Origin of the sequence: Methylomonas lenta, assembly GCF_001644015.1 — a bacterium.
In the GTDB taxonomy this organism is placed as follows: Bacteria; Pseudomonadota; Gammaproteobacteria; order Methylococcales; family Methylomonadaceae; genus Methylomonas; species Methylomonas lenta.
In genome coordinates, this window is the sequence record NZ_LUUI01000091.1 from 1 (window position 1) to 57671 (window position 57671).

The 57671-nt window shown below is 46.2% G+C and carries 59 protein-coding genes (1 of these 59 running past the window's edge); 35 read left to right on the forward strand and 24 right to left on the reverse strand.

Going from position 1 to position 57671, the window contains the following annotated elements; genetic code table 11:
* Positions 1 to 40 precede the first annotated feature (40 nt).
* Positions 41 to 472 (reverse strand): HIT domain-containing protein, encoded by a 432-nt coding sequence (locus A1359_RS07345; protein ID WP_066980312.1) that lies wholly within the window; start codon positions 470 to 472, stop codon positions 41 to 43.
* Positions 473 to 622: 150 nt separating this feature from the next.
* Between A1359_RS07345 and A1359_RS07350 the strand changes: the two genes are divergently transcribed.
* Positions 623 to 1672, forward strand: coding sequence for a hypothetical protein (locus A1359_RS07350; protein WP_066980313.1), 1050 nt, complete (start codon positions 623 to 625; stop codon positions 1670 to 1672).
* Here the strand turns inward: A1359_RS07350 and A1359_RS07355 are convergent.
* The 5 genes from A1359_RS07355 to A1359_RS07375 all read right to left on the reverse strand — a co-directional run bounded on the left by A1359_RS07355 (position 1640) and on the right by A1359_RS07375 (position 6301).
* Positions 1640 to 2431, reverse strand: coding sequence for a DUF5765 domain-containing protein (locus A1359_RS07355; RefSeq protein WP_066980316.1), 792 nt, complete (start codon positions 2429 to 2431; stop codon positions 1640 to 1642). The genes A1359_RS07350 and A1359_RS07355 overlap by 33 nt on opposite strands.
* A gap of 294 nt (positions 2432 to 2725) precedes the next feature.
* A complete protein-coding gene (locus A1359_RS07360; protein WP_066980319.1) occupies positions 2726 to 2935 on the reverse strand; it encodes a dodecin in 210 nt (69 codons plus the stop codon).
* 14 nt (positions 2936 to 2949) lie between these two features.
* On the reverse strand, positions 2950 to 3567 hold the full coding sequence (gene thiE, locus A1359_RS07365) for a thiamine phosphate synthase (RefSeq protein WP_066980321.1): 618 nt from the start codon (positions 3565 to 3567) through the stop codon (positions 2950 to 2952).
* Positions 3564 to 4349, reverse strand: a complete 786-nt coding sequence (thiD, locus tag A1359_RS07370) for a bifunctional hydroxymethylpyrimidine kinase/phosphomethylpyrimidine kinase (RefSeq protein WP_066980324.1) — start codon at positions 4347 to 4349, stop codon at positions 3564 to 3566. The genes thiE and thiD overlap by 4 nt, the downstream gene beginning before the upstream one ends.
* Positions 4346 to 6301, reverse strand: a complete 1956-nt coding sequence (locus A1359_RS07375) for a BRCT domain-containing protein (RefSeq protein WP_066980327.1) — start codon at positions 6299 to 6301, stop codon at positions 4346 to 4348. Before A1359_RS07375 ends, thiD begins: the two co-directional genes overlap by 4 nt.
* A gap of 837 nt (positions 6302 to 7138) precedes the next feature.
* On the opposite strand from A1359_RS07375, the gene A1359_RS07380 reads away from it, so the two are divergent.
* The 4 genes from A1359_RS07380 (at position 7139) to A1359_RS07400 (ending at position 12934) form a co-directional block, all read left to right on the forward strand.
* Positions 7139 to 8377 (forward strand): diguanylate cyclase domain-containing protein, encoded by a 1239-nt coding sequence (locus A1359_RS07380; protein ID WP_066980329.1) that lies wholly within the window; start codon positions 7139 to 7141, stop codon positions 8375 to 8377.
* Between the two features lie 744 nt (positions 8378 to 9121).
* On the forward strand, positions 9122 to 10717 hold the full coding sequence (locus A1359_RS07390) for a SulP family inorganic anion transporter (RefSeq protein WP_066980335.1): 1596 nt from the start codon (positions 9122 to 9124) through the stop codon (positions 10715 to 10717).
* Between the two features lie 221 nt (positions 10718 to 10938).
* The gene (locus tag A1359_RS07395) at positions 10939 to 11379 is read left to right on the forward strand and encodes a hypothetical protein (RefSeq protein WP_066980338.1); all 441 of its coding nucleotides are present in this window, start codon (positions 10939 to 10941) and stop codon (positions 11377 to 11379) included.
* 484 nt (positions 11380 to 11863) lie between these two features.
* Positions 11864 to 12934 carry an AI-2E family transporter gene (locus tag A1359_RS07400; RefSeq protein WP_083960546.1) on the forward strand — a complete coding sequence of 357 codons (1071 nt, stop codon included), beginning with the start codon at positions 11864 to 11866 and terminating at the stop codon, positions 12932 to 12934.
* Positions 12935 to 13279: 345 nt separating this feature from the next.
* On the opposite strand, the gene A1359_RS07405 is transcribed toward A1359_RS07400, so the two are convergent.
* From A1359_RS07405 to A1359_RS07415, 3 genes are all read right to left on the reverse strand, one after another.
* Complete coding sequence (locus tag A1359_RS07405) at positions 13280 to 14041, reverse strand: hypothetical protein (RefSeq protein ID WP_066980344.1); 762 nt, start codon at positions 14039 to 14041, stop codon at positions 13280 to 13282.
* 16 nt (positions 14042 to 14057) lie between these two features.
* Positions 14058 to 14936, reverse strand: coding sequence for a DUF2092 domain-containing protein (locus A1359_RS07410; RefSeq protein ID WP_066980347.1), 879 nt, complete (start codon positions 14934 to 14936; stop codon positions 14058 to 14060).
* Positions 14937 to 15012: 76 nt separating this feature from the next.
* On the reverse strand, positions 15013 to 15300 hold the full coding sequence (locus tag A1359_RS07415) for a hypothetical protein (protein ID WP_066980349.1): 288 nt from the start codon (positions 15298 to 15300) through the stop codon (positions 15013 to 15015).
* Between the two features lie 545 nt (positions 15301 to 15845).
* On the opposite strand from A1359_RS07415, the gene A1359_RS07420 reads away from it, so the two are divergent.
* The 13 genes from A1359_RS07420 (at position 15846) to A1359_RS07480 (ending at position 26919) form a co-directional block, all read left to right on the forward strand.
* Positions 15846 to 16469, forward strand: coding sequence for a paraquat-inducible protein A (locus tag A1359_RS07420; RefSeq protein ID WP_066980351.1), 624 nt, complete (start codon positions 15846 to 15848; stop codon positions 16467 to 16469).
* Between the two features lie 19 nt (positions 16470 to 16488).
* Positions 16489 to 17079 carry a paraquat-inducible protein A gene (locus A1359_RS07425; RefSeq protein ID WP_332310073.1) on the forward strand — a complete coding sequence of 197 codons (591 nt, stop codon included), beginning with the start codon at positions 16489 to 16491 and terminating at the stop codon, positions 17077 to 17079.
* A complete protein-coding gene (locus A1359_RS07430; protein ID WP_066980356.1) occupies positions 17076 to 18662 on the forward strand; it encodes a PqiB family protein in 1587 nt (528 codons plus the stop codon). Before A1359_RS07425 ends, A1359_RS07430 begins: the two co-directional genes overlap by 4 nt.
* A gap of 5 nt (positions 18663 to 18667) precedes the next feature.
* Positions 18668 to 19312: a PqiC family protein gene (locus tag A1359_RS07435; RefSeq protein WP_066980358.1), complete on the forward strand. Its 645-nt coding sequence runs from the start codon at positions 18668 to 18670 to the stop codon at positions 19310 to 19312.
* Between the two features lie 152 nt (positions 19313 to 19464).
* Positions 19465 to 20007: an OmpA/MotB family protein gene (locus A1359_RS07440; RefSeq protein ID WP_066980360.1), complete on the forward strand. Its 543-nt coding sequence runs from the start codon at positions 19465 to 19467 to the stop codon at positions 20005 to 20007.
* Positions 20008 to 20128: 121 nt separating this feature from the next.
* Positions 20129 to 20851 carry a DUF3313 domain-containing protein gene (locus A1359_RS07445; protein ID WP_066980363.1) on the forward strand — a complete coding sequence of 241 codons (723 nt, stop codon included), beginning with the start codon at positions 20129 to 20131 and terminating at the stop codon, positions 20849 to 20851.
* A 79-nt stretch (positions 20852 to 20930) separates the two neighbouring features.
* Positions 20931 to 21272, forward strand: a complete 342-nt coding sequence (locus tag A1359_RS07450) for an HdeA/HdeB family chaperone (protein ID WP_066980365.1) — start codon at positions 20931 to 20933, stop codon at positions 21270 to 21272.
* A 114-nt stretch (positions 21273 to 21386) separates the two neighbouring features.
* Positions 21387 to 21875, forward strand: a complete 489-nt coding sequence (locus tag A1359_RS07455) for a DUF1269 domain-containing protein (RefSeq protein WP_066980368.1) — start codon at positions 21387 to 21389, stop codon at positions 21873 to 21875.
* A 191-nt stretch (positions 21876 to 22066) separates the two neighbouring features.
* Positions 22067 to 23557 carry a DUF1254 domain-containing protein gene (locus A1359_RS07460; protein WP_198159292.1) on the forward strand — a complete coding sequence of 497 codons (1491 nt, stop codon included), beginning with the start codon at positions 22067 to 22069 and terminating at the stop codon, positions 23555 to 23557.
* 298 nt (positions 23558 to 23855) lie between these two features.
* Entirely contained in the window at positions 23856 to 24293 is a 438-nt protein-coding gene (locus tag A1359_RS07465) for a hypothetical protein (RefSeq protein WP_083960547.1), read from the forward strand.
* A 308-nt stretch (positions 24294 to 24601) separates the two neighbouring features.
* A complete protein-coding gene (locus tag A1359_RS07470) occupies positions 24602 to 25261 on the forward strand; it encodes a MarC family protein (protein WP_083960548.1) in 660 nt (219 codons plus the stop codon).
* Positions 25262 to 25464: 203 nt separating this feature from the next.
* A complete protein-coding gene (locus tag A1359_RS07475; RefSeq protein ID WP_066980370.1) occupies positions 25465 to 26127 on the forward strand; it encodes a hypothetical protein in 663 nt (220 codons plus the stop codon).
* A gap of 165 nt (positions 26128 to 26292) precedes the next feature.
* On the forward strand, positions 26293 to 26919 hold the full coding sequence (locus tag A1359_RS07480; protein WP_066980373.1) for a tetratricopeptide repeat protein: 627 nt from the start codon (positions 26293 to 26295) through the stop codon (positions 26917 to 26919).
* Positions 26920 to 27115: 196 nt separating this feature from the next.
* Here A1359_RS07480 and A1359_RS07485 read toward each other — a convergent pair whose 3' ends face one another.
* The 9 genes from A1359_RS07485 to A1359_RS21860 all read right to left on the reverse strand — a co-directional run bounded on the left by A1359_RS07485 (position 27116) and on the right by A1359_RS21860 (position 34538).
* Positions 27116 to 28714: a methyl-accepting chemotaxis protein gene (locus A1359_RS07485; RefSeq protein WP_066980376.1), complete on the reverse strand. Its 1599-nt coding sequence runs from the start codon at positions 28712 to 28714 to the stop codon at positions 27116 to 27118.
* A gap of 56 nt (positions 28715 to 28770) precedes the next feature.
* Positions 28771 to 29562, reverse strand: a complete 792-nt coding sequence (locus A1359_RS07490; protein WP_066980379.1) for an elongation factor-1 alpha — start codon at positions 29560 to 29562, stop codon at positions 28771 to 28773.
* Positions 29563 to 29646: 84 nt separating this feature from the next.
* Positions 29647 to 30294, reverse strand: coding sequence for a c-type cytochrome (locus A1359_RS07495; RefSeq protein ID WP_066980383.1), 648 nt, complete (start codon positions 30292 to 30294; stop codon positions 29647 to 29649).
* A 2-nt stretch (positions 30295 to 30296) separates the two neighbouring features.
* Entirely contained in the window at positions 30297 to 31919 is a 1623-nt protein-coding gene (locus tag A1359_RS07500; RefSeq protein ID WP_066980386.1) for a b(o/a)3-type cytochrome-c oxidase subunit 1, read from the reverse strand.
* The gene (locus tag A1359_RS07505; RefSeq protein WP_066980389.1) at positions 31912 to 32436 is read right to left on the reverse strand and encodes a cupredoxin domain-containing protein; all 525 of its coding nucleotides are present in this window, start codon (positions 32434 to 32436) and stop codon (positions 31912 to 31914) included. The genes A1359_RS07500 and A1359_RS07505 overlap by 8 nt, the downstream gene beginning before the upstream one ends.
* 9 nt (positions 32437 to 32445) lie before the next feature.
* Positions 32446 to 32598 (reverse strand): hypothetical protein, encoded by a 153-nt coding sequence (locus A1359_RS22720; protein WP_198159293.1) that lies wholly within the window; start codon positions 32596 to 32598, stop codon positions 32446 to 32448.
* A gap of 287 nt (positions 32599 to 32885) precedes the next feature.
* The gene (locus A1359_RS07510; RefSeq protein WP_066980391.1) at positions 32886 to 33578 is read right to left on the reverse strand and encodes a class I SAM-dependent methyltransferase; all 693 of its coding nucleotides are present in this window, start codon (positions 33576 to 33578) and stop codon (positions 32886 to 32888) included.
* 277 nt (positions 33579 to 33855) lie between these two features.
* Complete coding sequence (locus tag A1359_RS07515; RefSeq protein WP_066980394.1) at positions 33856 to 34215, reverse strand: SirB2 family protein; 360 nt, start codon at positions 34213 to 34215, stop codon at positions 33856 to 33858.
* A gap of 134 nt (positions 34216 to 34349) precedes the next feature.
* Complete coding sequence (locus A1359_RS21860) at positions 34350 to 34538, reverse strand: (2Fe-2S)-binding protein (protein WP_083960549.1); 189 nt, start codon at positions 34536 to 34538, stop codon at positions 34350 to 34352.
* Positions 34539 to 34768: 230 nt separating this feature from the next.
* Between A1359_RS21860 and A1359_RS07525 the strand changes: the two genes are divergently transcribed.
* The 6 genes from A1359_RS07525 to A1359_RS07550 all read left to right on the forward strand — a co-directional run bounded on the left by A1359_RS07525 (position 34769) and on the right by A1359_RS07550 (position 41453).
* Positions 34769 to 35245 carry a formate dehydrogenase subunit gamma gene (locus tag A1359_RS07525; RefSeq protein ID WP_066980501.1) on the forward strand — a complete coding sequence of 159 codons (477 nt, stop codon included), beginning with the start codon at positions 34769 to 34771 and terminating at the stop codon, positions 35243 to 35245.
* Positions 35245 to 36792: a formate dehydrogenase beta subunit gene (locus A1359_RS07530; RefSeq protein WP_066980401.1), complete on the forward strand. Its 1548-nt coding sequence runs from the start codon at positions 35245 to 35247 to the stop codon at positions 36790 to 36792. Before A1359_RS07525 ends, A1359_RS07530 begins: the two co-directional genes overlap by 1 nt.
* Before the next feature lie 21 nt (positions 36793 to 36813).
* Positions 36814 to 39666, forward strand: coding sequence for a formate dehydrogenase subunit alpha (gene fdhF, locus A1359_RS07535; RefSeq protein WP_066980404.1), 2853 nt, complete (start codon positions 36814 to 36816; stop codon positions 39664 to 39666).
* A gap of 13 nt (positions 39667 to 39679) precedes the next feature.
* The gene (fdhD, locus tag A1359_RS07540) at positions 39680 to 40516 is read left to right on the forward strand and encodes a formate dehydrogenase accessory sulfurtransferase FdhD (protein WP_066980406.1); all 837 of its coding nucleotides are present in this window, start codon (positions 39680 to 39682) and stop codon (positions 40514 to 40516) included.
* 1 nt (position 40517) lies between these two features.
* Positions 40518 to 40730 (forward strand): formate dehydrogenase subunit delta, encoded by a 213-nt coding sequence (locus tag A1359_RS07545; protein ID WP_066980409.1) that lies wholly within the window; start codon positions 40518 to 40520, stop codon positions 40728 to 40730.
* Positions 40731 to 41027: 297 nt separating this feature from the next.
* Positions 41028 to 41453, forward strand: coding sequence for a DUF3010 family protein (locus A1359_RS07550; RefSeq protein WP_066980412.1), 426 nt, complete (start codon positions 41028 to 41030; stop codon positions 41451 to 41453).
* Positions 41454 to 41527: 74 nt separating this feature from the next.
* Here the strand turns inward: A1359_RS07550 and A1359_RS07555 are convergent, their stop codons facing one another.
* Positions 41528 to 42385 carry a hypothetical protein gene (locus tag A1359_RS07555; protein ID WP_066980414.1) on the reverse strand — a complete coding sequence of 286 codons (858 nt, stop codon included), beginning with the start codon at positions 42383 to 42385 and terminating at the stop codon, positions 41528 to 41530.
* Positions 42386 to 43072: 687 nt separating this feature from the next.
* Here A1359_RS07555 and A1359_RS07560 point away from each other — a divergent pair.
* From A1359_RS07560 to A1359_RS07575, 4 genes are all read left to right on the forward strand, one after another.
* Entirely contained in the window at positions 43073 to 43855 is a 783-nt protein-coding gene (locus A1359_RS07560; RefSeq protein ID WP_066980417.1) for a DUF3313 family protein, read from the forward strand.
* A 148-nt stretch (positions 43856 to 44003) separates the two neighbouring features.
* Positions 44004 to 44663, forward strand: a complete 660-nt coding sequence (locus A1359_RS07565; protein WP_066980420.1) for a hypothetical protein — start codon at positions 44004 to 44006, stop codon at positions 44661 to 44663.
* A gap of 280 nt (positions 44664 to 44943) precedes the next feature.
* Positions 44944 to 45348: a hypothetical protein gene (locus A1359_RS07570; RefSeq protein WP_066980422.1), complete on the forward strand. Its 405-nt coding sequence runs from the start codon at positions 44944 to 44946 to the stop codon at positions 45346 to 45348.
* Positions 45349 to 45613: 265 nt separating this feature from the next.
* A complete protein-coding gene (locus A1359_RS07575) occupies positions 45614 to 46123 on the forward strand; it encodes a hypothetical protein (RefSeq protein WP_066980424.1) in 510 nt (169 codons plus the stop codon).
* On the opposite strand, the gene A1359_RS07580 is transcribed toward A1359_RS07575, so the two are convergent.
* Together A1359_RS07580 and A1359_RS07585 are read right to left on the reverse strand one after the other, a co-directional pair.
* Entirely contained in the window at positions 46080 to 47225 is a 1146-nt protein-coding gene (locus A1359_RS07580) for a GNAT family N-acetyltransferase/peptidase C39 family protein (RefSeq protein WP_066980427.1), read from the reverse strand. The genes A1359_RS07575 and A1359_RS07580 overlap by 44 nt on opposite strands.
* The gene (locus tag A1359_RS07585; RefSeq protein ID WP_066980430.1) at positions 47222 to 48319 is read right to left on the reverse strand and encodes a DUF2817 domain-containing protein; all 1098 of its coding nucleotides are present in this window, start codon (positions 48317 to 48319) and stop codon (positions 47222 to 47224) included. Before A1359_RS07585 ends, A1359_RS07580 begins: the two co-directional genes overlap by 4 nt.
* A 112-nt stretch (positions 48320 to 48431) precedes the next feature.
* Between A1359_RS07585 and A1359_RS07590 the strand changes: the two genes are divergently transcribed.
* Complete coding sequence (locus tag A1359_RS07590; protein WP_066980505.1) at positions 48432 to 49910, forward strand: RimK family protein; 1479 nt, start codon at positions 48432 to 48434, stop codon at positions 49908 to 49910.
* A gap of 341 nt (positions 49911 to 50251) precedes the next feature.
* On the opposite strand, the gene A1359_RS07595 is transcribed toward A1359_RS07590, so the two are convergent.
* Positions 50252 to 51229 carry a hypothetical protein gene (locus A1359_RS07595; RefSeq protein WP_066980433.1) on the reverse strand — a complete coding sequence of 326 codons (978 nt, stop codon included), beginning with the start codon at positions 51227 to 51229 and terminating at the stop codon, positions 50252 to 50254.
* Positions 51230 to 51446: 217 nt separating this feature from the next.
* On the opposite strand from A1359_RS07595, the gene A1359_RS22310 reads away from it, so the two are divergent.
* Both A1359_RS22310 and A1359_RS07600 read left to right on the forward strand, forming a co-directional pair.
* Entirely contained in the window at positions 51447 to 51659 is a 213-nt protein-coding gene (locus tag A1359_RS22310; RefSeq protein WP_157200499.1) for a hypothetical protein, read from the forward strand.
* Between the two features lie 286 nt (positions 51660 to 51945).
* The gene (locus tag A1359_RS07600) at positions 51946 to 53493 is read left to right on the forward strand and encodes an undecaprenyl-phosphate glucose phosphotransferase (protein ID WP_232322154.1); all 1548 of its coding nucleotides are present in this window, start codon (positions 51946 to 51948) and stop codon (positions 53491 to 53493) included.
* 246 nt (positions 53494 to 53739) lie between these two features.
* Here A1359_RS07600 and A1359_RS07605 read toward each other — a convergent pair whose 3' ends face one another.
* Positions 53740 to 54273 carry a gamma carbonic anhydrase family protein gene (locus A1359_RS07605; protein ID WP_066980436.1) on the reverse strand — a complete coding sequence of 178 codons (534 nt, stop codon included), beginning with the start codon at positions 54271 to 54273 and terminating at the stop codon, positions 53740 to 53742.
* A gap of 82 nt (positions 54274 to 54355) precedes the next feature.
* On the opposite strand from A1359_RS07605, the gene A1359_RS07610 reads away from it, so the two are divergent.
* Both A1359_RS07610 and A1359_RS07615 read left to right on the forward strand, forming a co-directional pair.
* The gene (locus tag A1359_RS07610) at positions 54356 to 55366 is read left to right on the forward strand and encodes an SPFH domain-containing protein (protein WP_066980439.1); all 1011 of its coding nucleotides are present in this window, start codon (positions 54356 to 54358) and stop codon (positions 55364 to 55366) included.
* Positions 55367 to 55368: 2 nt separating this feature from the next.
* The gene (locus tag A1359_RS07615; protein WP_066980442.1) at positions 55369 to 56031 is read left to right on the forward strand and encodes a zf-TFIIB domain-containing protein; all 663 of its coding nucleotides are present in this window, start codon (positions 55369 to 55371) and stop codon (positions 56029 to 56031) included.
* Here A1359_RS07615 and A1359_RS07620 read toward each other — a convergent pair.
* On the reverse strand, positions 56015 to 56593 hold the full coding sequence (locus A1359_RS07620) for a chorismate--pyruvate lyase family protein (protein WP_083960550.1): 579 nt from the start codon (positions 56591 to 56593) through the stop codon (positions 56015 to 56017). The two genes, A1359_RS07615 and A1359_RS07620, sit on opposite strands and share 17 nt — an antisense overlap.
* A gap of 329 nt (positions 56594 to 56922) precedes the next feature.
* Here A1359_RS07620 and A1359_RS07625 point away from each other — a divergent pair, with 329 nt between their 5' ends.
* Complete coding sequence (locus tag A1359_RS07625; protein WP_066980448.1) at positions 56923 to 57597, forward strand: CerR family C-terminal domain-containing protein; 675 nt, start codon at positions 56923 to 56925, stop codon at positions 57595 to 57597.
* Positions 57598 to 57643: 46 nt separating this feature from the next.
* Positions 57644 to 57671: the 5' portion of an efflux RND transporter periplasmic adaptor subunit gene (locus A1359_RS07630; RefSeq protein WP_066980451.1), read on the forward strand. 1073 nt of this gene lie beyond the right edge of the window; 28 of the gene's 1101 nt are visible here — the first part of the coding sequence; its start codon is at positions 57644 to 57646; the stop codon falls past the right edge of the window.

The window sequence follows — 57671 nt, forward strand, 5'->3', positions numbered from 1 at the left end:
TAATGGCAGTGACGCAAAGTATGGGAACCATAAGCGGAAGTTAAATTTGGCGAAATCCTAAGTACCCAAGTAAACTTTGCTGTAATCGGCTAATGTGTGCTGACTCTTCTTGCTCGGGATAGGCGCAGGCAGCAAACTTTCCCCAAATCGGGGCGGGCCAGGCCTTGTCTGTTTTATATCGTGCAACATGATGTAAATGTAACTGAGGCACTAAATTGCCGATAGCGGCAATATTAAGTTTGTCTGGTTGATAAATGTCTATGAGTTTTTCTGCTAATAAACACGATTCCTGCAACAATTGTTGCCTGTCGCAGTCATTAAGCTGATAAATTTCACCGATGTCGTTGCGCTGAGGTACCAGAATAAACCAGGGATACTGACTGTCGTTCATCATTAACAATTGCGACAGGGCAAAATTACCAACGACAAAACAATCCTGTTGCAGGCGAGGGTGTAACTGAAACTTATTCATGGCAGAAATATCCTTGGCTGAAAGCCGAAAATTGTAGTCTATGTATGACCTACTCACGACGCCCTACAAATCTGTTTAAAGCAAGTATTTGAGTTATAGGGCAAATTAGCGATAATAAACACCGATAATAAAAACTATAAAGGTGGCGCTATGTCAGCCCAAGGTATAACTCTTCCCTATCAAGCCAGCCGTCTTAATCTGTCGGTATCATTTCGTTTTCTACTGAGTTTGTATGCGATTGTGCCCGTCTGCGTGCTGCTGCAGTTGCTGGATAGATGGGTATTTAATCATGCCTTGCTTGATATGTTGCCCAGTAGCCCCAGCCATTTCTTGTTGTTTCAGATTCTGTTTGGTACCCCACATATCATTGCCAGCAATCTGTTGCTGTTCAGTCATGCGGATTATGTCAGCTGCTTTAAAAATAAACTGATCGGCATGTCGTTGTTCATTGTTGTGTTTTTTGGCGTGGGTAGTTTATTTATTCCCTACCGGGCTTTATACATTATCACTGCTTGCTGGACGGTTTATCACGTTTTAAAGCAGCAACATGGCATTGCAAAAGCCGTTTGTCGTTTACCGAATTGGGCGTTTTATCTACAGCTTTGGTTGAGCGTCAGTGCGGGTATTTTTATTTACTTAGGCATTTTTTTAAAAAATAGCCTGACACCACAACAGGCCGAACTGGTTTTGCAGATTTCTAGTATGCTGACCATAGTGTTGATAGCGAGCACATTTGTTTGTCAAAAATTCGTGCCCAGTCGTTTCGGCTGGTATTTTTTATGGGCCAATACATTGCTAGTGGTAGCGAGTTGGTATGTTTATAGTCAACAGTATTATTTCTTGGCGATTCTGATGCCGCGCCTGGTGCATGACATCACGGCATATAGTTTTTATGTCAGTCACGATGTCAATCGGCATAGCCAACATGCTGATAATGGACTGTTTAAATTGACAAGCCGTTGTCATTTACCGGCTGCATTGGTTTTGCCATTGCTCTCGTTGGTACTGACTTATCTTTTGCAGGCTTATGGTGATGATTTAGTCAACCTAGTCTTGCAAACCTTGTTTGCCACCCAAATTTACAAAGCGGTGACGCTAGGTGTCATTGGGTATCTGGCCTTGATGCATTATTACACCGAATCTTTCGTATGGGCGGCAGGATCTCCGCTAAGGCGTTATATTCGTTTTAGCGGGTTTTAAGGTGATCTCTTCCTGGGATAAAAATGTAGGGTAGTGATAGCCATACCAACTACTAACATGCAGATACTTACGTATTGGGGTTTTAATTAGTAATAACAGTAAACCAATCGAATACAAACACCAAACCGCTGCCCATTCATTCATATTATTGGTGGTCATAAAGGCTAACAAGGGGCCGGTGAATACATGGTAAGCCACCAGTTTCCAAGAGCCATATAGCAAGGGCAAGATGAACGCGGCATAGATATAACTGTTGGCCATTAAAATACTGCCATTGGCAGGAATGGCCCAGGCAATATGCCATTGACCGGATGTGGAGCAAATCTCGCGACCACAAAACGGCATGCTGTATTTGATGTTCATGCCCGGCAGGAATTGGTAAAACCGGTCAAAGCAGTAGCTGGCCCATTTAAAGGGGTATATACGCATCATGAAAATAGTGGCTGCAGCAAAACAGAACATATAAACCGCTGGGGCTATGCGTCTTCGTACGTTTTGCGGAATGAAATGCAAAGCTACAGCATTGATAAAAAAAGGCTGAAAGGCAATATGCATATAACCCAGAAAGGTCGCAATCTGATTGCGCGGGTTTAAACACTCATCAATCACTGAATAGGTATAGGCTTGCAGTAATTCCATTAAAGAAAAGTAAGCCAACGCAGCGCACAAGGTTTTGGATTCGCCTTTGTGATAAAAATAAGCAGTGCTAACAAAACCGGTTGTGGCAAGCATAGCCGAAGCTTCTCCACTCCAACACATAACATCTCCTGGGATTGATTCTATATTTAGCACTTGATTTTGATTCAACGACCTTGCGTTGGTTTGTGCTAAAAATGGCAGCGTTCAATCTTCGGTTGATTGCTGTATGGCCTCTGGCTTTAACAGTAGGGGGTATTGCAAATATTGTGCAGCTCTGTATTCCGGATAACTCCCTTTGTGTTTATCGACGTGGTGGCTTTCTGTAAGTGTGCTTGGCTAGGCCATTGGCGCTATATTACAACAAAGCCGTTTAAAACATAAAGACGGCTCTGTAGCATAGATTGTCATGATCGATTAGCTGGACAATGTATAGCCTACTTTAATTGTCACTTGCCAATGCGCCACCTTGCCATTGTCAATATGACCACGGGTTTCTACGACTTCAAACCAACGCATGTTTTTAATGGTTTCACCGGCTTTTGCCACAGCACATTCAATGGCTTGCTGAATGCCAACAGAAGATGAGCCGGTCAATTCGATTTTTTGATAGACATGATCTGGCATAAGGATTCCTCAGGTTAAAGTTTAAATAGAGCTTGATAAGCATGGGCAGCCGCTTCGGGTTCGTGGTCGAATACACCACCTATTACTGCCAGTAAGTCTGCACCTGCTGCAATTAACTGTCCACCATTTTTCGGCAAAATGCCACCAATGGCAACGATGGGGATCTGTAAATGTTGTTTGGCTAGGGTAAGGGTGGCGATTTCAGCAGGCGCAGCCAAGGGCTTGGAGCCGGAGGGGAAGAAACGGCCGAACGCCACATAATTAGCGCCATTGCTGGCTGCAATATCGGCTTTTTGCAGATCGTTATAACAGGATACGCCGATGATGGCCTCAGGCCCTAGCTTGCTGCGGGCATAATTAATATCACCATCGTCCTTACCCAAATGTACGCCATCTGCCCCAATAGTCAGCGCCAGTTCCACACTATCGTTAATCAGCAAGGGCACTTGATAAGCATGGCAAATTTTTAATATTTGGCTAGCCAATGCATAGGCATCGATGGGGTTTTTGTCGCGATATTGCACTACTACCGCACCGCCTTTTAATGCGGCTTCCACATCTTGTAAAACTTGCGAAATGGATTTGTTTTCGGGCTGGGTGATAGCGTATAAACCACGGTTTGGAAATCTCATGCATCCATCCAAAACAAACGATTGGGATTATGCTGCCCGTGGCCGGGTTGATAGGCTGCTGCCAAAGCTTGCCATGTGTATTCCTGGGCTTCGTTGGCAGCGGTAAATACATCCAGACCCTGGGCGAGTAGAGCCGCGATCGTGCTGGCCAAAGTACATCCCGAGCCATGGTAGCTGTGCGGCAAGCGCTCCCAGTTGAAGGTTTCGTTTAACTTGTTTGGCATGTATAAGCGGTTATGTACCAATTCAGAGTCCTCGTGTGTGCCGGTTATCAATACGTAATCCGCCCCTTTGGTTTGTAAGATTTGGCCGCATTCGGCTAAATCGTCTTCATTTGCTAATTTGCGTGCCTCATGAGAATTTGGCGTTAATATCGTGGTTAATGGCAACAGTTGTTCGGTAATAATGTCAATTAACGGTTTGCCGGCTAATTCAGTACCACCGCCTGAAGCCAGTACGGGGTCGAGTACTACAGGAATGTTTGGACATGTCATCAAAATCTCGCAAAGTGCCAGTGCGATGTCAGGATGTCCGATCAAGCCAATTTTGATGGCATCGAATTTAAAATCTTTACGCAAGGTTTCGAATTGGCTGATGATATTTTCCACCTTTTGTGGCATCAGTTTTTTTACATTGCGACTATCTTGTTCAGTCAAGCTGGTAATAATACTGGCGGCATGACAGCGATGACTGGCGATAGCTTCAATGTCGGCTTGAATACCAGCACCACCACTGGGATCGTGTCCGGAAAAGCATAATACGATAGGGCGTTTGGGGCTCATGCGCTTTCTCCTTTCAGCAACAGCAAAAAATCTTGCTCACTGATGATAGTGACATCTTTTTCGCGAGCAGCAGTTAGCTTGTTGGCACCGACATTGTCACCCGCCACCAGATAATCGGTTTTGGCTGAAACTGCACTGCCAACTTTTGCGCCAGCCGCTTTGGCTTGTTTACCCAGCTCGTCGCGAGTGCCACTATGTAGAGTGCCGGTGAAAACGACTAGTTTGCCAGCTAGCGTTTTTGCCGCCTGGTCTTGGCTGTGTTGGCTAGCTTGTAGATTAAATCCCAGTGCCATCAGCCTGTCAAATAAAGGTTTGATGGCGATAAAACCTTCTTTAATCGCCGCCGCAGTTTTTTCGGCAAAGCCTTCAATGCTGATGATATCGACTTCGCTCAGGTTAAAGATGTCTACTAAAGCATGATGCGCTAGCAAACGCTCACAATTACCTAAGCCCATTCTAAATACCCCAAAAGCCGCCAAAAAGCGCCAGTCCTCCACCGCTTCGTTGCGACTGCGCAGTAATTGTGTCAGCAGGTTTTCAGATTGTTTTGGCCCGAAGCCCATGCTTTCGAATTGTTCGTTTGTCAGCGCGTAAATTTCGTCGACTCGGCGAATCCCGAATTCGTAAAGTTTTTTGATGGTAGCCGAGCCGAAGCCGTCATTGTTTTTCAGTACCCGGAAAAAATGTTCCATGCTATGAGTAATTTGCGCCGGACATTCAAAATTATTAGGACAAAGTAGGAAATCGTTATCCCATATCGGCTCATGATGACAGCTAGGGCAATGACTGGGCACCTGTGGTTGCGCTGCAATAATCACGCGCTCAATTTTGGGAATGACTTCGCCGGAGCGGGCTAATTGGATAATGGCGCCAGGACCTATGCCGTTATCCAGCACCATTTTGTAATGATGCGCGGTTGCCCGTGACAGCAAAGCACCGCTGAGCCTGACGGGTTCTAATTCAGCAACCGGGGTGATGCGGCCGGAGCGTGAGGTTTGCGGGGTTACACTTAATACCTCGACTTCTGCGGTTTGCTGATTTTCCTTGTACGCCAATTGCCAGCGATGATGATGGCGAGTAGCACCCAGATGCTGCTTAAGTTCGTCGTCGATAATTTCCAGAATCACGCCGTCTACGTCGTAATCGACCTTATGCCAAATATCTTTGATGATGTGTTCAAAGTCGCTTATCAACGCTTGCCATGGCCCCGTCCAACACGGTAGCAGGGCAAAAGGATAAAACACTGCCGCTTGATCCTTGATAGCAAGTTCTGCGTGTTCTTCTAATTGTTTTTCTTTGATCACGCTAGCCTGGAAATTACGCGCGTTGTCGAAAAAATCGGCTAAATTTTCATCGAAATAACTACGGCTAACCACGATTTCACCTGGGCCTAGTCCGCGTTGGCCTTGATTGGCTACCTGTAAGCCGCGTTCGAATACACGGCTTATATCAGTGCCTTTACGGCCGTCGCCACGGGTATAGAGCATGTTGCCATCATCAAAAGCGGCATATCCATCCAGTTTGGGGGTGACTTTAAAAATCAGTTTCGCGAAGTTTTTATCCAGTTCTTCACAGGCTTTTTCGATGCGTCCTGCCCAGCGGTGGACATCGTCAAGACTGTAAGCTTTATCAGTTGACAGCATGATGACGGGTAGATCCACCGTTTTACCGGCAAAAGCAGGCTCTGGTTCAACGGTTTGCAGAAGCGGATGTTGAGGCTGACGTTTATTTAGCTCTGCCAGATAAGTAAAGTCGTAATCCGTATCGCTGATAACAGGCTCACCACCACGATACAAAGCATTAGCAATGTGCAAAAAGTCGATTAATTCGTTGTCGCCGGCAGAAGCGATTAAATCCGGCTGCTGACAAAGTTGGCAAAAACGTTGTTCAGATAAATCTAAAAAGCTTAGATTGGCTTGGGAAACGAGATTTTTCTGGTTAGCAGTCAGCATGATGAGGCGGGAATGAAGTCAATCTGGCCGTCGATTATAGAGGAATATGGCAAAATGACAGGCAGAAAAAAGGGCGGGGAATTAAGTTCACCCGCCCAGAGACCTATCTTTCAAGAGGATCATGTTAACAGAAGGATATCAATCAACATGGGTATAGTGTATAGGCAAATATTTTCTAGATATTGATTTAGATCAATATTTACAAAGTTATCTATTTAGGTTGATAATGTTTATATAAGAAATTGATTCTTAAGTATTAATGTTATGATTTACAGCGTTTTTTTCATTTTTTGATCGGCGTAAATGACAATTTGGCTCCCAATGGCTTGCGAGGTTATGGTTGAATTTGCAAATCGGATACCGGTGCTGGTTTTGATTATTGAAACCGCGGTAATCTATTCTCATCGATCAGATGAATGAAGTGAGCTGGCAAAACCTCCAATACCTGATAAACGCAAGACTGATTTGTGACATGATTACTGGAAAATAAATCTAAATAAAACCTAAGCTATGATGGATTTTTAGTTATTCAAGATTGTTTTCAGCGCTTTAGGTCGCCGTTTGACTGAGAAGAGCTGGCGTGATTTGGTTAAAAAGTGATTGAATTCATCGATTCTTTCGGTAATTCTAGCTATAGTTAGCCAGTAATGGATTTGGGTTCAACAAAAATAACCGAACAGAAGATGAAGGTTTAATGAAGTCGACTGGGGTCTTCAATTATTTATTATAATCAATAGGCTGTATGCAGAGTCTATTTTTAGTATTGTTATCAGGGAGCGTTTGTTTGGACTTCATCGTATGCCTTACCTACCAACGGCAAACAGGCCTGGATTCTAAATGAAAGGTGTAAGTTTCCTTATTTTTTCGGTGTTATGGCTGGCTATGATTGCTTTTTCTTTTCATTACCAGGTCGAAGACGATAAAAAATACGCTGAAAGAGTTGTATTTAAGCAAGCTGAGATGTTTTTTAAACACCTCGTACAAATACGGCAATGGAACAGCCAGCATGGTGGCGTGTACGCACCTATTACTGTAAATACAGCCCCTAATCCCTATCTAAAAGTGCCCAATCGGGATGTGTCCCTACCAAACGGTATTCAGCTAACTCTGATTAATCCTGCCTATATGACACGGCAGTTGGCGGAGTTGGAAGAAAATGGCAGTGGTATCCGTTTTCATATCACCAGTTTGACACCGATACGTCCTGAAAATAAAGCCGATGATTGGGAAGCCAAGGCGCTACAAGCGTTTGCAAAGGGAGCATCTTTTTTTACCGAATTAACCGATATTGGGGGGCAGCCGTTTTACCGTTACATGGGGCCTTTAAAGTTGGATAGTGATTGTCTGAAATGTCATGCTGATCAAGAAAGTGAAGTAGGGGATATACGGGGCGGTATTAGTGTCAGCCTGCCGGGTGAATTTATCGACGATTTCGTTTCAGATCGAGTGGAAAGACTAAGAAAATCCCATTTATTGATTGCTGCAGTCGGTTTGCTGGCGTTATTGATAGCCTCCTGGGCGCAATCAAAATTGAGCAGACGTTTGACTAAGGCACAAAGCCACTTGCAGCTGGCTTATTTGGATTCTTTAACCTTGTTACCTAATCGACGGTATTACGATGCTTTTTTACGCCGCGAATGGAAGCGGGCTACTCGACATCATTATCCGTTGTCGATGATTATGATCGATATCGATTTTTTCAAGGCCTACAATGACAATTTAGGTCATCCTGAAGGTGATCAGTGTTTGCGGCAAGTGGGACGTACATTAAGACGTTATTTCAGGCGTTCAGGTGATTTGATCGCTCGCTATGGCGGAGAAGAGTTTTGCGTGGTGGCGGCGTGTGATTCCATGCAAATCATGCAATTGGCAGAAATTTTACGGATGGCAGTTGAAACTATGAAATTACCACATCCTGATTCCAATGTTTCCCAATACGTGACGATTAGTTTGGGTGTGGCGACCTTGATACCTGCTGAGAATATGGAATGTGGGGATTTATTGCTCCATGCGGACCAAGCTTTGTACAAAGCTAAACACTCGGGTCGAAATAGGGTGGCGAAATATCAAGTTTAAGCTAATTGTCTAAGACTAAATACTCTGGAGTGCGGGCGGATTTTTGTTTGGCTAATAGATTTTTCGTGCGCAGGGCAAGCGCGCTTAATTAATGCCAATAACCCGGAGTAGGTAATCATTATCCCAACCGGCCTTTAATCGTTTGATCTTGATACCGACCTTAGATGTTTTTTCGGCTTTGATCAAATTCAGGGCACAGTGCCGAAGTATCGCCAGATTCGCATCCCTGTGCCCTTTGCGCGTTCGATTACTATCTTCATCAAAGGCGACATCCAGAACCATGCAGGTTGTTTTCAATAGCCCAATGCGCCCGCACTTTTCTTTCTAAGTGTTGGGGATCACTGGCATCCAGACTGCTAATGAAATAGCGTGTTTCTTCGGTGGTCGTATAATCAATTTTCCGACGGGACGTCACGGCAAGCATGCTTTGTAAGCCGAGCCAGGGATGCCATTCATACAGCCAAGCAATATCGGCTGTTACCCGCAGGCTACGTTCAATGCGGCCATGTCGGCCATCGATGCTCTAACGTTAATTGATTTCGAAAATTTTCTACTAATAACCGCCTACCAGATTTTTCATTAGTTTTCGATGGTATTTTCCTGCGTCATAGATTTTTTTATTGATAGGGACAATCAAAGCTTGTCTTTATAATTTCGATTCGCTACCATGTCGCTTAGGCAAATTCGCCATCAAGCATTGCTTCTATTTTAAAGAGTATCTAACTGAAAATTCGGAGAAGGATAATGAAAACACAATTCCAATATTATCTGAGCCACTTGCGGCAAGATATTTCGGCTAGCGTCGTGGTGTTTTTGGTGGCATTACCTTTATGCCTGGGGATTGCACTAGCTTCGGGTGCGCCTTTGTTTTCCGGCATCATTTCCGGCATCGTTGGCGGCGTGATTGTGTCCTGGTTGAGTGGCTCACACTTGAGCGTTTCAGGCCCTGCCGCCGGCTTGACTGTTATTGTCTTTACCGCAATCGAAACTTTGGGTGGTTTCCATGCATTTTTGTTGAGTCTGGTTATTGCTGGAATTTTACAATTCTTTTTAGGCGTTTTTAGAGCGGGATCCATCGCGGCTTTTTTTCCGGCTTCCGTAATCAAAGGTATGTTGGCAGCCATCGGTATGATTCTGATTATCAAGCAAATTCCGCATGCCACTGGTTACGACGCCAGCTTCGTGGGGGATGAAAGTTATATGCAGGAAACCGCTCATTCCAGTTTTTTGGAGTTATTTCAGTCCCTACATGGTGTTTCACATGGCGCTACCATGATCAGCTTGGTGGCATTGATAATCCTGGTAATTTGGGAGAGTCGATGGATAAGAGAAAACTCCTTGTTGCGGCTGATTCCGGGGCCTTTATTGGCCGTTGCCTGGGGCGTGAGTTTTAATCAATGGGCTTTACTCAATGCCCCTGAATGGAGCCTAACACTAAAACAATTGGTTTCTTTGCCTGAACTAGGTTCTACCCGTAATTTTGTACACCAATTGCAACTACCCGACTTTAGCGCATTTAGTAACCCTAAAATTTATAGTATAGCCATTACCTTAGCCATCGTTGCTAGTCTGGAAACCCTATTGAGCGTGGAAGCCGTTGATAAACTGGATCCACACAAACGTGATACACCCACTAATCTTGAGTTGAGAGCGCAAGGCTTGGGCAATATCATTAGTGGTCTATTGGGCGGTTTGCCGATTACTGCTGTTATCGTTCGTAGTGCCGCCAATATCAATGCCGGTGGCCAAACTCGATTAGCCAGTTTTTTTCATGGTGTACTCTTGGTGGTCAGTGTAATGTTCTTTGCGCAATATTTGAATGCGATTCCTCTCGCCTGTTTGGCGGCTATTTTGCTGCAAACCGGCTACAAGTTGGCCAAACCAATGATGTTCATCAACATGTATCGCAATGGTCTCAGTCAGTTTGTACCGTTTACCATTACGGTGGTTGCAATTTTAATGACGGATTTATTAGAAGGCATTGCAATTGGTATGGCCTGCGGAATTTTCTTTGTCTTGTGGTCCGATTTCCACTCTGCCATGACACTCACTAAGCACGGTTCACATTGTCTGCTAAGGCTACACAAAGATGTGTCTTTTTTGAATAAAGCTTTGTTGCGTAAACACTTGGCTAGTATTGATGAGAGCAGTGAATTCATAATAGATGGTACCCGGGCTCTGTTCATCGATCAAGACATTGTTGAAACTATCGCCGACTTCATGGTCGCTGCCCGTGATCGCAACATTAAGGTCGAATTACAAGGTTTTGCCATAGGTTCGCCTTTGCATCAATTTTCAAACGGAGAAGAAGTCACACTGGCCTTTTCGACGGGACACTGAAGTCGGTTTAAGTCATTCAGGTTATCGATAGAGGGGATGGAAGCAATTATTTTCCCCTCTAGGTGTGGCAAATGGCTAACGAAAAACGCACGATCGTTAGCTTTTAATTGATAGTGACATTGTATTGAGTTATTAATCGAAACACGACGTTTTTACAGTTTGTTCCAAAGGGGCGCTGTAGATTACTAGTTGATTATTTTAAGTCAGAGGAGCAATCAATCATGCAGCTGATGCCACTTGAATCCTTCAATCGAATTGTAATGTTGACTAAAAAAGCCTTTTTTTTCGGCATGCTAGCAATTGTTTTTTTAGCCCCTGATTTGGTTTGGGACCATGTGAGTCATTCATTACATATCCTGTATGAATCTTTTTCATTTTTTCTGGAAGAGATATTGATGCATGTTTTAGGCTTTACCAAGCATCATGCTCAAATGCTAGTGTTTTACGTGTTGCTAATACTTGGCCTTGCGTTGATCTGGTACTTATGGCGCTGTTTGCCTAAGATAATATCTGTCTGTAGGGTTAAAGCATTGTTGATTGGACTTAGACTCAAAGACTACACCCAGGAAGCGTGGATAACGTTGTCTGTCCTGCAAAAGGCCAGGTTTTTACTAGTCACCCTGGTCGGTTTGTCCTTGGGGGTAGGGCTCTTACTATCATGAGTCAAAAAAATTATGCGTTTAGGATTTGGTCATAAACAACTTCCTGCTTCAAGTCACCTGGATGTGATCAGCCATCAGTCATCCATGGCTTCTGGGTTCCGGCAACCCCTTATATCTGCCGGAACGACGATGTTTTGCATGGGGATGCCAATTCAGGACGTTATTCCAAACCAAGTCCTCAACCTCCTCCGTTCCTATTCTGGGCTAACGTTGCCAGCTATTTGTAAAATTCAACAGAGGATGCAGAGTGCTGGCGCCGATTGAAAACTTAGCAGAGGAAATTGAGTTTCAGTTTACACTAGCGCATTGAATTAATCGGCTACTTGTTTTAAAGCGTTGATATGAGCACAATAGCTTTGAAAATCTGAGTTTCTGAGCTTTAAACTGATTCCACTCATTCCTCATGTATTGGTAATTAAGAGTAAATTTCATTTTTTGCTGGCAAAGCAATGGTTGCTACCGCCCTCTAACTACACATATCTCTATGACAAATATGCAAAACACAAGCATGACGGATGATTTTAGTCGCAAAGCCTTAGATGCCACCATTAAGATTGGGATTGTCTTACTGTTGTTAAACTGGTGCTTCCATATTGCCAGTCCCTTTATTCACCCCTTGGTTTGGGGCTTGATTATTGCCATCGCTTTGCATCCGACATTTATCAAAATTTCGGCCAAATTGGGCGGCCGGAAAAAAATGACTGCCATTTTGATTACTGGCATGTTGTTGCTCATTATTCTTGGGCCCTGTGTTTTTTTAGCTAAAATGCTGGGAGAAAATGCGCAAACCTTGGCTGCCCATCTCCACGAGCACAATTTTTCCATACCGTCACCACCTGATACAGTTGCTAACTGGCCATTAATTGGTAAACCTATTTTCCAATTCTGGCAGATGGCATCCACCAATATCACGGGTGCTGTTAAGGCAGTGGCTCCAGAGTTAAAGACTGTAACGACCTTGTTGATTTCCTCTGGCGCTTCGGCGATGCTGGCCATTCTGCAGTTATTGGTGTCCGTTATTCTTTGTGGCATATTTTTAATTCATGGTGATGCAGGCCATAAGCTTGCGTTGTCTATTGGCAAGCGGATGGCGGGCGATAAAGGGGGAGAGTTTACTCACTTATGTTCGGCTACTATTCGGAATGTAGCGCGAGGAGTTGTCGGTGTAGCGGCCATTCAGACTTTGCTAGCCGGCGTCGGTTTTTTTGCTGCCGGGGTACCTGGGGCTGGTATTTTGACTGTTGCCTTTTTGTTCATAGCGATTGCGCAATTGCCGACCATCATTTTAATGCTACCGGTTATCGTCTATGTGTTTTCGATAGATGAGGGTTTTGTTGCCGTTGTTTTTATGGCTTGGTCGTTAATGGTAGGCATGCTGGATAGTGTTTTGAAGCCGATATTAATGGGGCGTGGGAGTGATATGCCTATGGCGGTAATATTTGTCGGTGCCATAGGTGGCATGATGTACGCCGGTATTATTGGCTTGTTTATCGGTGCGGTAGTGTTGGCGCTGGGCTATAAATTATTTCTGGCTTGGTTAAGTAATACAAACTAAGGATGTCGCAAAAACAATTTTCCTATGCCATAAAAATAGGCAAGTTATATAAGATTAAATCCTTAGCTCCAGCCCCATAGGTTGTAAAAGTCTACCGGTAAGAGTAATTCAGCGGTGGCTGTATCGCTGGTTAATGGCGGTTCCAGGCTTTGCCAATAATCAGGTTAGATTAGCTTTGCTTTGCTTTGCAATAAGCTGACTTCCGTAGCGATTGCCAAACGGCTGACGTATTGCCATTGCCGCTTGTTTTAGGCAAGGGTGCCTAAAACAAGCTTATTGAAAAGTATTGATCTTCCAAGTTGCTGACAGTTTATGGTTGTCTGTTAAGCTGTCTGGGTTAGTTGTCTAAGGTGTAGGCACCACTTGGTAGTAGACTCCATTTGCACCGTAGGATGGTAAATACCAGGTATTGCCACTTATGTAGTAGGTGGTGCCGCCTTTGTTGACTGCTACGGCGCCGGCAGGAAGCGCTCCATAAATACTCGGTTGAGCATAAGTTGCCGCAGCTGCACCTGCTGCATAGGCATTTGCAGTAGCCGCCGCTTCGTTGGAAGAAGCGATAGCGGCCCCAGTTGCCAAGCCTACCGCGGCACCAGCCGCCGCTGCACCGGCAGTTGACCAGCCTCCGCAGTTATAGCACCCGGCACCATAGGTATTTACAACTGTAGGCGGATGATATGCGGGAGGAGGAGGTGGCGGATGGTAGCCGTAAGCTTCGCCATAATGAGCATTGCCGGAAGCCGATCCACCATTAGCGCCGGTTGCAGACCAGCCGCCGCCATAGTCATGTGTTGCGGTACCACCGTATTCATTAGTGTGTGTAGTGCCTTCTCCATATTCGTGACTGGTACTGCCACCGTAGGTGTTGGTATGGGAAGTGCCTCCGCCATAGTCGTGACTGGTGCTGCCACCGTATGCATTCGTATGGGAACCTCCTTCACCAGCAGTGTATGATGTACTGGTTCCCCAGCCGCTTTCGTGGCTCGTCGAACCATAACTATGTGATGTATCACCACCACGATAGTTTCCGTGAGACCAAGCTAATGCCGTTTCGCACGAGAACGCAGTGACCGAAAAGGTAATCAAGCCAATAAAGATTTTTTTCATGATTGCAATACCTCTCTCATTTGGTTTCGGGTGATGAGCTTTGCGCCGGAGGAGTAGCATAAGGCACGAGTCCGGAATTGGGAGTTGAAAAAGCGATGTGATTCGCATTGTTTGCGTTCTTTGGAGCGAAAGCATTCTTCGGCACAGTGGGATTGATTTTCCAATCAGAGATATCCATTTGGTGGCGAAGACGGGTCGGGTCGGCGCTGTAAACTGCACGCATCCTTCTGGGTAACTGGTCCTCAGCACCAATCCAAGCCTGAATGAATACGTTATTATTGGCATAGGCCACCATGTTCGTCGTCGTGCCGCCGACCTCTTTAGACTGGCCCATGTAAAACGCAATAATCAGCCCGTCCGCGATATCAATATAAGGGTCTGAGACAATCAGGTCTGTGAAGGGAAAATAGATCGCGGCATTATCGAATGCGGCTTTTAGGGTTGCATCAATTGTGGGCGGCGCCTCGGCAGTGGCGATCAGGTTTTCAGCCGGTGCGAAGGCCGACATTGTTTTACCATTGTAATAAAACTCCGTAGCCGGTCCATCGCCAGGGGTAAGCACTCGCAGTTTGTCGGGACGCTGCAGGGTGACATCAGATTTGCTGGTGTACACAAGCGGAGTGCCGAGTCGGCTAGGGCTTTCGTAAGAAACCACAGCAGTAAAACTCATTGTATGCGCTGCTGCCAACTGACGGCTGGCTGCCTGCAAAATATCGATGGCTTTCGGTTCGAGTGTCATTTGAACAGTTGACGAGCTCTTATTACTGACTGATTTGGGCGGTTCAGATGGTTTTGGGGTTTGTTTTGTTTCGACAGCGCAGCCCCCCGCTGTCAGCAACAGCGTCGAGGCAAGTAGCGGTAGTGGAAACCAATTCGTGAATTTATTTATTTTCATCTTGTAAGATTCTCCTGCATGGATTGGGTGGAGCCCATCATAGATTGCTTTTCAACAAATCGCTTGCCTTCCATGCTCATGGAATCATGCCGCACTCAAACATTTTATTGACGATAGTTGGTGATACTTTGTCGATGAATATGCTACGTATCTGCGGATTGTTTACTAACATTTGTAACAGTTCTTGTTCTTCCGCTGACTTCGGTTGCTCTTTGTGTTGCCACAACTGCTCGCAGTTTGATTGCTGATATTTCTGGATAACTTTGTTAGCGACCATATCCAATATCGGGTACCCCTGAGCGCTAACGGAACCTGCATAGGCCAGAGCAAAGAGCGGTGCCAGTAAGCAAGAAAATTTCTTCATTTTTATCTCCTTTTTGTTAATCGATGGGGTTTGCGGTTTATACAGAATTCTATAAAGCACTAGATTACAACAATTTCAAATGTAGCCATATCTTTGCTTGATAGTTCAATAGCTAATGGATCAAGAAGCCGGGATTTTTAAAGGGCATCTGTGGTTCATTCCCAAGGCGCGCCGCTTCCCGGCTCGATAAGATGTCTGATAAATGTTACAAAGCTATTTATAGTCTTTAGACGCCACTCTCGTTAAGTGTAATTCATTTTTAGGAACAAAGAGGGGCTGTGGGTGTAAATTTCGCCTGATTCATCAGAAAAAGCTATGATATAAAATGTTTCATCGACTCTCTTAATGAAGGCGCATTCGGCACAGGGTAAGAAAACTGAAATTGTGCTTCAAAGTTGAAATTACCAGTTATATGATGGGGCGACCAAATTAATAGAGCTGTCATTTTTTTTAGTTAACCTTCTATACCAATTTGTCGATATCATATCGGCGATTTTTTTAAATCGCTATAGAAACAAAATTTAACGCGTATTTTCAAATTAGACATGAACAGTACACATTATGATGCCTGTCCTGAGTGTGATTTATTGCTTAGATATGCTCGACCCAAAATTGGCGAAAAAGCGCATTGCCCGCGCTGTGGTTTCTTGCTTTCTAGGCCGCATAATCAAAGTATAAAGCGTACCTTTGCCTTGTCTATTGCAGGGTTGATTATGTTTTTTCCGGCTAATTTATTACCAATGGTGGGCTTAAAGGTCCTGGGCAATGTCAATAGCGGTATTTTGATGTCCGGTGTCATTGCATTATTTAACGAGGGAATGGTGGCAGTTGCTGTGGTAGTGTTTTTGGCTAGTATTTTATTTCCGCTAGTGCATATCGGATTGTCCTTGCTCATCAGTGGACATCTGTATTTTAATCGCCCTAATCGATATTTAATCAGCTGGATGCGTTGGCGGCATCATTTAGATGAGTGGGTGATGTTGGAGGTCTATTTGCTCAGTATCATTGTTGCCTGCGTAAAGCTGATGTCGCTGGCTCCACTCAGCTTCGGATTGGGGCTCTACGCTTTTGTCGCCTTGATTATCATAACAACCATGCTGACCGCAGGCGTGGATAATGCTTTGTTCTGGCAACGGATTGATCAATTAAACAAGGGGAACAATCATTAGTTCTAAGGGAAATGCCTTGGTGCAAGGCTTTATACGCTGTGATGACTGTGCTTGTCTGGTAAAAATAGTTGATCAACTTTCTACTTGTCCACGCTGCGATAGTCATTTACATGCTCGGCACCCGCATAGCTTGCAACGCACTACAGCTTTCTTGTTTGGTAGTATTTTTCTTTACATTCCAGCCAATATTTTTCCGATTATGATCTTTAGTCAATTTGGTTCGGGTGAGCCAAATACTATTGCGGGCGGCATTATTGAGTTAATCGATGGCGGCATGTTACCGATCGGTCTGGTAGTTTTGGTGGCTAGTATTCTGGTGCCATCATGCAAGCTGATAGGTATTTCCTTATTGCTGCTTCGTGTGCATTTTCGCTGGCAATCCAATGCGCGTAGATGGACGGTTTTGTATCGTATCATTGCTTTTGTAGGGCGATGGTCGATGCTGGATATTTTTATGCTTTCAATTTTGGCCAATCTGGTTGACTTCGGCTCGATACAAATTATTGCCGGCCCGGCGGCAACCGCCTTTGCCGCCGTGGTGATATTAACTATGTTTGCTGCCAAAAATTTCGATCCACGTTTGCTCTGGGACAACCAACAAAACCTATGAATGATTTTATCGAACCGCCTTACGAAGCAGCCGATGCGGCTATCAATAAAAAACGGGAATTTCCGCTGATCTGGTTGATACCCTTGTGCGCTCTGTTAGTGACGGGTTGGCTAATCTACAAAACGGTTTCCGAAAAAGGCCCGGAGATTACCATTAACTTTTCCGGTGCAGACGGTTTGGAAATAGACAAAACAAAAATCAAATACCTGGATGTCGAAATTGGTAAAGTCACCGATATCGCTATTAATAAGGATATGAAAACCATAGACGTCAAAGCGGAAATGCACAAAGAAAGCAGTTCGTATTTAACAGATAACACCCAGTTCTGGGTGGTGCGGCCACATATTGGTTTAAGCGGCGTGACGGGGTTGGGTACGTTGATGTCCGGCGCTTACATAGCCATTAAGCCGAATCAAGGTAAAAGTGAACGTCACTTTAAGGGCCTTGATGTGCCGCCTGTATTGGAAGCTGATGAGCAAGGCAAGCAATTCATGCTTGAGACAACTAATGTTGGTTCAATGGGGCCGGGAACGCAAATTAGCTTTCATGGTATCGCCGTAGGTGAGGTGCTTGATTATCAATTGGCGGATAACGCCAACAACATAAAATTAACAGTCTTTGTTAAGGCGCCTTATGATCAATTTGTCAGAACCAACACTCGCTTTTGGATAGATAGCGGTATTGATTTATCCGCCGGCGCCGATGGATTTAAATTAAGAACAGGGCCTTTGATTTCTTTATTGGCTGGCGGCATCGCTTTTCGAACCTCACCTGAAGATAAATCGGCGGATATCGCGCCTGAAAATACCAAATTTCAGCTATTTGATGATTATGAGCAATCTACGCAAGTGATTTATCGTAAAACAGTGAAACTTGTAATGTTTTTTAATGAATCGGTACGCGGGTTAAGTGTTGGCGCGCCTGTTTTATTACGAGGCATTCCGCTTGGTAAGGTTACTGATATTAATCTGGAAATCGATGCAAAAACTGCAAATATAGAAATTCCTGTTGTGGTTGAAGTCGAGCCGGATCGCATAGTTATCATCAATAAAGATCCCAATTCAACATCTAGAGAAAATATAGGTCGATTGGTTGCCAAAGGTTTGCGCGCACAATTGCAAACAGGCAGTTTACTGACAGGACAACTGTTTGTTGCTCTGGATCTTTTTCCGGACAGCAAAGTGGTTGCACATAAAAATGACACAGGCTATCTGGAATTTCCGACCACGCCAGGCGAAATGAATCAGCTGGTTCATTCTGCGCAAATCATTATGGCTAAAATTTCCAAGCTACCCTTGGAAAAAATGAGTGCCGAAATCAATAAAACTCTGGAGTCTTTTCAAGGCACATCCAAGGCGGCGACCCAGACTTTAACCACGGCAACCGGCACCCTGAATAGCACTGACAAAACTCTGAGTTCGGCGCAAAAAGTACTTAACAGTTTAGAGCCGGGTTCGACTACGCAATATGAGCTAAACCAGTTGCTGCACGAACTGACGGAAACTGCAAGTTCAGTCAAACAACTGGCCGATTATCTGGAAGAGCATCCGGAATCTTTAATTAGTGGTAAAAAAGAGAAGTAGTCATTATGTTTAATAAGTACTCAATCCGATTCATCGTACTCTGCGTTAGCGGCTTGTTAAGCGCGTGCGCGTCATCGCCTCCCACCCACTTTTATACGCTGGAGTCACAAAGCCGACCACCTGCTACCACGACTTCAGCTATAGCCAAAAAGCCGCTGATTGGTATAGGCCCATTATCCTTACCCGCTTTACTCGATCGCAATCAGATTGTCACGCGCACGGAAGATAGCAGCATACAGCTGGCCGAGTTTGACCAATGGGCTGCGCCGTTAAAAGATAATGTGATTGCTGTGTTGAGTGAAAATGTTTCAATCCTGCAACCGAATGCCATTGTCAGAGCCTATCCGTGGAGTATTTATGGCAATGTAGACTATCGTGTGATTATCGATATTACTCGCTTTGACACACAACTTGGCAAATGGGTTAACCTCGAAGCGAGTTGGGTCATTATGGAGGAAACAACCCTTGCGATTATCAGTAACGGTCAAGTCAAACTCCAGTCGCCGCTGAACGATGCCAGTTACAACACTGTTGTGCAAGAACTCAGCAAGCTGCTTGGCGAGTTCAGTCAACAAATATCTTTGTCATTGGTTCAGGTGCTGCAACGGCCACGCAATACTGATACTGAAGAAAATAAACTAATTAAATAATCCGAAAATAAGTTAGTATTTTTGCTTGTCTTATACGCAAATAATAAAGTAAGATTAAATCTATTTAAATCTAATTGTTTGGTGTGGTATGCCGCAGTGCTTAATGGTCGAAATGACTGAGTTTAATTCTGATAATCTTTGAAATATAATCTATGAAAAAATCAAATCTAAAACTATTGATGTTCGTTGCTATGGCATCCTCGGTTTTTCTAGCTGGTTGCGTGACTAAAACCAAATACAATGCACTGGAACAAGAATATGATCAGCTTAAAACTGAATTTAGCGCCGATCAAGCACAGATTGTTCTTCTTGAGGGCAAGCTAAAGGTCACAATGGTTGATCAGGTTTTGTTTCCTGAGGGCGGCTTTAAGCTTGATTCCCGCTCTAAAGCAGTACTTGGCAAGTTAGTGCCAACGCTGTCAGGTTTGCAGCAAACGAAAATTATTGTTGATGGCTATACCGACAATGTGCCTATTGGAGCTGGTTTGAAACGTGAAGGGATTGTTTCAAATCTAGAATTGTCATCCAGACGAGCCGATGTAGTCGTTGAATATTTGCTGCAACAAGGCGTTAACCAAAACCTGATTTCTGCGCAGGGGTTTGGTGAGTCGCACCCGGTAGCTTCAAATAATACAGCGGCCGGTCGGTCTCAGAATCGTCGTATTGAAGTGACGTTGGAGGGGCCCGGTAATTGATTTAAGTTTCTTTTGTATTTGGTTTCCACTCTTGGACGGAATACTTTTTTTGACTTATTTTATATATAACCACAATGGATATAAATAAACCTGTCTTTAACATAAATAACACGGAAAAATCATGAAGCAAAAATTGAATATGTCAGAACGCCAAACTAAAGTTAGTGCTAGTTTACCTTTATTAGGCTTATGCCTGTTATTAAGCGGCTGCTCAGCGACACAGAAGGTCGCTGTGAACCAGGATAATGTCAACTGCGCATTTCTTGCCAACGATTGTGCTTTGCTGACCACCGGCGGCAAAGATCAAGCTGGCTTGCGTTACGTTAATCCTGCTGCACAGGGATCCCAATACAACAAGGTCATGATCGATCCGGTGACTTTCTGGGGGGATAACGCCACATCGATTTCCGCTTCTGATCAGCATATGCTGGTGAATTATTTCTCCCAGCAACTTAACAAAGATTTAGGGCAAAAGTTTCAAGTCGTTACTCAGCCAGGCCCAGGTGTTATGAAGGTTGATGTTGCTATTGTTGATGCAACATCAGCCACGCCAGTCTTGCGTAGCATTTCGATGATTATTCCTCAGGCGCACGCTTTATCTACTCTCAAATATTTGGCAACCGGTTCATATCCGTTTGTGGGGGGAGCACAAGCAGAAGTTAAAATAACTGATTCGTTATCGGGGCAAATACTTGCATTAGCCGTTGATAAGCGGATTGGTGGCGGTTCAATTACCACGGGCTTTCAGTGGCAGTGGGGTGATGCGGAAAATGTAGTCAATGTATGGTCTGAAGAGGCAGCCAATCGATTATTTTCCTGGACTTCAGGTTCTGTGGCGCAGTAATATGATTGGGCGTCAGGGGGCGCATTTTCGCTCCCTGATGCTTCATTGATACTATAACGAATCTATAGAGGTATGAATCATGAGTAGAGTTAGACATATTACAATCACAATAGCTGCTGTTATGTTGACCAGTTCTGCACTTGTTTTCGCTGCTGAAGCAGCCAAGGAAGAGGCACCTAAAACAGATAGTGTCAATCAGCCTTTAGGCAAATTGACTTGCGAGGATTTTATAGGCATTGATGATGTCATTAAGCCTCAGTACGTTATAGCCGCTGTTGCCTATACTAAGGGCGGTGTAGCTGAAGATGCGGTTATCGACGTTGTGGATACCGATACACTGGTTCCTTTTCTGGTCGAGGAGTGCCAAAAAGCACCGAAAGAATCTTTCTGGGCCAAGTTGAAAAGTAAATTAAAACTCTAATCCTGCAGTTCGTATACATTAGATAGTGGCCGTCATCGTTACAGCGAGCGGCCTTTTTCATAAGTGGGCATTCCGCTCACATCTGCAACCAAACATTTATCATAAGGAAATAGTATGAGTACATTAGTCGTCGTTGGTTACCAAGATATGCATAAAGCAGAGGAAGTCCGTCTTCAGTTGTGGAAACTGCAACGTGATTATCTTTTAGACCTGGAAGATGCGGTCGTTGTTATCAAGAATGAAAAAGGTAAAGTCAAATTGCATCAGGCATTCAATCTAACATCTGCGGGTGCGGTGTCTGGCGGATTTTGGGGTGCGCTGATCGGTTTAATGTTTTTAAATCCGCTGTTAGGCATGGCGGTTGGCGCATCGGCAGGCGCGGTTTCAGGCGCTCTTACCGACCTCGGAATTGATGACAATTTTATGAAGGAACTAGGCGCTAGTATGACACCTGGCAGTTCGGCTTTGTTTGTCTTGCTACGAGCGGCCTCAGCTGCGCCTGATAAAGTGCTTGAGGAATTAAAAGGAACTGGCGGCACCATTTTGAAAACATCACTTTCTCATGAAGATGAAGCAAAAATCCAGGCAGCCTTGAACGGCTAATTTGGATTTAAAGTGAGGATTAGGGATAAGTTGATCCTCACTTAATAATTCTAAGGCTACTCCCTTTTTTGTCTGATGCAAAAAGCGCATTAATCCAAGGATACCAGTTAGTTATTGGCTGCAAGCGAGTTAGTGTATTAGCGATCGTATCGGGTAGGTAACCCAGTAAAATTTATCAGGAAATGCAAAATATGAAAGTAACTAAATACACATTCGTCCGTAAGGCGGCCATGGCTCTAACCATAACCTTGGTAAGCGGCTGCGCGACTGTTTCGGAGCAAAAGTCAGCGACAACTCAGCTGCCGTTGACTCCTGTCGAGGCAAAAAAAATCGCCATGGACGCCTATATCTTCGGTTACTCGCTGATCACAACTGAAGTGACCCGTGTACAGATGACTAACGTCGCCAAGGTTGAAGATTTTCATGGCCCCATGGGCCAGTTTATCAACATCAAGCGTTACCCACCGGCTGATTTTCGCGGGGTATCGGCACCTAATGCTGATACCCTGTATTCTCTCGCTTGGGTTGATCTCAGTGAACCACAGGTATTCAGTCAGCCGGACATGGGCAACCGTTATTTCCTGATGCCGATGTATAATTTGTGGATGACCGATTTCGATTCGCCGGGTACCCGCACCACCGGTGGCAAAGCGGCCAACTACCTGCTGACAGGGCCGGGCTGGGAAGGTACTGTGCCCGCCGGTATGACTCAGATCAAATCGGCTACGAAAAAAATGTTGATCCTGGGTCGTACCTATGCCGACGGTAGCGAGCAGGACTACGAAATCGTCAACGCCTTGCAGGCGCAACTGAAAATTACCCCGCTCTCATCCTGGGGTAAGCCATATAGCTATCCAGTGGCAAAGGTAGACTCTAACCCAGGCTTTAGCATGACTGCCAAACCACAGGAAGTCATACTCGGTATGGATGCCGCCACGTACTTCAATAAGTTAGCTGACCTGATGTGTCATGACGCGCCACCAGCAGCAGAAGACGCCCCAATGCTGGCTCGCATGGCTAAGCTTGGCATCGCGCCCTGCCAATCGTTTGATCTGGTCAAGTTAGACCCGGCAGTACAGGCCGAACTCAAAGACCTGCCACAAATCGCGCTGGACTACATCGGCGCCAATAAAGCTGCGATGGGCACAGAGCTCAATGGCTGGCTCTTCACAAAAGACCTCGGCGTGTACGGCACCAACTACTTGAAACGCGCACTGGTGGCGGCTTTCGGTTGGCCGGCCAACGTTGAGAAAGATGCGGTTTACCCTTACACCGAGGTCGACAGCTCAGGCGAGAAACTTAACGGTAAAAACAACTACACCCTGACCTTCGCCAAGGGTCAAACCCCGCCAGTTGATGGCTTCTGGTCCATCACCATGTATATGATTGATCAGGGTTGGTGGTTTGTTCCCAATAGACTGAACAAATTCACCGTCAGTCCGCGCAATAAGCTCAAGTACAATGCTGATGGCTCTTTAACCCTGTATTTTCAGCAGCAATCACCGGGTAAAGGCAAGGAAGCCAATTGGTTGCCTGCACCCGCTGGCGACTTCCTGCCCATGATTCGCATGTACTGGCCTAAGGAAAATACCCCGTCTATCCTTAACGGCACTTGGAATATTCCGTCAGTTATGAAAGTGGATGCGCCAAAAATGCAGGCATTAAGTAATTCAGGGCAATAAAAACCTGTTGCAGAATGGTCCTATGCGTTGTTTCTCGTCGTGTAGGACCGATTTAAACCTGTGGTAATATCCGAAGCAATCGCCGGTTTGAAGCTTGGCAAGCTAGAAGCCGCCCGATTAGTGTCACCGGAACCACGGTCATCCCGATGCTGGTAGCAAATTGGCAACGATTCTCGATCAGGTCAAGGTTGCAATAATTACAAAGTCTACTTGAAGTCCGGACTGAATTTTTCTGAGGCTCTGTGCGAAAGGATTTCTAGCTGGTCAATTTATTTAGGATACAGAGGAATTAATGTTCATGAACCTACAAGCGAAGATATTCATATCCGTTCTGTCGAAAGTCTTTATTACCATTGTGATTGGCGGAGTCCTGTCTTCTTGTGCCATGATAAAAGCCCAACAACTGGAAGATACCGAGCAGTTATTGGTTTTAGCCGGTTTTAAGATGAAGCCTGCCGACACCCCGGCGAAGATGGCTCACCTTAAAACTTTGACTCAGCAAAAAATAGTGGCTCATCAAAAAGATGGAAAGGTCTATTATATTTATGCCGATGCAACTAACTGCCTATGCTTCTATTGGGGGCAAGAACAGTCTTACCAGCATTTTCTGCAATTACAAGATCAACGCAATATAGCTCAAGAACAGCGAATAACAACTCAGGTGAAGGAACAACAAAATCTGGATTGGGAGACCATGGGCTACGATATGGCGGGAACCGGGATGGGTTTTAATTGATAAATGTTTGCTTCTGTCCAAACAAACTAACCTGATGCTTATGGACGCTTAGGAATGCTCGCGAATTAACTCGATCATTTAATTCCCTAGCCCTCTGCCGGAGGGAGAGGGGACAAGGTGTTGAAGTTGTTTCGTAAACATTCCTTAGCTAACATTGCTATTCATGTCCGGCTATTTTATTTATCGCCTTAGATTAGCTTTTTCAAATTTCACATCGTGCCTGCTTCCCGATGGGCATAAAAGTATTTGCCTTAAAGATGATAATTATTTAGGGTATGGCAAGTCACTTTAACTGCATATAATAAAAAATGACCAGCGTATTGATAGCACTAAAAATAATTCCCATGATATTCGCCGCCTTGTTTCCGGTTGTCAATCCAATCGGGACAGCGCTTGTTCTTTATGGAATGACCCGAGAGGTAGATGATCAAACCTGGAAGTCAACATCAAGAAAAATTGCGTTATTTTCTTTTCTGTTTTTAGCCTTTTTCTTTTTTTTCGGCAGTTATATTCTGAAACTGTTTGGAATCTCCATTCCGGTTGTGCAGTTTTCCGGCGGCGTGGTGTTGGCAATGATGGGGTGGCAGCTTTTGAATCAAGCCGAAACAAGTCAGCCTGCCTCTAAAGAGAGTATCCAAGAATACGATTCCCTAATTGATACTAAGGTTTTTTATCCTTTTACTTTTCCGATAACTATAGGTCCCGGAGGACTGGCGGTTGTTTTGACCTTTAGCGCCCACTTGGATAGAGGGACCAGACTTGTTGTTACCCTGGAACAAGGCGCTGCCATGGTAGGCATTTTTTTAATGTGCGTGGTCGTTTCTATTTGCTACCGCCATCTTCATAAAATGACCAAAAGGTTTTCGCCGGCGAGTGCGTTGGCTATATCAAAAATCATGGCCTTTTTTGTACTTTGCATCGGTGTTGAGATTGCTGTGGCAGGATTTAAGGCGCTTGGTCCATTATAAGGTTTCCCTAAAACACCGGATAAACCGGGAAATCAAAGCAGCTGTGCTGAAGGTGGCGGAGCGAAATTGATCAATATTTTAGAGACCGATCCTGAACCAGTTTCTGAGCCGTCAGACTGACACTTAACCGGCATCCTGAACAAGATGTCACAGATGTTACGCAGTAAGAAACTGCCCATTTTTATTACTATCGGAAAAACATTATGAACGACTCATTACAGGCATATCGTACCGGCATGGCCGCCTGCACGCTGTCCCTGCTACTCAGCTCCTGCGCATCAACGCCTACTCCTCAGGGACCGCCGCCGCCTGCAGTCTCCAGCTCATACGACTCAGTCCCGCCGCCTAACGCATCATCCAGCGCAGCAGATGTTGAAGGAGCGGCAGTTGTGGATACTCTGGATTTGACTGCGCGCGTCGAGGTCATTGATAATTTCGCCCGCACAGCGACACTACAACGGGAAGACGGCAGCCGGTTCACGGTAAAAGTTGGACCTGAGGCTATCAATTTTGATCAGATCAGGGTGGGCGACTGGGTGGATCTCACCGTAACCGAAGAGCTTGTGGTTTATCTGAATGTTGCAGGCGCACCCGAGAATGACGAATTGGCAGCCATGGTTGCGTTATCGCCAAAGGGCGGTACACCGGGCGGGCTGGTCGCTGATACTGTGCAGATCACCGGCACAATCCTGGCGATAGACCTAGCAAATCATACCGTTGGCTTACAGCTTGGGGATGGCTCCAGCAAGACTTATCCGGTAAGCAAATTCGTAGATCTGTCCAAACGTAATGTAGGAGAACAAGTGGTGTTTCGTTTTACCAAAATGATGGCAATTAGTGTCAAAAAACCCTGGAAATACTCATAGTGTTTTTGTTGGGAGTTGTTTTTCGAAATTAATCTGGTCGATTAATATAAGCATATCTCTGGTGGTCGGCGCGTCCAGTCAGGGACGACACTCTTGGCATTCAGTCGAGGACGAATTGCAGCTTTGATAGGCCCCACCTCATAAACTAATAATGGAGATGCTTATATGCAGCTGATCAAAATTCTGCTGTTCTGCTTTTGTCTGATGCTGTCGCTACAGACCGTATGCGCAGGCTTTGATGAAGCCGCTGCCGCTTTTGCGGTTGGCGACTATGACAAGGTGTTGAAACAAATTCGTCCGCTGGCTGAAGCTGGCGATTCGCGCAGCCAATATGCCATGGGCGTGCTTTACGAAAATGGGTTTGCGGTAGCAAAAGATCCTAAGCAAGCTGCAGTCTGGTATTTGCAGGCTGCGGAACAAGGCAACAGCGATGCCCAATACAATCTCGGCGCGATGAACGAGCACGGTATTGGCATGACGATTAATTACGCCAATGCAGCTCACTGGTATCGTTTAGCTGCGGAGCAGGGCGATATCGATGCGCTGAGCAACCTGGGGGTGCTCTACCAGAAAGGCCAAGGGGTAATGCAGGACAAAATACTGGCTATGGCCTTGTACAACATTTCGGTGGCCTATGCGGGTAAAAGTCAGACTCAAGCGGCACAGAATCGTCAGATTTTGGCTAACCAGATGCCGCTGGAAGAGGTGAAGCAGGCCCAATCACTTACAGAAGTCTTGCTAAAGCAACAGAACTTACAACCGGGACTGGCAGCCTATCTGAAGTCACGATAACACTGAAACAACGGCATCTTTGACTTCCGTTCATACTTTAATATGCTCAGGATGAACGGGATTTAGTTAACTAGTCTCCGTTTCCAGGATCACGCCATACACACGGTTAATGTGGTTACACATAAGCCGGAAGCAAGATTACTGGGTATATCGGTTAACTGTTCCTGATTTTATAGGTGAAGCAGTGTGGATAGCGTTAGCGTTTGAATTGTTCCACCAGTTCATTGAGTTGATTTGCCAATTTAACCAATTCGTTGCTGGCGGCGTTGGTTTGCTCGGCATCTTCGGCTGTGCAATCGGTCAGTTTACTAATCTTTGCCACGCTTAGGCTGACATGTTGTGCAACCAGATTTTGATTATCGGCAGCATCGGACATTTGTGCATTTAACTTGCGGATATGGGTGACCCGTTCTGCGATTAAACTCAAGCCCTCATCAGCGGATTGTACTTGCGAGCGACGTTGTTCCGCGCTGTGTTTTGCATTGTCCATAACTGAAACGGCATCTTTGGCTTCATGTTGTAATTGGGCGACAATCTTTTCAATTTCTTCAGTCGCTTTGTGCGAGCGCGTGGCCAGAGTTCTGACTTCATCAGCCACTACGGCAAAACCTCTGCCTTGTTCGCCTGCACGGGCAGCTTCGATAGCGGCATTGAGCGCTAATAAGTTGGTTTGCTCAGCAAGCCCTTTAATAACATCTAATACGGTGCCGACACCCTTGCTTTTTTCGTCGAGACGCTTGATGACTTCTGATGCGCGTTCAATTTCGGAAACCAGTTCAAAAATGCCATCGATAGCATTTTTGGTGGTCGTCGCACCATTGGCAGCCTGTTGATCGGCTTCTATGGATGCTTGAGAAGCTCCACTGGCACCTGTGCGAACATCACGAACCGAGGATTCCAGTTGATTGATGGCATGTAATACCGATTCCGTTTCCTGGCGTTGTTGTCTGGCTGCTTCAGTGGTTTTAAGCGCGACGTTGGAAATTTGAGAGGTGGCTTTGCGGAGTTGTTGGCTGGTTTCAGAAACCCTATTCATGCTGCTGGCAAAGTTACTCAGCATGGAGTTGAAGGACTTACAGAGTTGGCCGATCTCATCATTGGATTGAATGGCCAGATATTGACGTAGATCAGCATTTTTGCTGATCGAATTTAGGGTAGTGCAGATTTCACCTAAAGGAGTGACAACGATTTTACGCATCAGCCAAGTAATCATGATCATGCCTACAATAAATAAGCCAGCGGCTATGGCGCAGGTAATGATCATATCGTGATTGATTTTGGCGTGTAAGTTGGTCAATGAGTACGAAACTCGAACTGCACCCAGCACAGTACCATCGGGTACTGCATGGCAACTGAGACAATTGGTGCCCTTGAAATTACTGCTGGCGATAATGGGTTCTAGAATGATAATGCTATCGTCGTTAGCTTTTGAATTGACTGCATTGCCTGCAAGGGCCGCGTTATCAAGAGCATCAAGCGGTTGCTGGTCGTTAGAGCCGGGGCCAAAACTATCGACGATGGTCTTGGCTCGAATCAACCGAGCGCTAGTGACATCATCATGCGATTCAATCTTCTTCTGCAAAAAGCGGCTTTGAGCCATCGATCCAGTTAGCATCATGGCATTAAGGCCATCAAAATAACTGTTAGCAATGTCGCGAGCTTTATCTGTCGCCAAAGTCTGCACCATTTGTTTTTGTCGGTCGGCCATAAACAGCAGGCTGACGGACATTACAAGCAGAAAAACACTGGCAATGCTTAACAGAATTTTGCTCTGAATCGATGCTGAGTTATCCATGTTGATTCACTTTTTAGAATAAAGAATTGTTAATAGAGGCTAGCAGGTATTTGAAATCAATCCCGCAAAATTGCGTTGCGGCGATCCGATTGTTTTCGTATGCCGCCGAGTACCCACATTTGATACATGGATACGCACCACATGAAGGCAAATGAAAGCCCAAGACCAAAGCCGGCAACGATGACTAGCCAGGCAAAATGCGGGCTGAGCTTTGTTAGCCACCAGGAGGCAATATCAATCAACAGAAACAAATAAGGCATGACGATAGCCGGATACTTGTAATAACAGGGAATCCCGGTACTAAAGCTGAAAATCAGGCCGACAAACATAAAAATAAAACTAATACCAAATAGATGTATATGCGAAAGCCGGGTTAGTGATTGAAAAGTGGCGCCATGGCTGGATTCAGATACTTTCTGTAAGTTTTCAAATTTAGAAAAGTCCGGTAATGAACCGGCATCAGCGTTGTGGCAAGTCACGCAGTTTTGATCGACGACAGCTTTAATAGTGGTGTTGTATTCTTGCTCAGATGCACCGTCACGCACCCATTGAATAATTTTAAAGCGTTCTTCATCGGGGGCGTTGTATTTCATGGAGCCGTTTAATTTGGATTCCAAAACCGAACCGGAGCGATCGCCGTAATAGCTGTAAACAATATCATTCAACGATAAACCGAATTGACCATCCGCCATGCCATGGGTAAACAGAATTTGGATTAAGGCCATGATATAACCAGCGGCAATCGTGGTTAAATAGCCGGTAAACAATAACTTAATCGAGGTGCCGAAACTGATCAGATTAGCGCCTTTATAAGCGTATTTGACAGGGACATTGTCGTGATTAGACATAAGAATTCTATAAGTTGATTAGCATTCGAAATAGATCAGGCAGACTTTCAAGAAAGCCCGCCTGAAGTTTAACGGCAACAGCTGTTAATTTTTGATGTTTTGATAGTAAAGCCCCAACTCCTCGATTTCCTGGTCTGTTAAGGTTTCGGCGATCGAACGCATGCGACTATAAATGTCATTATGACGTTCGCCAGATTTGAAGGCTTTTAAAGTGGTAGCGGTATATTCTGCACTTTGGCCTGATAAGGCCGGTGTATCCATTACTTGCCCCTTGCCGTCACTGCCGTGACATACTTCGCAGGGGGCGAGCAGTCGATCACTACTACCTGTTTTTATCAGTTTTTCAGCTTGGTCGTATTTCATTACGGTCGGAGACTGAAATGCCGGTGTTTGCGAAGCAAACCAGACGGCTAGATCTGCAGCATCCTGTTTGCTCAAGCTTTGCGCCAAGCCTGACATCATCATGTCCTGACGCTCACCATGGCTATAATCCTGTAATTGTTTATACAAATAATTTGGTTGTTGTCCTGCCAATGATGGGTAGCTGGGTGTAATGCTGATACCTTTTTCGCCGTGACAACCGCTACAGGATTTCGCTAGTTCCTCGCCCTTGACCGGATTGCCGGCTTTGACGAAGTTGATTTGCTCGGCTGTCCAGGCAACTTGCGATGAAGGCTGTGCCCAGGCTGACAAAGGTAGGCAAAGGGCTGCAGTTAGAATAATTTTTTTCATAATCAGACCCCCCATCTGCTTGAACCAAAGGTTTCCATCAAAAAGTGCTGCAATATCGGATAACCGAATGCAATTAACATGAATACAGCTATCACGATGTTCCAGATTTTGAAACTATTCAGGTAATTGGGCAGGTCATTCACTGCGTGAATGGGCTCGGCATATTCAATTTCACCCTGATAGCTTTCATTGCTGATCTGAGTTTTATATAGGTTGTAGATCAATAATCCAGCGGAGTAAGTCAGAATGGCGCCACCGAAAATCATAACGGCTTCATAAGGCTCCCATGACAGGGTCAGCAGATTGTTGTTGTAATTGACGCTATCAATCCGGCGTGGTTGGCCCAATAAACCCAGGATATGCCAAGGTGTAGTCATGATGGACATACCGATAAACCAAGTCCACAGTTGCTTGATAGCCATTGCATTGCTAAACAACGGTTTGCCTGACAATACCGGCCAGAAATAATAAGCAATCCCAAAGTACATGATGACAGTGGTACCGCCAAAAATTAAATGAAAGTGACCCGGCACCCAGGCGGTGTTATGCACCATTGCATTCATGGCATAACTAGCATTCACCAGGCCGCCAAAGCCGCCAAATATCAACATCAGCAAAGCCAGGATGATTGCCAACACCATGGGATTACTCCAGGGCAGGCTGGCTATCCAGCCAAACAAGCCTTTACCACCATTCAAACGACCGGCAATTTCCAGTGATGCAATTACGGTAAAGCCGGTGATGAAGGTGGGTAGGGTTACTACGAATGTACCGATGGCATGCAGAATTTTCCAGCCGTGACTGATGCCAGGGTCCATATAGAGGTGATGGAAACCAATCGGTAAGCTAAATACCACTAAAATAATAAATGCTGCACGAGCCATTTCATCGCTAAATAAAAAACCGCCCGCCTGCTTAGGTACTAAGCAATAAAACGCCGTGTAAGTAGGGATTAACCAAAAATATACAATTGGATGCAATGTCCAGGCAAACAGTGTGCGCGACAAGCCGGGGTCGATAGTATCGATCCAGCCCAAAGCCAAAGGAATCAACTGGAATAGTACTTCAATGGCAACCCCTGCACTGGTCCACAGCCATAAAATAGCGTTGGCGGTGGTGGCGAACATGGCCAGAGGCACAGGTTGGTCCGGGTTGGCTTTTTTCCATTGCATGTACATGACTATCATGGATACACACCAAAACCAGGAGCCAACTACCAGCAAGGTGGCGCCAATGTAAAGCAGCGGATGTCCTTGCATGGGTGGGTAAAAAGTATACAGCACGGATGCTGCGCCACCCAGTAAAGGCAATGCAGCTAGTACCACACCCAGCAAAGCTACAGCAAAGCCGGTCCAGGCGAAAGTTTTGTTCCAAACCGGAAGTTTTAGACTGCTAGTGGCTACGTAGTAACCAAAACCCATGATAAAGAAAGTGGTCAACACGAAACCCATCAATACCCCATGGGTACTGACCGATGCGTAATAGACTTCGCGTGATTCCAGAAAGCCAAAGAATCCGCTGCGTTCTATGACTTGATAAAGTCCCATCACAGCGGCCAGGGCAAAGGCACCGAACGCTACCCAGAAGTGGCTTAGCGCCAATTTTTTCTCAACTGCGTTATCCATGATTTGCTTCCCCCTTGTTGTACATCTCTAGCCACTGGTCTTTGCTGACGACTTTAATATTGGCCCACATATGCGCATGACCCATACCGCAATACTCATTACAAAGCAGCGGATAATCTCCGGTGTGATGCAGTACGGTGTTTACTTCGGCGACATAGCCGGGGACGATCATGGTACTCATGTTAGTCATTGGGATGTGTACTCCATGCAGAACATCCAGGCTAACCCAGCGAAATGTGATGTTGGTTTCAGCCGGTAGCGTCATGGTTTTTGGGTAAAACCCATAACGGCCAGCTACGACACGAACCGTAAGGCTACCGTCTGGGTTGAGTTCTGGCCCGAGTTTATCTTCGGCAAACTCTTCTGAGAGATGTAAGCGAGCAGAGTCTATGGTTTCGACGTGGCTAGGTGCGTTAATACCATGAAACAAAGCTGATATTAAAATCAGGACTACAAACAGGCCGGCAATGCCCAGTGAAATCCCTGCCCATTTTCTTTCTAGTTGATCGATATGCATGGGGCCTCCTTAACTGATATGACCACGGGGTAGAAACATCCCGTAATACATTAATAACCAGGCGATAACCATGCCGCCACCGACCATCAGCAATAAAGTCCAGGTGCCGACCGGCGAGCTTTCGAGTATTTTTTTACGTTCTTCTTCACTTAATTGATTCATATTCTTCCTTCTTGTATGCGTTGATATTAGGAACAAACAGAGCAAAAAATGATATGAGTAGCACGAATATTGTCACTCTTTATGATGACTTTACCATTAGATTGCTGGGGTGATGATACAGGCAAGAGTCAAGTTATCCAACAGAATAGGCGGGGGGGGGGGTTACAGGCTTATTAAGAGTTTGTAAGAAAAACACAATACGCGTTCAATATTGTTGAGAATAAGTCGGCTAACACATATTTAAAGGGGCAAAATCTTGTTCGCCTAATAAGCTGAAAAGCCAAAAATTAATGACAACTTGTTAAAACAGTGTCTGCATGAGTAGGGCCTGATCTTAAAAACGATAGAAATCTACCCTTGTAAGGGGTGCCGTTTTCCAGGAAGCGATTTGCTTTCACCATGGTCAAACTAAAGCCTAATGTATCCATTTGTTGGCAAAATCCTGCTCGGTTGCCTCGGTCCGGGTCGACGATAATAATCTCTGCTACTGGGCTAGCATGTCGATCAATGAAATCAGCTAATTGGCCTGGTTGTTGGCGCTCATAGAGTAAATCGCTACCAATAATCAGATCGAACTGACCAAGATCGTGATTATTGTCAAACCAGTTACTGGTTTCATATTTCAATGGCCCTAATTCGTTCAGTAGCAGATTTTCCAGCAAAAAATCCTCGGTCAAAGGATGCCAGTCGCTGACAGTAATGTCGCCGTCTCGACGATGAATCACCAAGCTTGCTAACCCCAGGCCAGCCCCAATTTCCAGTATGCGTTTACCTGCTAAATCGAAGCTGTTCATGGCTAAAGCCAATACCCGTGCTGAGGGCCAGATCTGGCCAAATAATGACCAATTAGCCGATGAAAGTCCTGTCTGTTGGGCTTTGCCTTCAGGATCAGAGTATTGCTGTAGATCTAACAAAGAACGGATGTGGTATTCGATGTTTGCAACGGTGACGATTTCGTATTTGACTTGGTAGTCGGACATGCGGTGATACTCGGTGAACGTTGTGTATCAGGAAGATTCTGATCAGGGCACAACGATTCGGAGGAACAGGTATGCATGCCGAAGAGGCACTTGCGGGTGAGTTGATTCAATTTATTTTGATCAACTTAACTAACAGGGTAACACGATAGGAGGTCAGGTTTTTGAAAAGCAAGCAGGGTTGAATAGTCAAAAGTGATTTTTAACTATTCAACTTTCAAGCTTCGAGATGTTTTGTGGGTTTGCACGCCCAAGCAATCTGGCGCTGTGCAGGAATCAGTTAAATAAAGAAAAAAATCTGTTTGGTGAAAGCGATTTTGATGATGTAAAACAAAATAAACAACGCACCTGCAAACGCCATCCAGCGTTTTTGCCCTTGTTCACGCATTGTCATAACGCCTAAGCCGATAAATGCCACCATCAGAAATAGTTTGGCAACTATCCAGCCGTAATCATTTGCTAACCAATTACCCTGAAAAACCAATACTATGCCGCTTAGTAACAACAAGCTTGCCAGAATGTGGGGCGATAGTTTTACCCATTTGTGTTCCAAAAGTTCAGGTCGAAATTTAGTCAGGGCAACGCGACCCAGAAAAGTAAGTGTGACAATGGCGACGAATAAGAGATGTATGTGTTTCATAAAGGGATGCTTCTATTGGTTTTAAACAGGGATACTTTACGTGGAAGCGGAGGATAATCAAAGTGTCTCTTTTTGAGGGGCAAAATAGACCTGTTAAACCAAATTAGCAAAAAATTAATCAGCGCTTACCGCATTTATGTTCGCTGCATATTGCCTTGCCGACAAGATTTCTCATCAAGCATGCTTTTCATGCTTTGCATGCATTTTCCACAAACACCACCCGCGCCGGTGCATTGCATCAGTTGTCTACGGGTGCAAGCTCCTTGGTCAATGGCTTGATTCACTTGGCTATCAGTCACCGCTTTGCAAATACAAATGTACATGATGGTCTCGATTAATGGTATTTGATGTTAATGATAACAATTATCATTAGAATGTAAAGTGGGGGTGTTAAATTTTTAGCTTTTTTTTAAAAACTTTAGTGAGAAATCACTAATAACCACGTAATCATTAGGAAATACGCGGGATTGAGGTATCACCTTTCATTGCAAAAGCGCATTTGTTCATGATTAAATAGTCTGCTAAATATTTCATCATTATTTCAGAGCCCATGATGCAAGACTATCAAAGCCAAAAACCTATCGTGCTTGACATACTGAATGCCCATCTGGCTATGCCGGGCAATCTACTTCCTATCCTTCATGGTATTCAGGATACTCTGGGCTATATTCCCGCTGCATCCATTGATGACATTGCTAAAGCGCTCTATCTTTCTAAGGCCGAAGTGCATGGCGTCGTCAGCTTTTATCATTATTTCCGTACTACGCCGCCGGGCAAACATACCATCCGTATTTGTCGGGCTGAATCTTGCCAGGCCATGAATGGTAAAACTTTAGAAAGTCATGCCAAAAATTCATTAGGTATTGATTTTCATGAGACTACTTCTGATGAACATTTTTCACTTGAACCTGTCTATTGCCTCGGTAATTGTGCATGTTCGCCATCGATAACTATTGATGACGAGGTCTACGGTCGCGTTACCCCCGAAAAATTTGATCAACTATTAGCTGCTTGCAAAGGTGCCAAATAATGACCCGTTTATTTATCTCCCGTGACTCGACAGCGCTTTCTCTGGGTGCAGAACAGGTTGCCAAAACTTTACAAGAACAGGCTAGCAATCAAGGTCTTGATATTCAGATCGTTCGTAATGGTTCGCGAGGTCTTTATTGGCTGGAGCCTTTGCTGGAAGTTGAAACTGCCAATGGTCGTATTGCTTATGGGCCTGTGCAGTCTGAAAATATTCCATCACTCTTAGAGAGCGGCTTGTTGGAAGGTCAGACGCACCCGCTTTGCTTGGGTAAGGTCGAAGATTTACCTTACTTTAAAAATCAAAATCGCCTGACCTTTGCCCGTGTTGGCCTGACCGATCCGGTCAATCTTGATGACTATATCGCTCACGAAGGTTATCGCGGACTGAAAAATGCTTTGAGCATGCAACAATCAGATATCGTTAAACAAGTGACTGATTCTGGATTGCGCGGACGGGGTGGCGCTGCATTTCCAACCGGCATCAAATGGAATACCGTGCTGAATGCGCCGGCCGAACAAAAATATATTGTCTGCAATGCCGATGAAGGCGATTCCGGCACCTTCTCAGATCGTATGATCATGGAAGGCGATCCGTTTGTATTGATCGAAGGTATGACTATTGCCGGGTTAGCAGTCGGTGCCACTCAGGGCTATATCTATCTCAGGATTGAATATCCGCATGCCAAAGTTGCACTGAATCAAGCCATTGCAGCCGCTTACCAAAACGGCTATCTGGGTGAAAATATTCAAGGCAGTGGCAAGACTTTCCACCTGGAAGTACGTAGCGGCGCCGGCGCTTACATCTGCGGCGAGGAAACCTCTTTACTGGAAAGCCTGGAAGGCAAGCGTGGCTTGGTTCGCTTTAAGCCGCCACTACCCGCTATCGTTGGCCTATTCGGTAAGCCTACTATCGTCAACAATGTGATTTCACTAGCTTCAGTGCCTATCATCCTGGATAAAGGTGGCGAATATTATCGCGATTACGGCATGGGGCGTTCGCGCGGCACGCTACCCTTGCAACTGGCCGGCAACATCAAGCATCCAGGCTTGTTCGAGGTTGCTTTCGGCATGACGCTGCGCGAATTGCTATACGAATACGGTGGTGGCACAGCCAGCGGACGACCGATCCGAGCTGTTCAAGTAGGTGGTCCTTTGGGCGCTTATTTGCATGAAGGCCAGTTCGACACCCCGCTTGATTACGAAGCCTTTGCGGCCATTTCAGCTGTATTGGGTCACGGCGGCATCGTGGTGCATGACGATACCGTCAACATGGCCGACATGGCCCGTTATGCGATGGAATTTTGTGTAGAAGAATCCTGCGGCAAATGCACACCCTGCCGCATAGGCTCAACGCGCGGCGTTGAAGTGATAGACCGCATCGTCAATGATGTCCAAAAGGATAAAAATACCGTATTACTTCGGGATTTGTGCGACACCATGGTCTACGGCTCTTTATGTGCAATGGGCGGCATGACACCGTATCCGGTGTTGAGCTCGTTGAATCATTTCCCAGAAGACTTTGGCCTGCAACCAGCCGCCAAAGTCTGATCGATTACCAGGAGTTAGCTTATGTCAGCCAATAACGAAATAGATTACGGTACCCCCGTAAGCTCAGCAGAAAATCAGGTCACTCTGGAAATCGACGGCCACTCAGTTACTATCAACGCCGGTAGCTCCGTAATGCGCGCCGCCGCTGAAGCCGGTATCAGCATTCCCAAATTATGCGCCACCGACAGCCTGGAGCCGTTTGGTTCCTGCCGCATGTGTCTGGTGCAAATCGAAGGTGCTCGCGGCTATCCAGCCTCCTGTACCACACCGGTCGCAGAAGGCATGAAGGTCTGCACCCAAAATGACAAATTAGCCAATATCCGCCGTGGTATTGCCGAGCTATATATCTCGGATCATCCGCTGGATTGCTTGACCTGCGCTGCCAACGGCGATTGCGAATTGCAGGACACCGTCGGACAAGTAGGCTTGCGCGAAGTACGTTACGGTTTCGAGGGCGATAATCATCTGGATGCCGAAAAAGATACCAGCAACCCGTATTTCACCTTCGACCCAGCGAAATGTATCGTTTGTTCGCGTTGCGTACGGGCCTGCGAAGAAACCCAGGGTACTTTTGCTTTGACTATTGATGGTCGCGGCTTCGAATCCAAGGTGTCGCCGAGCCAAAATCAAGATTTCATGGATTCCGAATGCGTATCCTGCGGTGCTTGCGTACAAGCCTGCCCGACCGCAACCTTGATGGAAAAGTCGGTTATCGACAACGGCGTGCCGGAACATAGCACGATTACTACCTGTGCTTACTGCGGCGTAGGCTGCTCTTTCAAAGCGGAAATGAAAGGCGAACAACTGGTGCGCATGGTGCCGGATAAAAACGGCCAGGCCAACCATGGTCATTCCTGCGTCAAAGGCCGTTTTGCCTTCGGTTATGCCACCCACAAAGACCGCATCACCACGCCTATGGTACGCGATAAAATCAGCGATGCCTGGCGCGAAGTCAGCTGGGAAGAAGCGATAACATTTGCCGCAGACAAACTCAAACACATCCAGGCAACATACGGTAAATACTCGGTCGGCGGCATCACCTCGTCTCGCTGCACCAACGAAGAAACCTATCTGGTACAAAAACTGATCCGTGCCGGTTTCGGTAACAACAACGTCGACACCTGTGCGCGGGTTTGCCATTCGCCGACCGGTTACGGCCTGAAAAATACTTTCGGCGAATCGTCAGGAACCCAAACCTTTGACTCGGTAATGAAGTCCGACGTCATCATGGTGATCGGCGCCAACCCGACCGACGGCCATCCCGTTTTCGGTTCGATGATGAAGCGTCGTCTGCGTCAAGGCGCCAAATTAATCGTAGTCGACCCGCGCAGCATCGATCTGGTGCGTAACAGCCCACACGTCAAAGCTGATTATCATTTGAAATTACGTCCAGGCACCAATGTTGCCGTGGTCACTGCGTTGGCCCATGTTATCGTCACCGAAGGCTTGGCCGACGAAGCGTTTGCGCTCGAGCGTTGCGATGTAGAGTCTTTTGATAAATGGAAAACCTTTGTTTCCCTGCCACAAAACTCACCGGAAGCCGTCGCGGAAGTTACCGGCGTAGACGCTGAAACCATGCGTGCCGCGGCTCGCTTGTATGCTACCGGCGGCAATGGTGCCATCTATTATGGTTTGGGCGTAACCGAACACAGCCAAGGCTCAACCACCGTCATCGGCATCGCCAACCTTGCCATGGCAACCGGCAACATCGGTTTCGATGGTGTGGGCGTCAACCCCTTACGCGGACAAAACAACGTGCAAGGCTCCTGCGACATGGGCTCGTTCCCGCATGAATTTGTCGGTTATCGTCATGTATCCGACACTGAAACCCGTTCGCAGTTTGAAGCTGCCTGGGGCGTTTCGCTGGAATCCGAACCCGGCCTGCGCATACCGAACATGTTTGCCGCAGCCATCGACGGTACATTCAAAGGCTTATATGTACAGGGTGAAGACATTGCTCAATCCGACCCGGATATTCAGCACGTTCACCACGCCTTGCGCGAATTGGAATGCCTGATCGTGCAGGATATTTTCCTCAACGAAACCGCTAAATTTGCTCATGTGTTCCTGCCGGGTTCCTCTTTCCTGGAGAAAAACGGTACGTTTACCAACGCCGAACGTCGTATTTCGCCGGTACGTAAAGTCATGACACCGATGGCCGGCAAAGAAGACTGGGAAGTGACCCAGGATTTGTCGAATGCTTTAGGCTATCCGATGAATTACAGTCATCCGTCGGAAATCATGGCTGAAATTGCCAGCCTGACGCCGCAATTCGCCGGTGTGACTTACGAAAAAATCGACGCCATGGGCAGCATTCAATGGCCTTGCAACGATGAAGCACCCGACGGTACACCTATCATGCATGCCGATGAATTCGTGCGCGGCAAAGGCCGCTTCATGCTGACCGAGTACATTCCAACCCAGGAACGTACCAACAGCAAATATCCATTGATTCTGACCACCGGCCGTATTTTGTCGCAATACAATGTCGGCGCGCAAACTCGCCGTACCGAAAACGTGGCATGGCATGACGAGGATCGCTTGGAAATTCATCCGCACGATGCTGAAGTATTGGGTATTGCCGACGGTGACTGGGTAGGCGTAAAAAGCCGTACCGGCGAAACCGTCATGCATGCCATTATTACCGAGCGCATGCAGCCGGGCGTGGTCTACACCACTTTCCATTTCCCACATTCAGGCGCTAACGTCATCACCACCGACAACTCGGATTGGGCGACCAATTGCCCAGAATATAAAGTCACTGCGGTGCATGTCGCTAAAGTGGCGCAACCTTCTGAATGGCAACAGAAATACCAAAGCTTTTCCGATCAGCAATTATCATTGCTGGAAAACCGCATCGTTGCAGGCGACTAAAGTAGATCTGACTATGGATGCCATTAGTGAGTTGGGCTGGAGCAGTTATCGAAAAGGCACATTCGATGTCTGGCGCGGCCCAACCCATCAGCAGAAAGAAGACTCTGTCGCCGAGGAAGTGCCTGTGGTGTTGGTCTACAACACCATGCCACATGTTGTGATGCTGACTACACCTTTAAATCTGGAAGATTTTGCCTTGGGTTTTAGTTTGACCGAAGGCATCATCCAGCATCAAGCAGAGCTGCAAGCCATTAGAGTAGTGCAGCGCTCTAAAGGCGTTGAAGTGCGTATGACAATTCCTGAGCAACGCTGCGAAAGCATGCATGGCAAAGGCCGCAATATGACGGGCCGTACCGGCTGCGGCTTATGCGGCGCTACGACATTGGAACAAGCCATTCGCCCTCCAAAACCGGTAGGTGCCGGTTTACCTTTGGATGCTGAGGTTTTATGCGCGGCCTTGCAGGAAATGCCCGGTAAGCAAAGCCTTAACCTAATGACGGGGGCCGTACATGCAGCTGCCTGGCTTCATCCTGAACGCGGTATCATTGCTGTGCGCGAAGACGTCGGCCGGCATAATGCACTGGACAAATTGATAGGCTCATTAGCCAAAGCCAATTGCGACTTTAATGCCGGCTGGCTGTTGGTCACCAGTCGAGCCAGCTATGAAATGGTGCAAAAAGCGGCCAGTGTTGGCATTACTTTGCTAGCCGCCATCTCGGCTCCGACCGGGTTGGCTATAAAATTAGCGGATGAATGCGGTCTAACCCTGGTTGGATTTGCCCGCAACGACAATCACGTCATCTACACTCACCCTCATCGTTTACAACACATACAAGTATCGGTCGCCTAACATGGACAAAAGCAATTTAATCAAAATGGCCAACGACATCGGCTCTTTCTTCAAATCCGAACCCGACAGGACACTGGCGATTGCTGGTATAGAGCAGCACATCAGAAATTTCTGGGAACCACGGATGCGCAAAGAGATTGTTGAATATATCGAAAAAGGCGGTACGGATTTAATGGACATCGTCGCCGAAGCGGTCAAAAAACTCGCAAAATAATTCACCCACTGTTTTCCGCCAAACTTAAACAGTTTGGTTTGGCGGTATGGCTATAGCCCCTAAACCCATAATCCTACGCAAGTTTTGCAGCAACATTCCTCCGATTACGCGATCGTTAATCGGAGCTACTCGGCTCCTATCGGAACCCTACTTTTCGCCTCAAGTGATGATTGTCTTGATGCACATCAGAATCCGCGTGGTTTGAAAGCTATGCCAGTACAACTTTAATATCGTTCGGTTCTGCTTTGCATGTGCGGGCAGAATAAACGACCAAAATATCTTGCTCAAGGAATATAAATGAGAATTTGTGGTGTTGAATTGACGGGCAACGATGCCGTTGTGTGTTTACTTCATTTAGAAGATCAACAGTTTGAAATACCGGATTGTAGAGTGCGCAAACTGACGTTGCCAAAAGATCACACACGTGAAGATCTTCAGCAGTTTCAATTTGCCTTTGCCAAACTGGTCAGCGATTACAGGGTCGATAAGGTCGCCATAAAAGAGCGTATGCCTAAGGGAAAATTCGCCGGTGGCGCAATCAGCTTTAAGCTAGAATCAGCCATTCAACTCATAGCGGATATAGATGTGGTTGTGCTTTCGTCAACCCAAATTAAGTCTGGGCTTTCGGAACATCCGTTACCCATCATATTTGCAGAAACGGGATTAAAGGTATTCCAAGAAGCTGCATTTACAGTAGCCTATGCGGCCCATAGGTTGAAGTAGATTGCATATAAGGTTTGATCGGCGGATATGGCGCTTTGCTTATCCGCCCTAAAACCTGACAAAGTTGCCAGCCTTTACTTCGGAAATATCAGTGTTACGACAAAGCGCAAACCCCAATCTGCGCCTCCTGCCGGCTTATCAGCATAATAGCGTCCGCCTAGAGTGAACTGTACGGGTTGACTACCCAGCTTTAGCACTTGGCTGAGTTGTAGGTTCAAAGGCACATTCCATTGATTGCTTTCCCAGTTGTAAGTGGATTCTGTGTTTAAGCCCAGCGTGGTGTGCATCTTGGTGGTGTACGCGACAAAAGGCTGCAAAAATGTGGAGCTTACATCCGTGCGGGATGTTGAACCCGCGAATGACCAAATGTGATTGGCAAGCGCACCATAAGTCCAGCCATCCTCTTGCTTTAGAAGCACGGCTGTGGGTCCGGCGCCCCATTTTTGGGAACCGAGTGCATTGTCGGAAGCGCTTGGATAAAGAAATGCGGGTCCTGCACCCATGATCCAGCCTCCGACAGGCGCTTTGGGTGATAGGAAAAAACTTTGCGTAATGTCACCTAAACCGTTGACATCATTTCCGCCTGCCACAGAGGGTTCAAAATGGCTGATGGGCATGATGGTACGTGTTATCAGATTCCAATCATCATTGATTGAAAACGGTATAACGGGTTGCACGTTAACGGTATAGCGCATGGCATTCGTCGAGCCGGCACCAAAATCCCAGTTGTTTTGAATCGGTACACTAATCAAATTCGCAACCGGGTTTTGTAATTTAAGCGCTAGATCATTGTCGTTATCCGCAGAATGATTTTCCGTTGCCTCTGCTTGTGCTGAGGGGATATAAGCAAACCCATTTGCCAGAATTAAACTGCTTAAACAGAGCAATATCCGTTTTATAGTTATAGTGTTAGTTTTATGGGGATCTAACATTTAATTGTTTCCTTGTTTTTCATTATTTTTTAAGGCAAAGCCAAAATCAGTTCTCGAATCGGCAGAGTTTTTATTGCGGTCAGTGATTTCTGAAAGCTTGAGCAACTCAGGCTTCATTCCATTAACAAGTTTACAAGACCATGACTCACCAGAGAGTACAGGCCATAAATATCGTAAAACCTAAAGTGTGGTTGATGATCGTATCTCGCCAATTGTACCAAATACAAAACTGCTTGAGCTAACGCTAGAGTAGGGTTGTCGTTGTGTTCGATTTATCTGATAAATGGGTTTTCCAAAGTCGACAACAATATATCGAACCTATCGCCGGCATAGCCCAGTCTAAAATCAAGCAGAAGCGCGAGACTGTATGCTAGTCTTAGGGGAAATCCAAAGGGATAAATAATTGAGACGCTGATGTAGGAATGACTGGTTTTTTGAGGCACAATGGCTATGCAACGGATGCAAATACATGAACCTCTGCGCCGTGCTGTCGATTTATAGATGTGATTTTTGAGTAATTTTAAAATGAGTGATCATGATAAGCCGACAGCCCTGGCGTTTGACAACTGGATGTCTAAACTTGAGTTTAAGGGGAGGGCATGATCTGGAAAATACAGCGCTAACCGAGTAGCCGCCCAATCGCATATCTACTCATGGTTTTAAATCAATTTTTACTCTACACAATTAATGAAAACAACAAAATATTTTACAATTAACGCACTGTTAGTCTGTGCGCTGGCTTCAACCCAGATAGGTTGCTCCAGCATTAATAGCGCCAGCAATGACGCAAAAGCAGAAATCTTGGCGCCAGCCCCGGATACTGCTTTTACACCTGATGCGCAAAGGGAAGCAAAGGTAGCTTATTTGCCTTTTCAAAAAGTCTGGATTAAGCAAGATTTCGACTTTAAGGCCTATTCCAATTTAGTGGTTGCCCCAGTCAATACTGACTATATGTTGAAAATGGATTGGTTACATAAATTAAGTTCAGTTAATTTTTTATCGAATGTCAAACAAGACATACAAGATTTAGCGGTCTATTTTCAAAACCAAGTCATCACCGATTTTCAAAACGATCCTAATCAACGCTTTAATGTGCTTGATTTTCCTGCCCAGCAAACACAAGGTGTTTTACAGCTAGAGTTAGCGTTAATTGAAGTTGATCCATCTATGCCAATGTTGCATGCAGCAGGCTGGTTAGAAATGGGTGGTGGCACTGCCGCAGCTGTTATCAATAAAAGAACAGCGGCTTTTGAAGGGCGTATACGCGACCTCCGCACCAATGAAATTGTTGCAACCTTTGCCGATCGTAATATGCAAGATGTTGATCCACTGGATTTAACGCGTTTGACTTGGTATGGGCCCGCCAAGCAAATTATTGATATGTGGGCAAAGGAGTTTGTTGAAGTTGCCAATCGCCAACCTGGCGAAGTGGTTAGCGCTCCAACAGCATTTAGCTTAAATCCATTCTAGTAAGTCTGTCTGTTTTAACTATTATTACATCGTTCCGGTGCCACGAAATTCACAAGCGTTGCCAAGTGAATTCCGGCGCCGGAGCTTGTGAACGATTTGATTAAACGATTTAAAAACTAAAAATTCCAACATAAAACAAGGAAAACTCATGAAAGACAAAAGACATTGGCTGACCTTCGGCGCTACATTACTGGTTAACGTCTCGCTACTATCGGGATGCGCCAGTTCAGAAAGCAAAGACTCAGTGCGTGCCTTGGATGCAAAATCTCCGACTATGGCTGCGCAGGATCAAGCACCCGCAACCCAGGCGCAAGACAGACCTGGCGGGATTGAAGGTGAGATGCTGGTTATCACCGCAACAGTGAAAGCCATAGACAAAAAAAATCGTGTGGTTACCTTGCAAACTGCAGACGGTAAAATGAACAAGATTAAATGCGGGCCTGAAGTGCGTAATTTTGCCCAGATTCACGTCGGCGACGAAGTCAAGACCTCATTATTGGAAACGGTTGAGCTCTTCGTGACTGGCAATGAAGAACCTGCAGCAGAGCGGGTAACGGAAGCTGGTCGCGCACCTGTGGGTGGCAAACCGGGATTTGCAGCTGTTGACGCAATTGAAGTGAAAGCGGCCGTAGTTGGCATTAATTATCAGACTCGGGAAGTGACGTTGCAAGGTCCTGAGGGCAATTTCGTCGACGTGATAGCCGGGCCTGAAGTGCAACGCCTCAACGAAGTTAAAATAGGAGACTCGGTGGTGGCACGTCTGACGCGAGCAATTTCGATTGAAGTTAGCAAACCTAGCTTAAATTGATTTAATTGCTCACGCTGGACGATTTTTAAATACTTTATAACGTACTCCTCATTCTATCTATTGGCAAAAGCTTGGTTACTTGAGGAAGGCTGAAGCGAGTATCCAGGTCTTTATTTTTCTGGGTTCCGGCATGCGCGGGAATGAAAAACCCGTTTTAATCGGCGCTTTGTTAGCTTGCATTGGGTTTGGAAGAGTACAGTTCTAAGGTAGTGAGTAATCGCCACCTGCTGACGAATGTCGAAAAGGGTGGTTTTTTTATCAACATATGGAGAATGAAGCTATGAAAATATCAAAAAGAAACCTTGGTTTAACCAGTCAAGCGCCAACACGATTTGGTCGCTCTCTCCGAGTTGGCTTGGCTGTGCTGGTGATACCCCTGATTCTCAGCGGCTGCGCGACCGAGGCGCAGTTTCTCGCCCAAAATGAGCCTGCGGCCTTGAATACTGCGCTGTCCAGAGGCCGGTTCGAATTAAACTGTCCACAGGCGAGCGGTACGGTACTTTCAAAAAAGGTAACTTACATTAATGGCCTTGGTGTGGGTATGGGAGGCGGTGGTGGTTATGAATGGACTGAATACACTATTGGCGTCAGAGGTTGCGGAAAAAGTGCAGTTTTTGAAACGATGTGCCGCGATCAGGATAACTGTAACGCCTTCGCTGGGAATAATCAGGTTATACAAAATTAACCTGTGAGAACCCGCGTGCCACGTGTGAGGTTCAAGTCAAGTGAGCCGAGAGCGGCAGTATCTTGACACTCTAAGGCGCAAAGGCGCTTGGTTTTCACCCGCTATAGTAAAAGTGAAATAATCAAGCCAAGCCATTGCAAAGCTCCCCTTGCCAATCAGGGGAGTTTTGTTAAAACCGGCGAATGAAGCCAAATAAAATACGGCGGATTTTAGGCTGGGTGCGAGTATAAAATTTGACAATATTATTAATTTACAGGCTTGCTCTATGACATTTTTAAAAAACAAACGCTTTATCCAAGAAGGTATTCTTTGTCTAGTATTTGCCCTGTCGCTGATTGGCATGGGGATTACGGATTTTTCGCCAGTTGAAAGTCACCGTTATTGGGTGGTCATGATTGTGCTATTGGCTATTGCCGGTATCGGTCTGGGCTGGACCAGGAAAGACTATCAAGGCAATATCATTCATCTGGTTATCCGTGAACTTATCCATTGGGGCGCGACCTTGATAACGGTATTAGGTGTTTACATATTGCTGAGTACAGGGCGATTAAACTATGAAAGTACCGGGCTTATTATCGAGCTTATTCTTGGTTTATCGTTATTTCTTGATGGCCGAAACTTGGGCTGGCGCATTAGTCTGCTGGGTATTCTGGTTGGTTGTACAGCAATTATTGCAGCCTATGTTGAAGAGTATATATGGGTCGTGTTACTGGTTTCCTTGAGTCTATGGGTTATGGTTTACTATTGGGAGAAGCATCGTCATAAAAGCCTTTGATACTTTCCGACCGAATTATCACCGCTGTGCGTAGTCTGTTTTTGCCGAAACAGGACATGCGATCGAAATCTTCGCGGGCAATCGGAATAAACTGGCAATCTAATTCGCTTTGTCGGCTTTCTTCCGGGTCGGAGTCATGCATATAGAGACAGTCGTTGTCGAAGCCACTCATCACTACCCAATGTGGGGCTTTTTTACCATCCAGCGCAAAGGTGCTGATTAATATTAACGGAATGGCGCCGGCTTCGAAGCCGGTAATCAAATCGTTCTGAGTGATGTTGCTGTAGTGTATCTCCACGGCTTGTTCATACGCTTCGCGTTTGAAGCAGGTATCCACCAGTTCGATGACTTGTTTCTTGTCGTCATTACGCACACTATCGATAAACAGCGGCCCGGTCTGATTGATCCATACTTCCACGCTAAACTTGCGCCGTTTAGCCGCCAACGCCAAGCCTATCGGGTGACAGCCGCCATGGCCGGAGGTCATGAAAATAGTGGTGGCTTCCCGCCAAAGATTGATTTCCTCTTCTCGCGACGGCAGATAATTTTTATCCAGCGCATGCATGGCCATCATTAAGGCCGTAGGTCCACAGGTAAAAGGCGTGGTTTGCCGTAACCAGTGCACAGAACGATGCTGGGGGGTATCGTGATAACGGCGAATGCGTTTTTGATAGCGTAAGGCGTCTTTATGATCTTCATAATAATCACGGTAAAAGCCGAACATTTGGAAACCCAGCGCCTGGTAGAGACCGATTGCCGGCGTATTATCAACACTCACTTCCAGGCGTAAATACAAACGGCCATCGTCGCGAGCGGCCTGTTCGCCGGCCAGCATTAAGGCTTTGGCAATGCCATGGCCGCGCTGCTGTGGGGATATTGCCAGCGAATAGACGCGTGCTAAACGGGTGCCAGGGTGATAGATAATGAGGATGTAACCACAAATATGTTGCTGGGTTTCCGCCACCAGTAAGGCCCGATGTTGAGTGGTTAACCAATGGCGAAAGCTGCGACGACTGAGTCTATCGGTATCAAAGCTAGCATTTTCCAGAGCCACCAGCTCATCCAAATCAGTCAATCTTGCTGGGCGTATCGAGCTAGTCAAGACGACACCCCATTTAAAGCCTGACCTATCACCTGTCGACCGCGAAATAGCACCATTTCTCGCCAAGCCGGATCGTTCGGACAAAAATGTTGGCGCATGATTGCGCTGTGCGCTGTGCGGGCGGCATCGTTATCGGTTTGTGCCCAAAGCTGATGATCACGTAACAGAATGTTGAATAATTGATCGGTACTGTAGCTACCGAACTCAAGCGTGATATAGCAGCCGTCATCGTGCATGACCGCGTGCCACAAGTAATCCAGCAACCCAAGCTTAGGAACGGAGCTGGAGGTGCCGGCCAATGGCAATGTCACGGAATCACCATACCACTGCCGGGCAATCGCAGAACCGGCACTTTCGGGTGTGTGGTCACAGATAATCTCGCCATAACCATAAGACCCCAAACCCGTATGTAAATCGATGACGGCCAGCCTCCGCTGTTTTAACTCATAGTGTAGGATCAATTCTTCACAAACTAAACGGCCATGGGCGGCTTGCTTGCCGCCATAAAACGGTCCCTCAGGATCGAGATATTGGCCGCCGCTGATGGCTTTTTCCAAGGCTATGCGGCCATATTGATCGGCAAAGGCTGATAAAAGCTGTTGACGTTGCCCGGTATCCTGCTCAAACAGAGCTTGGCGTATCAGCTGGTAATCCGGGGTTTCTGGCAAGGCTTTAGAAAAATCCACCACATTACGATTCAAGTCAACCCCATCAGCGTCACAGCGCCGGGACCAGGCATAACCCCAGGGTGTTAAAGCATGTAGCAAGAGTAGGGCAGTGTTCTCGGGCAGTGTAGCAACTCCCTTGATCAATAAACGTAGCAAATCGATTTGAATCGCACTACCGGCAAAGCCTTCCACTCCGTGGGTGCCGGCAATCACTACCACCAGCCGCTCGGCATTTTCAGGACCTATCCAGACAGTATCGGTTGCCAAATCTTCGCTGTCAGGGCCTGAGCCTGTGCAGCCAAAAGACAGTTGCTGCTTTTGGCTGTTTAGCCCGGCAACCTGTTTTAGCCATTGTTGCCGCGCAGCCGCATAACCGACCGGAAAAATACCGGTGTAGAGATGGCTATCAATAAAGCGAATTGTCATGCCGGCGGACCTAAAAATTGCGTAGTAACATTTTTTTCAATGGTACACCTTGTTTAAAAATCTGTCTGGTTTCAGAATTAACACTTATTCAATTTTTTGGACACGCTTTGCCATGGCAAATACGCTTTTGGTCGTTGACAATCTTGCCGACTGGAATCCTTATTACCCCAGCGAACAAGTTATCAGTTTTGAGCAGTATCTTGCCTCAGAGCACCTGCATCAAGATCAACGCGTTCGGGTAATAAATCTATGTGGTGACTATGCCTATCTGTCGGATGGCTATTACTGCTCCTTACTGGCTGAGGCGCGCGATCATCATGTAATTCCCTCGGTCAAGGTTATTAACGATCTCGGAAAAAACGCTTTGTATCGTCTGCAACTTGAAGACTTTAGCCAGTCATTGGCTCGCGCCTTTAAAAAGCAAGCTCAGCAAGCTCAATTTAAGTTGTTTAGCTATTTTGGCAATACGTCTGAGGCAGATTTTCAGGAATTGGCGCGGCGCTTATTCGAACGCTTCCCCTGTCCAGTGCTGGAAATCACCTTACATTTTAATCAGCAATGGGAAATCACCGATCTTAATGCCGTCTCGCCGCGTAGCCTGGATGATGCTATGCAAACCTTGTTTGCTGAAGCGCTGGATAAATTTAGTAAAAAAGTCTGGCGTAAAAGCCGTGCCCGTAAAGCGGCGCGTTATGATCTGGCCGTGTTGATTAATCCTTTGGAAAAACTACCGCCCAGCAATCGCGGCGCATTGAAAAAGTTCATCAATGTCGGCAGGCAAATGGGTATCGACGTCGAATTGATTACCCAAAAACATTATGGCCGCATCCCCGAATTTGACGGTTTGTTTATCCGAGAAACCACCGCTATCGACCATCATACCTATCGTTTCGCCAAAAAAGCCGAAGCCGAAGGTTTGATGGTGATCGACGATCCCACATCCATTCTGCGCTGCGCCAACAAAGTCTATTTAGCCGATTTGTTTCGTACTCATAAAGTACCGACGCCCAAAACCTGGATACTGCATAAAGGTAATGCTGCACATCTGGATAAATTGGAAGCAACGGCAGGTTATCCAGTGGTGATCAAAATCCCGGATGGCTCGTTTTCCCGCGGCATTGCCAAAGTCAATAACCGCCAGGAATTGAACGATAAGGTGGCAGAGCTGTTTGAGCAATCGGCGCTACTGCTGGCGCAGGAATTTCTGTACACCGACTTCGACTGGCGCATTGGCATTTTCAACAACAAAGCCTTATATGCCTGTCGCTACTTTATGGTGAAAAATCACTGGCAAATCTACCGTCATGGCGCCAGTCGTACCGATAGTGGCAGCTTTGCTACCCTGCCGACCTTTGAGGTGCCTAAAGCCGTGCTGGATGCAGCACTGAAGGCGACGCAACCCATAGGCAATGGGCTGTATGGGGTGGATGTCAAGGAAATTAACGGCAAAGGCTATGTGATTGAGGTTAATGATAACCCCAGTATCGATAGCGGCGTAGAGGACCAATATTTGGGCGACGAATTGTATCGGGTAATTATCAGCGAATTCCTCAGGCGCATGGATAACCGCAGTAAAGGACTGCAAGCATGAGTTCGCGCTCAACATGTAGCCCGAATGCAGCCTGCGAAATCCGGGGCAGGGGGCGTCAGTGCGATTACTCCCTAAGCGTATCCCGATGATCTTCATTATTTTCCACCCCGGCCCACTCCAATTGATAACGGTTTTACGCGACAAAGCCATGAAAGCTGGAATAAGGTCAATCGCGGACATTTTTTACATGACTTAGTTTGACGGGGTTGAAATGAATGTAGTCAATATGCCGGACATATTCCGTCAGTTGCTCGTTGCTAGCAACGGTTTTAGCAGTGTAATCCGCCGGCATTCCCTTGAGGCTCTCGGGGAATGCCGGCGGCTGCTAAGGAGTTACCCTATTAAGCAGGTACTACGCGTTTACGACGGTTTGCGCCTATCAAGCTGGCGATCGCGCCACCGAACAACCAAGCTGCGCCTGGTACGGGTACTGGCGAAGCTTGTGAAATGCTCAGAGAGTAACCATCAGTGGTTGTGCCCCAGTCACCATTTCTATAGCCACCTAAAAAGATGCTATAAATTTGGCCGGCTTCGGCATTAAAACTAATAGTGTTCAGGTTGCTAGGGGTTGCACCGCCAACGCTATAAGCGACGATGTCTGTTGACGACAGAGCTCCAGTCATCGGAAAGTAGATACCAGGCGCGACTTCTATAGAATAGGGATTAGATTTGTCGGCATCAATTCCGCTCACGTTATTATCCGCATTCCATGCCCCATGGTGGTTATAATCAGTTACCGTGTCCATGCCTTTGAAGATGGTAAAGCCAAAGTCGGTGCCGGATTGCAGGAGGCCGGTTACGTTCAGGGTAACGGTGCCAGCAGTATCGGTTTTGAATAGGCCCAACTCCAGATCATGACGCCAGCCGGATGCGCCATCAAGCGCGTTATCACTCCAGGCACCTTTGGCGGTGTCGATATCAGCGTATTTGCCGTATTTATTGAACGCGTCGAACGTAGAGATGGTGGCAGTATTGCTCAGGCCGCCGGTAAATTCAGCACCCCAGTTCAAATGGGAGCCGGTATAGCCAAAAGCTGCCGTGGTTGCGCTCGCGGTGCCCGCCCATGATTTTACCGCAGCGCCACCGATGTTGGTGAAAGGGCTGTCGCCATTGGTCCAGCCGTCGGTATTGCCATAATAGGAAGCCTTCCAAACGCCGCCCAGGGTTGGGTTAATTGTGCCAGCCGAACTAAATCCGCCGGTACTGGACAGGTTGTACATAGTGGTTGATGCCGCTGATGCAGTAGATACTGCGCCGAAAGACAAGGCTGCGCCTGTCAGTGCGAAAGCAATGGCTTTAGAAAGTTGAGTTTTTTTCATTTATATGCCTCAAAAGTTTAAATAATGAAGTGGAGCAGCCGTATGCCTGTTTCTTAGGGTATTAGGGCTTTCCGTTTGCATGTCCTAAGAGGTGGTGCAACGCTCTTGAGGCAAGATCTCGCACTTTCCGGCCCCGCCTCGCGACGGGTGTGGCTTTGACTCTTAGGGGTCCTGACCGCATACTTGATTCGGCCTGCTTTTATCGTAAGCAGGTAGCGTGCCAACCTTTGTGTTAAGCGGCTGCCAGGCTTTTATGGGGTGTCTAGCGTTAAAGCCTGTCGGCATTTTTGTGGCATATGCCTTAATTTCTATCGTCTATTTCGGTGATTTGCCGTATTCGCTTGATTTGTCGCAACTTAAGACCGTGTGTCTTGCTGGTTTAGTCGAGTTCTATTCAGTGCGTGCTGATGCTGGACGGCTAAAAGACTAGGGGAATTCAAGCAAATCAGACTGGCGTATTGTCAATTGTACCTGTGGGTAGGTCTGGGGTTTAGGTGCTTGTAAATAAGGCATTTCACACATAAGGGTGTGTGATATGCCTTATTCTGAATCGGTTTGTGGGGCTAAACGGCCGGTTTAACGCTATTCTAATGGTGGTATGGTTTTTGCTGATATGTCTATATGAAGCGCTGTGTCATTTGCCATGTTTTATTCTGGCTGGGCTCAAGCTACCCACGCATCATGCTTGCGAGCATTAATCAATCTAGGCCTACTGAGTGTTTGACCATCTAAGTCCCAATACGCTAAATCGTAACAATAGCCGCTCTTATATTACGAGTTCACCTGCTCAGAACAAACCCGTGCTGGCACAAAATACCGTGGCGCCATCAAACTCTGCGTCCGCCACTTTCGTGCGGCCGCATTTGGCCAAACAGCAAGCGTTTGTTCGGGTAATCGACAGTTGTATTGTCTTGATGTCTCTGTGGTTGACCATATTTGTGTTAAAGCAGAACTGGCCGGGTGAATATGATTGGAATGATCTATATCTGAGCTATGGGTTTAGTGGTCTACTGGTGTTTCAGTTTTTCGCCGAATACAACGAGGTTTATAACAACTGGCGTGGCGCGCCACTATCTAATCAGCTGTTTCGTATTATTGGATCGTGGCTGCTGACTCTGTTGACCATCATATTGTTATCTTTTTTTACCCGTGCCGTTGTCGATACATCCAGGCTGGCTATTGGCATTTGGTCGATTTCGAATCTGGTTTTTCTGACTACATTTCATGCGTCGTATCATTATCTGGTTCGCATCGCCCGACCGGCCGACCGGCACACCTTGTCGGTGGGCATCGTGGGCGCTAACTCGTTAGGTCATCGCTTATTGGACACCTTTACCGCTATGCCAGCATTAGGCTATAAGTTTGCTGGTTTTTATGATGATCGCAAGCCGCAACCAGGGCGACGAATGATAGGCGCTGAAGATCAATTGAAAGGGGGGCTGGAAAGGCTTTATGAAGATGCCCGGTCTGGCGCGGTAGAGACTATTTTTGTCACGCTGCCGATGGCAGCTGAAAATCGGGTTCGCGAGATATTGGATAAGCTGGGCGATACCACCGCCACAGTGTTTTATGTGCCTGACCTGTTTGCCTTTAATCTGGTCAGTTCGCGTTGCGTGATGCTGCAGGGTATTCCATGCTTCAGTGTTTATGGCTCACCGTTTGATCAAGAGCCGCTAGATAGCATGTTGAAGCGGGCTGAGGACATTTTACTATCCAGTCTGATTCTGTGCCTTATCGCACTACCCATGCTGTTTATTGCCATCGGGGTAAAAATCAGCTCAGCGGGCCCGATACTCTTTCGGCAAAAACGCTACGGCGTGGATGGTACGCCCATCAATGTTTGGAAGTTTCGCACCATGACGGTATGCGAGAACGGTGCTAAGGTGACGCAAGCTACCCGTAACGATGCCAGAATTAAGCCTTATGGCGCATTTTTGCGCAAATACTCGCTTGATGAGCTGCCGCAGTTTTTTAATGTTATACAGGGTCGTATGTCTATCGTCGGACCCAGACCACATGCTGTTGCGCATAACGAATTATATCGCAAGGAAATATCTCAATACATGCTGAGGCATAAGGTTAAGCCTGGCATAACGGGTTTGGCGCAAGTCAATGGCTGTCGTGGGGAAACCGATACCCTGGAGAAGATGGAGAGCCGAGTGACTTATGATTTGCGCTATATTCAGAATTGGAGCCTCTTAATGGACCTTAAGGTTATCTTTTTGACTATCTTTCAGGTATTTCGTGATCCCAACGCATATTAACTAACGCCTCTTGGCCCTCATTAAAAAAGGAGGGCCACATTTAATGTGATGAAATCCTGGGCAATTATTTATCTAAAAAAATATTGGATGAATGATTTTTCAAGATTCATGGGCCTTAAGCAGCAACCTATTATATTTGGTGTACAAACCTAGGTTTGTAGTCCAAATATTGGCATTTTAATGGCAGTGCCAAGCTGACTTATTTTCCCGTGTTTCGGGAGGTCATTGGTCACTCATCCTTAGTGGCTACTCGCCAGCCAAATAATTATCTTTCAGCCGGATGTAATGTTGATAGGAATATTCTAAAAACGCTTTTTCTGATTCAGTTAAAGCACGGATAGGCTTGGCAGGCGCACCGACATACAGATACCCACTTTGTAAGGTTTTACCAGGCGGCACTAAAGCCCCGGCTGCTAGCATCACATAGTCCTCCAGCACTGCAGCGTCCATGATAATGGCACCGATGCCAACTAGGCAGTAATTGCCTATGCTACAACCATGCACTACAGCCCGGTGGCCTATGGTGACGCCTTTGCCGATAGTCAGCTTATGCCCGGTTTCTGAATAATCCCCGGCATGTGAGACATGCAGAACCGAGCCATCTTGTACATTCGTACCAGCGCCGATTTGGATGGCCTCCACATCGCCACGGATTACGCTAGTGGGCCAAATCGAAACATCGTCACCGAGACTGACATCGCCTATGACGACGGCGGTGGGATCGATATACACATTGATACCGATATGGGGGTGTTTATCTTTAAAGCTTCTAATTGCCACAAAAACTCCTGTTTTTTGCCATAATTGCTGGGTAGATGTTACGCAATTGCGTTGCGGTTCTCCACAAATTTATGAGGTTATCATGGCAATTATGGATGGCATTAAACGCCAACTGCGCTCGGTTATTGAATGGCAAAACCCGCCGGCCGACGTATTGTTTATGCAATGGAGCGAAAATGGCGATGAGATTAAAAACGCTTCCAAGCTGATCGTGGGGCCGGGGCAGGGCTGCATTTTTGTTTATGAAGGCCAGGTTAAGGCGATTATCGAAGAGCAATCTTTGATTAATCTGCAAACTGACAACGTGCCGTTTTGGACCACTATCAAAAAATTCATGCAGTTTTTTGTCAGTGAGCACAAGGTGGGGATTTATTTTTATAGAAAAACCAAAATCCTTGATCAAAAGTGGGGCACTACCTCGCTAATCAAATATCAAGACCCAAAATATCAGTTTCCGATTGGTTTGAAAGCTTATGGTAATTACAGTTATCAGATAGCGGATGCCAATGCCTTTTTCGTGAATATCGTTGGTAGTCATAATCAAATTGGTATAGACGAATTTCGAAAAATAATCTCGGCGCGTGTGATTCAGCCTATCAGCGACTATCTGGCCGAATGTAGCTACAGCTATGCGGATATTGATGCGAATCGGGAGGAAATTGCTCGCGGGATTTCCATCAAACTGGCAATCGTGTTCCGCAAACTGGGTTTTAGCATCAGCGATTTTAGAATCGAAGGTACGGATTTTGACGATGATACCTTGCGCCGCATCAATCGGATTGCCGATTTAACGGCCGAAGCTCATGCAGCCCAAACGGTGGGGCTGGATTACGCCAAAGTGCAACAACTGGATGCCATGCGCGAAGCGGCTCGTAACGAAAGCGGGGCGGCGGGTGCCGGTATGGGGCTTGGCGCCGGGGTGGCGCTTGGACAAAACATGGCGCAAGGTATGAGTGACATGACCCACAATGCGAATCCAGCCATTGATGACATTACTGGTAAGCTCAAGCAGCTCAAGCTGTTGTTTGAAGCGCAGCTGATTTCGGAAGCCGAATACAGCGCCAAAAAACAAGAATTGCTGTCCAGATTTTAACCATGGCGAGTTGTAATAGTTGTTCGGCACCGTTAGCACCCAATACCCAATATTGTCATTATTGCGGGGTACGAAATGATGTGGATTTGCGCGGCAAACACGATTATCGGGTTGTTACCCGCGAATCGACTCGGATCTGTCCGGAATGTAATGTAAACCTACAAACTATCGCCTTAGACATGCAGCCGCCGTTGCAAATCGAGCGCTGTGTATCCTGTTTTGGTTTGTTTTTCGATCCTGGTGAAGTCGAAACTTTATTGGAAACAGCCGTTTCACCGGTATTTTCCATCAATCAGGAATTGCTGGGCAATATCAACAAAGATCGCTATCAAAAAGATAAGCCGGTGAAATATCTCGAATGCCCGGAATGTTTGAACATGATGAATCGCGTGGTATTCGGCCATCGTAGCGGGGTAGTGATCGATCAGTGTAGAGCGCATGGCGTTTGGCTGGATGGGGGTGAAATTAGCCATTTATTGGAGTGGAAGCGAGCAGGTGGGCAAATCCTGGATCAGAAAAACAAGGCGGAACTTCAGCAAAAAAAGCGTAGGCCATCCGAATCGCGAGCAGAAATCGACATGCTGATGCAAAACTACGGTAAACCTAGTGCAGAAAGCGATTTGTTGGAAACCGTCGCCAGTCTGATATTTAAAGTGTTTGAGTAGTCTGGAGTTCTAACATGGCCGGTAGAAAAAATTCGCTGACTAACAGCGGTTGGTTATGAATGGCGTATAGCGTGCGACGCCCCCAGACGGTCTGTTTAATTTGAAACTGATCTTGTACCGCAGATGACCAACAGCCTGGCGCAGCTTGGCTGAAATAGCGCTGGCGTAACTCCAGATCAGGATAAGCAAAAATCACCTCTCCCAAAGGTCGTGTTCCCAAATGCGATAAATTGCGATGCGCGATGCGTATTGTTTGTTCCGGCAATACTGTGCGGGCCAGCACCAGTGGCGTGCCCTCAATATGCAGCAGCACTTCGCGGATCAATTGATAGCGGTGATGCGGTATTTTCAGTCGTTGACATTCTTCAGCAAACGCTGGTTTCCATTGATGAAATAACAATTGCACAGCCAGATTTTTGCCGTATACGCTACGCAAGCGCTTGGTAAGAGACCCCGTTTCGTTTAGCCAGGGGCTTAATGTCTGAGGTGGTTGCAAATCAGAACCCCGCAATTGCGTCTTCCAAAGCGGTGGGCGGATAAATAAATGGCTAATGCTGGACAAAGGGGTTACTAGCTAGGTTGGCTGTGGTGGCAAAAAACTAAAGCTATTGTACCGATTGTTTGGCTAATTTTTATAAACTGATTACAACGGGGCCAGTAAACTATGAATTCTATTGTCCTGGAAAATTTTTTTTTCCAATACTGGTCTAGTTCACCACGATAAATGCCAGCAATGGCATTTAGGACTATTTTTAGCCTGCAGTAAAAACTCCCCATCTCGCATTAGCGGCAGAATTGCATCAACAATCGATTTTACGAGCTGTAATTGACAATCAAATAATTGATTGACACAATCATAATCAATCGATTGATTGAATTTTAATTACAGGCATGACAAAAGTTATGGATAAGGATACAGGACTAACGGACGCGCGTAGCAAACTCGTTTTGGCTGCATTACATGTATTTGCAGAGAAAGGTTTTGAAGGTGCCACAACCCGCGAAATCTGCGAGCAGGCCAACGCGTACATCTCAGCCATTCGCTATTATTTTGGTGATAAGGCAGGCTTATATCGGGCCGCATTTACCGAGCCCATGGGCGATAAACCTTGTCACTTTAGCATCGAAGTCTATGCCAACCTGCCATTACAAGAAGCCCTGGTGTTATTTTTCAAAGAGTTTCTTGAACCCTTAAGCAAGGGCGAGGAATTACGTCTGGTTATGAAGCTGCATTTTCGTGAAATGCTTGAACCCACCGGCGCATGGCTGCAGGAAATTGACGCCGAAATCAAGCCGCAACATACAGCGATGGTTGGCATGCTGAAACAGCATCTGGGCCTTATTCGTATCGATAACGAGTTGCATCGCTTGGCTTTTGCCATCATCGGCATGGGTGTGCATTTCTATGTCGGTTATGACGTTGTTAAAGCCATTACGCCCCAAATAGTGGAAACGCCTAAAGCGCTTGATGCCTTGGCTAATAGTCTGGCAGCGTATTCGGTAGCCATGATTGAAGCTGAAGCCAAACGTCGAACACTAGGAGGGTGTCATGGGGCTATTGAATAGTTATTTGCAATATCGAATACTCGCAAAATATCGCTGGAGGAACAGCATGCACAAAATTAAATGGATTATCTATT

Bases quoted from the DNA above. Each gene is read 5' to 3' on its own strand.
- A1359_RS07515 (WP_066980394.1), bottom strand. From the start codon at position 34,215: ATGAAACACATACATCTCTTATTCGTCGCCATTGTCACACTTACTTTT.
- A1359_RS07475 (WP_066980370.1), top strand. From the start codon at position 25,465: ATGAACGACTCATTACAGGCATATCGTACCGGCATGGCCGCCTGCACG.
- A1359_RS07485 (WP_066980376.1), bottom strand. From the start codon at position 28,714: ATGGATAACTCAGCATCGATTCAGAGCAAAATTCTGTTAAGCATTGCC.
- A1359_RS07415 (WP_066980349.1), bottom strand. From the start codon at position 15,300: ATGAAGAAATTTTCTTGCTTACTGGCACCGCTCTTTGCTCTGGCCTAT.
- A1359_RS07375 (WP_066980327.1), bottom strand. From the start codon at position 6,301: ATGCTGACTGCTAACCAGAAAAATCTCGTTTCCCAAGCCAATCTAAGC.
- fdhD (WP_066980406.1), top strand. From the start codon at position 39,680: ATGGATGCCATTAGTGAGTTGGGCTGGAGCAGTTATCGAAAAGGCACA.
- A1359_RS07500 (WP_066980386.1), bottom strand. From the start codon at position 31,919: ATGGATAACGCAGTTGAGAAAAAATTGGCGCTAAGCCACTTCTGGGTA.
- A1359_RS07455 (WP_066980368.1), top strand. From the start codon at position 21,387: ATGAGTACATTAGTCGTCGTTGGTTACCAAGATATGCATAAAGCAGAG.
- A1359_RS07410 (WP_066980347.1), bottom strand. From the start codon at position 14,936: ATGAAAATAAATAAATTCACGAATTGGTTTCCACTACCGCTACTTGCC.
- A1359_RS07435 (WP_066980358.1), top strand. From the start codon at position 18,668: ATGTTTAATAAGTACTCAATCCGATTCATCGTACTCTGCGTTAGCGGC.
- A1359_RS07495 (WP_066980383.1), bottom strand. From the start codon at position 30,294: ATGAAAAAAATTATTCTAACTGCAGCCCTTTGCCTACCTTTGTCAGCC.
- A1359_RS07570 (WP_066980422.1), top strand. From the start codon at position 44,944: ATGAAAATATCAAAAAGAAACCTTGGTTTAACCAGTCAAGCGCCAACA.
- A1359_RS07545 (WP_066980409.1), top strand. From the start codon at position 40,518: ATGGACAAAAGCAATTTAATCAAAATGGCCAACGACATCGGCTCTTTC.
- A1359_RS07555 (WP_066980414.1), bottom strand. From the start codon at position 42,385: ATGTTAGATCCCCATAAAACTAACACTATAACTATAAAACGGATATTG.
- A1359_RS07420 (WP_066980351.1), top strand. From the start codon at position 15,846: ATGAACAGTACACATTATGATGCCTGTCCTGAGTGTGATTTATTGCTT.
- A1359_RS07380 (WP_066980329.1), top strand. From the start codon at position 7,139: ATGAAAGGTGTAAGTTTCCTTATTTTTTCGGTGTTATGGCTGGCTATG.
- A1359_RS07355 (WP_066980316.1), bottom strand. From the start codon at position 2,431: ATGTGTTGGAGTGGAGAAGCTTCGGCTATGCTTGCCACAACCGGTTTT.
- A1359_RS07510 (WP_066980391.1), bottom strand. From the start codon at position 33,578: ATGTCCGACTACCAAGTCAAATACGAAATCGTCACCGTTGCAAACATC.
- A1359_RS21860 (WP_083960549.1), bottom strand. From the start codon at position 34,538: ATGTACATTTGTATTTGCAAAGCGGTGACTGATAGCCAAGTGAATCAA.
- A1359_RS07450 (WP_066980365.1), top strand. From the start codon at position 20,931: ATGAGTAGAGTTAGACATATTACAATCACAATAGCTGCTGTTATGTTG.
- A1359_RS07465 (WP_083960547.1), top strand. From the start codon at position 23,856: ATGAACCTACAAGCGAAGATATTCATATCCGTTCTGTCGAAAGTCTTT.
- A1359_RS07480 (WP_066980373.1), top strand. From the start codon at position 26,293: ATGCAGCTGATCAAAATTCTGCTGTTCTGCTTTTGTCTGATGCTGTCG.
- A1359_RS07350 (WP_066980313.1), top strand. From the start codon at position 623: ATGTCAGCCCAAGGTATAACTCTTCCCTATCAAGCCAGCCGTCTTAAT.
- A1359_RS07390 (WP_066980335.1), top strand. From the start codon at position 9,122: ATGAAAACACAATTCCAATATTATCTGAGCCACTTGCGGCAAGATATT.
- A1359_RS07440 (WP_066980360.1), top strand. From the start codon at position 19,465: ATGAAAAAATCAAATCTAAAACTATTGATGTTCGTTGCTATGGCATCC.
- A1359_RS07505 (WP_066980389.1), bottom strand. From the start codon at position 32,436: ATGCATATCGATCAACTAGAAAGAAAATGGGCAGGGATTTCACTGGGC.
- A1359_RS07445 (WP_066980363.1), top strand. From the start codon at position 20,129: ATGAAGCAAAAATTGAATATGTCAGAACGCCAAACTAAAGTTAGTGCT.
- A1359_RS07565 (WP_066980420.1), top strand. From the start codon at position 44,004: ATGAAAGACAAAAGACATTGGCTGACCTTCGGCGCTACATTACTGGTT.
- A1359_RS07530 (WP_066980401.1), top strand. From the start codon at position 35,245: ATGACCCGTTTATTTATCTCCCGTGACTCGACAGCGCTTTCTCTGGGT.
- fdhF (WP_066980404.1), top strand. From the start codon at position 36,814: ATGTCAGCCAATAACGAAATAGATTACGGTACCCCCGTAAGCTCAGCA.
- A1359_RS07360 (WP_066980319.1), bottom strand. From the start codon at position 2,935: ATGCCAGATCATGTCTATCAAAAAATCGAATTGACCGGCTCATCTTCT.
- A1359_RS07525 (WP_066980501.1), top strand. From the start codon at position 34,769: ATGCAAGACTATCAAAGCCAAAAACCTATCGTGCTTGACATACTGAAT.
- A1359_RS07430 (WP_066980356.1), top strand. From the start codon at position 17,076: ATGAATGATTTTATCGAACCGCCTTACGAAGCAGCCGATGCGGCTATC.
- A1359_RS07595 (WP_066980433.1), bottom strand. From the start codon at position 51,229: ATGAAAAAAACTCAACTTTCTAAAGCCATTGCTTTCGCACTGACAGGC.
- A1359_RS07625 (WP_066980448.1), top strand. From the start codon at position 56,923: ATGACAAAAGTTATGGATAAGGATACAGGACTAACGGACGCGCGTAGC.
- A1359_RS07560 (WP_066980417.1), top strand. From the start codon at position 43,073: ATGAAAACAACAAAATATTTTACAATTAACGCACTGTTAGTCTGTGCG.
- A1359_RS07585 (WP_066980430.1), bottom strand. From the start codon at position 48,319: ATGACAATTCGCTTTATTGATAGCCATCTCTACACCGGTATTTTTCCG.
- thiE (WP_066980321.1), bottom strand. From the start codon at position 3,567: ATGAGATTTCCAAACCGTGGTTTATACGCTATCACCCAGCCCGAAAAC.
- A1359_RS07550 (WP_066980412.1), top strand. From the start codon at position 41,028: ATGAGAATTTGTGGTGTTGAATTGACGGGCAACGATGCCGTTGTGTGT.
- thiD (WP_066980324.1), bottom strand. From the start codon at position 4,349: ATGAGCCCCAAACGCCCTATCGTATTATGCTTTTCCGGACACGATCCC.
- A1359_RS07615 (WP_066980442.1), top strand. From the start codon at position 55,369: ATGGCGAGTTGTAATAGTTGTTCGGCACCGTTAGCACCCAATACCCAA.
- A1359_RS07460 (WP_198159292.1), top strand. From the start codon at position 22,067: ATGAAAGTAACTAAATACACATTCGTCCGTAAGGCGGCCATGGCTCTA.
- A1359_RS07590 (WP_066980505.1), top strand. From the start codon at position 48,432: ATGGCAAATACGCTTTTGGTCGTTGACAATCTTGCCGACTGGAATCCT.
- A1359_RS07345 (WP_066980312.1), bottom strand. From the start codon at position 472: ATGAATAAGTTTCAGTTACACCCTCGCCTGCAACAGGATTGTTTTGTC.
- A1359_RS07470 (WP_083960548.1), top strand. From the start codon at position 24,602: ATGACCAGCGTATTGATAGCACTAAAAATAATTCCCATGATATTCGCC.
- A1359_RS22720 (WP_198159293.1), bottom strand. From the start codon at position 32,598: ATGAATCAATTAAGTGAAGAAGAACGTAAAAAAATACTCGAAAGCTCG.
- A1359_RS07400 (WP_083960546.1), top strand. From the start codon at position 11,864: ATGACAAATATGCAAAACACAAGCATGACGGATGATTTTAGTCGCAAA.
- A1359_RS07490 (WP_066980379.1), bottom strand. From the start codon at position 29,562: ATGTCTAATCACGACAATGTCCCTGTCAAATACGCTTATAAAGGCGCT.
- A1359_RS07610 (WP_066980439.1), top strand. From the start codon at position 54,356: ATGGCAATTATGGATGGCATTAAACGCCAACTGCGCTCGGTTATTGAA.
- A1359_RS07575 (WP_066980424.1), top strand. From the start codon at position 45,614: ATGACATTTTTAAAAAACAAACGCTTTATCCAAGAAGGTATTCTTTGT.
- A1359_RS07395 (WP_066980338.1), top strand. From the start codon at position 10,939: ATGCAGCTGATGCCACTTGAATCCTTCAATCGAATTGTAATGTTGACT.
- A1359_RS07405 (WP_066980344.1), bottom strand. From the start codon at position 14,041: ATGAAAAAAATCTTTATTGGCTTGATTACCTTTTCGGTCACTGCGTTC.